This is a genomic window from Phenylobacterium sp., assembly GCF_016793225.1.
Taxonomy (GTDB): Bacteria; Pseudomonadota; Alphaproteobacteria; order Caulobacterales; family Caulobacteraceae; genus Phenylobacterium.
In genome coordinates, this window is the sequence record NZ_JAEUMN010000143.1 from 55712 (window position 1) to 100205 (window position 44494).

A 44494-nucleotide genomic window follows, 5' to 3' on the forward strand; every position below is an offset into this window, starting at 1 on the left:
GGCCTACAAGGCCGACATCGCGCGGGCTTCGGCCATCCTGCCCGCCTGGCGGCGCTCGCGCATGCCGGACGCGGAGCTGAAGGCGGCTGGCGCCGAGGTGGCGAACCGCCAGATCCCGCGCCTGCGCTACGTGGGCTCCAACGAGATCACGGGCCCGATCATCGAGGCCAGCTACGCGCGCTTCTTGGACGCCTTCGAGGCGCACCTGCGCGAACACGCCTTCATACTGGGGCAACGCCCCGGCGGCGGCGACTTCGGCTGCTATGGCCAGCTCACCCAGCTCGCGCTGTTCGACCCCACGCCCATGGCGGTGACCGAGGCGCGCGCGCCGCGCGTCTTCGCGTGGACGGGCGCCGTCGAGGACCTCTCGGGCCTGGAGCCCACCGAGGCGGACTGGTTCGACCCTGCGGCGCTGCCGCAGACGGTGAAGGCGATCCTGGGCGAGATCGGCCGCGTCTACGCTCCACTGCTGCTCGCCAACGCGAAGGCGCTGCGCGAGGGCGCCGAACAGGTGGAGACCGAGATCGACGGCGGCCGCTGGGTGCAGCAGCCCTTCACCTACCAGGGCAAGTGCCTGCAGTGGCTGCGCGAGGAGTACGCCGCCCTGGGGCCGGCCGATCGCAAGGCGGCCGACGCAGCCCTGGCGGGGTCGGGCTGCGAGGTGCTGCTGCAGGGGCTGTGAGGGGTCCGGTTCAGCCGGCGGCGAGCCAGCGGCGGCAGTCGGCGGCCTCCAGGATCGCGTCAAGCCGCGGCGACGCCGCGGCGGCGTAGCGGGCCTTCAGCGTGGCCAGCGACTTGGCGTGGTACTTCTGGGGCGGCTGCACGTAGGGCCGGCCGGCGAGGTCCACAGTGAAGCTCTCCTGCCCCGCCGCCAGCGCATCCGAATTGGCCTGCGACCAGGGCAGGAAGTAGCGGCCCACATAGGCCAGGAGCGGCGCCAGGGTAGGCTGCAGCGACTCCCAGGTCTCGAACGGGCCGTCGTCGCGGGGCTCCATCATCCGATGGCACCAGCCCAGCACGGCGGGGCCCCGGGCCAGGATGCCCGCGCCGCAGGTCGGGTCGATGGAGGCCTCGTAGATCTGGGCCGACAGACCGAAATCCCCGAAGGCGGGGCGGCCGCCGAACAGGTACTTGCGCTGGGCGAAGTGCGGCTCGAGCAGATCCAGCAGTTCGAACCAGTAGTCGGTGATCAGGTGCGCCGTCTCCGCCGACGAGCCCACGAAGTGGCCGCGGCCGGTCATCCGCTCCTGGATCATCTTCTGGCGCGCAGCCACCGTCTCGGCGTCCGCGCCGGGCATGGACAGGCGCGCCAGGGTGAGCGCCGAGGCCTCCTGGTCGACCTTGTCCCACCAGCGATGGTGGAACATCAGCTTGTTGCCCCATTCGTCGCCGAACTCTTCGAGCAGCACGGAAAGGAAGGCGAGGTCCGGGTCGTCGGGATGGATCGAGGGTTCAGGCGCCTGGCGCTCGACCTGCTCGATGATCGGGGTGGAGTCCTGTACGCCCTCGCCGGCCGGGGTGGCGACCGTCGGCACGATCGGGAGGCGGGCGACGGCCTTGTATTCCTCTTCGGTGGCCGCGTTGCGCGGGATCCAGCGGTGCGGGATGCCCTTGTAGCGGAAGTAAGAGCGCACCTTCACCGAGTAGGGTGACATCTCGGAGCCGTAGATCCGGTACACGCCTTCGCTCACGAACGTTTCCTCCCGCCGACCGGCCGCTTTTGCGAACCGGAGTTCCGATTATCATGGCGTCCGGGGGATGGGGAGGCAATACCGCGGCCGGCGCCTACGCGGCTCAGGCGGCCGTCTTCTCGAGGCCCAGGTAGCGGATCAGCAGAAGCCCCAGCTCGTCGGCCAGGCGAGGGTCATCGATGGAGAACGGCCCCGGTCCGTGCAGAAGCTGGGTGATGATCTGGCCGTGGATCATCCGCACGGCGAGCTGCGCGCGCTCGGGGAAGCCAGCCTCGACGGACAGGCCCCTGCCTTCGAGCATGTCCTGGATCTTCCGGGCCTCGAAGATCTCGAGCTGGCGCATCGACGGCCAGACGTCCTGGCCGCGCAGGCTGAGCTCGAACAGCGCGCGGAAGTAGCCCTCGATGCGGCCCATCGACCGCGCGGAGTTGGCGACGAGCCGGACGAACACCTTGTCCAGCGGATCGGTGGCGCAGGCCGGATCGGCGAAGAAGGTGGTGATGTTCTCGGCCGACCGCTGGGCCATGTGGGCCTGCAGCGCGAAGAACAGGGCCTCCTTGTCCTGGAAGCGCCGGTAGAAGCTGCCGACGGAACATCCGGCGCGCCGGGCGATGTCGGCCACGTGGGCCTGCCAGAAGCCATGCTCGGCGAACGCGCGCTCTCCAGCCTTCAGCAGGCGGTCGCGCTGCTCGCGGCTGCGCGCCTGGTAGGCCGGAAGGGCCCACGCCGGATCGTCGGTCGGCGGCGTCTCGGCGGACTTGGCTCTGGCCATGGGCGGCAGCGACTCAGGTTCTCGAAAATCCCGTTATCCTCTAGCCCCTGCGCGCGACGATTGCACAGGGCGCAGTACCCGGATCGGCTCAGGGCGCGGCGGGCGCCGCGTTTCGGGGCAAGCGGCGCGCGGCGAGCAGGAAGAACACCACCGACACCAGCTCTCCGATCGCGGCCAGCGAGATCGCGTAGCCGAGGCTGCGCGTCCCGAAAGCCGGCGCCAGCGCGTCGCTGGTCATGCCGATGACCAGGGGGCCCAGGCCGAAGCCCACCAGCGCGATGATGAAGAGGGTCCACGCCGAGGCGAAGGCCCGCGTGCGGGGCGGCGACAGGGTCTGGATCGTCCCGAAGACCGGGCCCGTGAAGCTGTTGCCGAGGAAGCCCGGCAGGATCAGGCAGGCGATCGCCAGCTCGGCCGTGGGCGCGAGATAGGCCGAGATGAAGAGGGGCGCGCGCACGCCGATCATCAGCGCCGGAAGCCAGGCGTACCAGCGGTTGTCGCGCCGGCCGAGCAGGTCGGCGAACCAGCCGCCGGCCAGGGTGCCGACGACGCCGGTGACGCCGGAGATCAGGCCGAGCGCCAGCCCCGCCTCGCCCGTGGACAGGCCGTGGAAGCGGATCATGAAGGCGGGATTCCACTGCAGCGCGCCGTACGAGGTGAAGGCGTGCAGGGCCGAGCCCAGGACGAGGTAGTTGTAGGCCGGGATCTTCATCAGGACCGCCAGCGCCTCGCGGGTGGTGGGCGCGGGTTCGGTGGAGACCTCCCCCGTGCGCGGCGGCTCCTTGAGAGTCAGGGCGACCACCGCCGCGACCACGACGCCGGGCAGGCCCACCACGATGAAGGCGGTGCGCCAGTCGAAGGCCTGGTTGAGCCAACCGCCCGCGAGCAGCCCCACGAGGATGCCGATCGGCACGCCGCAAGAGAAGACGGCCAGCGCCGTGGCGCGCTTCCCGTGCGGGAAGAGGTCGGCCAGCATGGAGTGTCCGGCCGGTCCCGCCCCGGCCTCGCCGACCGCCACGAAGATCCGCGCCACGAGCAGCTGGGGGAAGTTCATGGCCAGCCCGCAGACGGCGGTGGCGCCGCTCCACAGGGCGAGGCAGCCGGCGATGATGCCCTTGCGCGAGGTGCGGTCGGCAAGGCGCGCGATCGGCAGGCCCGCGGCGGCGTAGAAGAGGGCGAAGCCCAGGCCCGAGAGCAGCCCGATCTGGGTGTCGGTGAGCCCCAGTTCCTTGCGGATCGGCTCCACCAGGATGGAGAGCACCTGCCGGTCCACGTAGTTGATCACATAGACCACAAGCAGCAGGGCGAGCGCGTAGCGGGCGTACCCGCGCGAGACGCCCCCCGCTGCGCCGGCCGTGTCGGTCGCCGCCATTCCCGCCTCCCCTATTCAACCGCCAGTCGGCTGCGCACACGCGTCAGCCGCCGCGCGAGGCGCACGGCCACGACGCCGTCGGCGCCGGCCGCACGCGCGAAGTCCAGCGCCGCCTCGCGCTCCACGCCGGAAAGCCCGGCCGTGAAGTCCAGGGCGCGCTGCAGGATCCACAGCGAGTGGCCCAGGGCCTGCTGCTCGATCGCCACGCCGTGATAGTCCACCACGATGGGTCCCAGCGCGGGCTGGTCGGCCCCCTCGGCCGAGACGAACCCGCCGGCCGGCGCATCGGGGTTGGCCTCGGCCCAGGCGTTGAAGCGGCCTGCGGTCAGGACCAGCTCCTCCGCGTAGCCGCGGAAGACGTGCCGCATGAACGCTGTCAGCGTCTCGGGGACGACGTCGTCGGCCGGGAGCTCGCGGGCACGGTCCGGGAATTCGGGCGTCTGCAGCTCGCCGCCGTTGATGCGCTCGATCCAGCGGAAGACCAGCGGCGCCGTTCGCTGCATGAGGTGCAGCGGATAGGGATCGCGGCCCAGGTGACCGAACATCGGTCCCATGAGGGCGTAGTCGCCCCGACTCGGCGCGCCCCCCAGCAGGTAGGGGTGCTGCGAGAGGTGCGCGTTCAGCAGCGCCAGGGTCTCGCCGTAGACCCGTTCGATGGTGGGGATGGTTCGCGGTTCGATGCCGAGCATCGGCAGGTACGAGGACATGCGCGAGGCCACCCGCTGGCCCAGGCGTTCGACCTCCTCCGGCGGCGCGGGAAACCGCAGCGAGCGGCCGAACTCGCCGACGACGAAGCCCTCGTTCACATCGAGGAAGTTCCACCGGTAGTGCATGGCCGGCTTGGCGAGTCCGCGGTCGCCGAGGACCTCGAGCAGCAGCGTCGCCAGGGTCTGGCGCGGGCCCATGCGCTGCGCGTGGGGGTCGGGGTAGCGCCGCTCCAGCGCGTCCAGGATGGCCGTGGAGTCCTGGACGATCGTCCCGTCCGCGAACTCGACCACCGGGATGCGGTGCGTGTCGACCGCCGGCTTGATCACCTCGCGGTAGCGAGGGTGCGAGGGGAAGCGCTCGACGTGACGGACGCCGCGCGCCCGGAGGAACGCCCGCACCTTGGCGGTGTAGAGCGACGCGGGCGCTCCGTAGAGCCAGAGGTCGGGCGCTTCGCCGGTCATGTGGTCCCGCGACGTTTCAGGCCCTTCTGGAGCATGCGCCACTTGAGCTGGTCGAACCGGTCCTGGCCGAAGAAGGCCTCACCGCCGAACACCATCATCGGCACTCCGTAGTGCCCGCCCTCGCGCTGGGCGACCTGGCTGGCCTCGACGATGGCGCGGTGGCGGTCGGGGTCGCCGTCGACGGCGCCGGACAGCTCGTCGTAGTCGAGTCCGGCCCGCTCGGCCGCGCGGCGCAGGTGGTCGCCCTCGTGCCAGTTCTCGACGGACCCGCCCCAGATCAGCCGGCTGACCTCGTCCAGGAACGGCAGCCCGCGGCCCCGCTCGGCGGCGGCGACGCCCAGGTAGGTGAGGCGGTGGATGTGGGGCTGTTCCTTGGGGTAGCTGCCGTCTGGAAGCCGGAACACCGGATCGGGCCGCGGCCAGCGGAGCGGCAGGCCCAGGAACTCGGCCTCACGCCGGATGTCGGCTTGGAAGTAGCTGAACCACAGCGGATCCCGCGTCTCGAAGAACTCGGGCGTGCGCACCGCGATCGGGAAGATCGGGCGGACTTTGCACGTCACCTCGTACTCGTCCTCGAGGGCCCGGAGCCTGGGCGTCACGAGGTAGGAGTAGGGCGAGCGGAAGGACCAGTAGAGGTCGTAGCTGAGCATATCGTCCCCGGAGCCCGCGTGGGCCCGGCCGGCCGCGTAGCGCGGCCGGCCGGAAGCCGCCTCAGAACTTCACCGTGGCTTCGATGCCGTAGGTGCGCGGCGGGGCGTACCAGCCGACGAAGCCTTGCGCCTGGGCCGTGCCGCCCGCCGAGATGAAGGCGTTGAGCGGCTGGAGCGTGGCCTGCGCGAAGTAGTCGCGGTCGAAGATGTTCTTGCCGTAGGCCGAGATGCGCCAGTTGCCCTTCTCGGGCGTCAGGCCCACGCGCAGGCCGACCAGCGTCACCGAGTCTTGCAGGCCGCGCGGGTCCAGCAGCGGCTCGAGGAACTTCGAGCTGGTGTAGCTGACGTCGGCGTTGACGAAGATCTCGAGGCCCGTGCCCGCCAGCGGCCGCTGGTACTGGCCGGCGAGACTCCAGGTCCACTTCGGACTGTGGGACGGGGTCTTGCCGTTGTAGTTGCAGGTCCCCGGCGAGGTCCCGTTGGCCGGCTGGCCGGCGTAGCACTGGCCCGCCGTGTAGTCGGTGAACTCGGCGTCCATGTAGCCGAGGGAGCCCTTGATCGTGAGCTCGCGGATCGGCCGGAACTCGGCGTCGGCCTCGACGCCCTGCACCCGACGGTCGCCGGCGTTGGCCACGATGAAACCGGATCCGGTGAGCGGGTTCAGGATCGAGTCCTGGAAGTCCTTCAGCTTCATCCGGTAGGCGTCGACGTTCAGCACCAGCCGGTTGTCGAGCAGCAGCGACTTCATGCCGACCTCGATGGTCTCGGAGTTCTCGGCGTCGAACTCGACCGGCACGCCCACGGCCGACGAGCGGGCGTTGTAGCCGCCCGTCTTATAGCCCGTGGCGGCCAGGGCGTAGAGCATCACGTCGGGGGTCACGTCGTACTGGACGGTCGCCGACCAGGTGATCTTGTCCTCGTTGCGCTTGACCTTGCCCAGGTGGTTGACCGGGAAGACCGTTCGCGCCGCCGGGGACGCCGTCGGGTTCACGTCGCCGTCGAGGAAGGCGTTCTTCTTGTCGTACGAGTACCGCAGGCCGCCGACGAGCCGGAAGCTGTCGGTGACGTTGAAGGTCGCCTGGCCGAACAGCGCCCAGCTCTGGGTGTCCTGGGTGTAGTAGAAGATGCCGGTGTCGCCGGGCGTGAACCGGCGGGCGGGCGGGAGCACGCGGTTGGCGTGCAGGCCCAGCACCGTGCGTGAGGTGTAGGTCAGGGTCTCGGAGAACAGGTACACGCCCGCGAGGTACGACACGCGCTGGTCCGCCGGCGAGGCGATCCGCAGCTCCTCGGAATAGCCTTCGGCCCGGAGGCGCTGAGAGCCGGTGGCGGTGTTCTGCGGCAGGCCGTCGGCCGCCAGCGAGACGATCTTGTCCTCATAGCCGTTGAAGGCGGTGATCGAGGTCAGGGTATGCCCGCCGGGCAGGTCGATGTCGAAGGTCGCCGAGACGCCGTAGACGTCGGTGTTGTTGTCGCCCTCGACGTCGTCGTCGACCACGTGGTCGCGGTCGTTGAAGTTGCGGAACGGGCGGCCCACCGCCTGCGCGGCGGTCAGGAAGCCCGGGGTCGCGATGCCGGTGGGCGTGGAGGCCGCCAGGGTCTCGGGCGTGCAGCAGTTGGCCTCGAGCCGGGCGTAGTAGCCGATGAAGTTGCCGGTGATGCCGTCGCGGGGCTGCCACTTCAGGCGGCCTCGCACGCCCCACTGCTCGCTGCCGTTGACGTCATCGCCGTCGAAGAGGTTCGTTTCGTAGCCGTCGCGATCGCTGACCCAGAAGGACAGCCGGCCCGCCAGGCTCTCGGTGAGCCCGCCGCCCACGTAGCCGCTCAGTCCCCGGTCCTCGTAGTTGCCGGCCCGCGCCGTAAGCTGCGCTTCGAAGGTCTGGGTCGGCTCGCGCGAGGTGATGTTGATCGCGCCCACGGGGGTGTTGCGGCCGTACAGCGTGCCCTGGGGACCGCGCAGGACTTCCACGGTCGAGATGTCCTGGAGGTTCCCCTGAATGGGCCCCGCCGCCAGGATGTAGACGCCGTCGATGAAGATGCCGACGGACGACTCGATGCCGGGGTTGGTGCCCGACGTCCCGATGCCGCGCACGAAGACGGTGGTGTTGCGGTTGTTGTTCGACTGCGAGATCGAAACGGAAGGAATGAAGCGGGCCAGTTCGGTGACGTTCGCGACGCCCGTCTTCTCCAGGAACTCGCCGCTCACGGCGGTCACCGACATCGGGACGTCCTGGATGTTCTCGGCGCGCTTGTTGGCGGTGACGATCAGCGTCTCCACTTCGGCGACCCCGCTGGCGGTCTGCGCCAGCGCCGAGGACGCCGCGCCCGCCACCAGCGCGAACGCCGTGGTGACGAGCAGTTTCGAAGCAAGGCTGCGCCTCGGCATGTCAGATCCTCCCCGATTGAAACGTCGTTTTCTTGTTGGCGGATTGTGAATGTGAATTCCGGTTCAAGTCAACCCGGACCGGCGCCTGGACTGCCCGCGGGTGTCGGGCGAGCCAAACGCCACCCCGCCTGACGCAAGGAAAGGATGAACCGGAATTACGCTTCCGTAAAGCGGGCGGAGCGGCGTTCCGGCGGCGCAGTCACGCCGATGCAGGCCGCCAGCATCCGCGTCAGCCGGTCGATCACGAACGGTGGCGCGACCGCCTCCTGCTGCACCACGTCCCGCCGCAGGACGCGCTGGATCAGGATCGCTTCGACTGACCGCAGGCCCAGCGCGCAGGCGTCGTCCAGGGCGTCCGGCAGCCCCTCGCCCCGCGAACGCAGGAACGCCGCCAGGCGAAGACCCGACGCCGTGTCCGCCGCCCACAGCGCCGGCACGTACAGTCGGCCGGCGCCCGCCAGCATCCGCTGGAACAGGGCGCGGAAGAATCCGGGGTGGCGCTCGATGACCTGGGCGGTGTTGCGCACCAGCACCTCCAGCACCTCGTAGACGGGCTGGCCGGCGCGCTCGGGCCGGCTGAGGAAGCGCTCCATGTTGCGCTCGATCCGGTGGGCGAACTGCAGGTGCAGCGCCCGGAACAGCGCCTCCTTGTCGCGGAAGCGGCGGTAGAAGCTTCCGATGGAACAGCCTGCGGCCGCGGCGATGTCGCCCACGTGGGCTTCGTCATAGCCCTTGCGGGCGAAGACCTCCTCGCCGGCCTTCAGGAGCCGGGCCTGCGCCTCGCGGCTGCGGGCCTGGTTGGCGGGCATCACGCCGTCGACGCCGGTCAGGTCGAAGGGTTCCATCGCCAAGCGCCACCGTTCCCTCGACATCGCGGCGGGCTTCGCCGCGGGCGTCCATGCTGCTCAACGGCGACGCGCGAACCGGCGCGAGGCCTCAGTTCCCCCAGTAGACATACTCGTCGTCGTCCCGCTGGGGCTCGATCAGCGAATGATCCAGCATCACGGGCGATTGACCAAGCTCGGGCCAAAGCGGCGGAGCCTGCTGGGCGTCGTGATCGGCGAGAAGGCGCTTCAGCTCCGCCACCTTCTCAGGCCTCGCCTGGGCCAGATTGACCCGCTCGGTGGGATCCGACGACAGGTCGTAGAGCCAGTCCTTCGCCGGCCGCTCCGTCACCTGCAGCTTCCAGTCGCCGGCGCGGACGACGCGGTAGGGGCCCGTGCGCCAGAACAGGACATCGTGGGGTCGCCCGGTCTTCCGCGCGCTGACGAAGGGCATCAGGTCCACGCCGTCCATCGGCCGGTCCCTGGGCATGGCGGCGCCCGCCGCGGCCACAGAGGTGGCGAAGATGTCGAAGTGGGAAACCGGCGCGTGGTAGGTCTTCCCGGGCCGGATCGCCGCGGGCCACTTCATCAGCATGGGCACGCGGATGCCGCCCTCGAAGAACGTCTGCTTCCAGCCGCGGAAGGGTCGATTGATCTCCTCGAGACCGATGTAGTAGGCGCCCCCGTTGTCGCTGGTGAAGATCACCAGGGTGTTCTCCTCGAGCCCTTGCTCCTGCAGCGCCTGCAGGACGCGCCCGACGTTTCGGTCGAGCTGGCGGATCATGGCGGCGTAGACCCGCTCGCGGTGGTCCGCGATGTGCGAAAGCGCCCGGTAGTCCTCGTGCGTCGCCTGGAGAGGCGTGTGCGGGGCGTTGTAGGCGAGGTACATGAAGAACGGCCGGTTCCGGTTGGCCGCCACGGCCGCGACGGCCTCGTCCGTCAGGTAGTCGGTCATGTGGCGTTGCGGCTGGAACGCCTCGCCGCCGTCCTTGCGGACGTAGAACTGCAGGGTCGACCAGAGCTGCATGTCGATCGGGTCGAAGCCCTGGATCGAATTGACCACCCGCGGATCCTCCCGCGGGAGGAACATCGAGGCGCCGCCGGTGAACCCCAGCGTCTCCGAGAAGCCGCGCTTCTGTGGCTGGAACTTGGGCGCCTCGCCGAGGTGCCACTTGCCCAGCTGCATCGTGTGGTAGCCCTCCTTCTGGAGAAGCTCGCCCAGCATGATCTGGTCGGTGGGGACGCCCATCTCGACCATGGGAATCACGTCCTTCTCCCGCTCCGGGAAGTAGACGGGGTTCAGCTTGCCGTAGTGGTGGGCCCGCACCTGGCGGGCGAACCGCAGCGGCGTGGGCGTGAACTCGAAGCCGTAGCGGGTTGGATAGCGGCCGGTGAGCAGCGCCGCGCGCGAGGGCGCGCAGGTGCCGTGCCCGGAGTAGGCCTGCTCGAAGCTCACGCCCTGGCGGCCGATGGAGTCGATGTAGGGCGTCGGAACCGAGCCGCCCGCCACGCCCCCGCCGTTGAAGCTGAGGTCGTTGAAACCGAGATCGTCGGCGACGATCAGGATGATGTTCGGGGGACGCTTGCCCGACGGCGGACGCGCGGGGCCCTGCTGCCAGGTCACGGCGCGCGGCGGACCAGCCTGCACCGCCGGCCTGTCGACGGGCACGTTGGACGGCGCCTGCGCGGCGGCCTGATGCGCCGCTCCCGCCACCACCGCGGCCGCAGCCAACAGCGCTCGTTTGAACCGCATGGACCAGCCTCCCACGTCCGCGGGAAGCGTACGCGCGCATCCCGTCATCACGCGCGGCGAGCGCGCCCGGGAAGCAATACCGGAACCGGTATTCTCATTCAATATCCCGCGCGGCGCCGCGACGCGCCACGCAGCGGAATCCGATGTGGGAGGTCGGGCTGTCGAGGGGCTGGGGATGTCGCGCCGCGGGCCGGTAGCGGCGGCAGTAGCTCTCCGCGCAGAGGTGCGACCCGCCCTTGAGCACCTTGCGGCCCATGGGGATGTCGGGAGTCTGCGGGTCGTAGCTCTCCGATTCGACGGCGAGCCGGGCCCGGGGCGGGCCGCAGCAGGCCTTGCCGCTCTCGGCCGTGTCCGTGGCGAACCAGTCCACAGTCCACTCCCAGACGTTGCCGATCATGTCGAAGAGGCCGAATCCGTTCGGCGGAAAGACGCCGACGGGCGAGGTGCGGGCCCAGCCGTCTTCCAGCAGGTTCTGCCAGGGGAACTCGCCCTGCCAGTAGTTGGCCATGGCGCGGCCCTCCGGCGCCAGCTCCTGGCCCCAGGTGAACGGCTCGCCCTCGCGCCCGCCGCGCGCGGCGTACTCCCATTCCGCCTCGGTCGGCAGCGACTTGCCCGCCCAGCGCGCGTAGGCGGCGGCGTCGGCGTAAGCGACCTGCACGACAGGGTGATCGAGGATGTCGTCGATGGAGCTGTCGGGACCCAGCGGGTGTCGCCAGTCGGCGCCGAAGACGAAGGACCACCACTGGCCGGGGTCGCCGGTGTCGACGGGGCCGGGCGTGGGCATGAAGACGGCCGAGCCTGCGCGCGCCATCTCCGGCGGCATTCCCGGGTAGTCGCGGGGATCGGGCGCGATCTCGGCGAAGGTGACGTAGCCGGTCGCAGCGACGAACTCGGCGAACTGCCGGTTCGTCACGGGATGGGTGTCGATCCAGAAGTCGCCGACGGCCGCCCGGCGTACGGGCGCCTCTTCCGGATAGTGCGCGTCGGACCCCATGAGGAAATCGCCGCCGCGAATCAGGGTCATCCCCGCGAGCTTCGACCGCCTGGCGGCCTTGGGCTTCAACTTCGAACTCACGCTGCGCCCACCCTCCCGCGGAATGACGGCCCTGGCCTTCTTGCGCCTGGAGGAGCGCTGTCTGGCAAGCGGAAACGCAACGCAGGCTCGCGGGCGGCCGCGCAGCTGCTACCGTTCGGGGGCGAGCCCGGCCACGATCAGACCCAGCTGGCGGTCCATCACGGCGATGAGCGCCTTGGCGTCCGCCTCGGTGGTCACCACGATCCGGTAGGTCCAGGCATAGGCCGCCATCATCAGGTCGACGGCTTCCTGCATGTCGATGTCGGGACGCACCTCGCCGGCCCGGATCCCGGCCTGCAGGATGTCGCGGATCACCTGCTGGAAGTGCTCGTTGCGCCCATAGGGCCGCGCGGCGCCCGACAAGGTATGGTCGAACGCGGCTGCGATGTGCGCCAGGAACAGCCGGACATGGCGCGCCTCGAACTCGAAGTGGATGGCGAACATGGTCCGGAGGCGGTCGACCGTGGACCCGCGAACATGCGGCATCACGCGGTCGACCTCGGCGTAGAGCAGCTCGAGCCGCGCGGCCATCACCTCGGAGAGGATCTCCCCCTTGGACGCGAATGTCGTGAACACCGACCCGACGGCCACGCCGGCGTGCCGCGCGATCTCGCGGATCGTGGTGCCCTCGTAGCCGTGGGCGTCGAACAGCTCGCGCGCGGCGGCGATCACCCGCCGGCGCGTCGCTTCCTTCTGCGACTGCCGGACCGGTGTCGCCTCCGGAAGTGGGTTGGCCTCAGCCGTCATGGCCCGCTGCCCCGGCTAGCCGCGGCGGGCCCCCGCGAGCAGGATCCGGATCTGGTCGCGGGCGCGCGCCTGGAGGGCGTCCAGGCTCCAGCCCTCGAAGATCGCCTGGGGGAAGTTGGAGAGGTAGGTGTCCATCAGCATCTGGCTGCGGAGCTTCACCTCGGCTTCTTGCGACAGTTCGCCACGGGTCACGGCCGAGGCCAGCTGCTCGGTGAAGAGCTCCTGGAACGCCAGCGACGAAGGCAGCCCGCGCAGCGACGGCCCGCCGTCCCGGTCCCACGACACCGAGAAGGCCGCACGCGCCAGCTGAAGACGCGTCTTGTAGAACGTGTAGCCGGCCATGAAGACCTTCAGGAGCGCGTCCTCGACGTTGCGGCCACGCTCGGCCGCCTCGCGCATCGAGGTCACGAGGGCCTCCATGTCGTCGACCATGATCTCGCGGAAGAGGTCCGACTTGTCGGTGAAGTTCGCGAAGACCGCACCGGTCGACATGCCCGCCGCGGCGGCGATGTCGCGGATGGTGGCGCCTTCATAGCCCTGCTCGGAGAAGAGCCGGCGGGCAGCCGCAAGCACCTTCTGGCGGGTCTGCTGCTTGGCGAGCGCGCGGCGCGTGGGGGGACGCGCCGGGGCGTCCGCGGCGACTTGATTGGGGGAGATGTGCTTCATTCGTCTCTTGTCGTTCACCGGTGGGGGTATCCGGCGAAGCGTCTGGTTTCAGGGGGTTTGGAGAGGAGTGGCGGCCTACCACCAACGCTGAACATGTTCAACTAACTCGGTACGTGAGCAAGGTTACGAAGCTGTAATCCGATGGAATCAGCGACCGGCCGCGGTCGAGGCCGGACGGCAAGTCCTTATGTGATAAGGACTCTTACGTCACCCCCCTTCTGCGGAAGGACAGAGGTCGTGTGATCGTTGAACATGATCAAGGTTGATAAAGTCAAGTTTCAAATGAACATGGATGATTGTGGCAAGGCGGCGTTTGCCAGCCTAAGTTCGCCGCATGGACGTCTTCGACTACCTGATCTACGCGGCGCTGGCCGCCGTCGCCATCGTTCTGGCGGCGGGAATCTACGCCCTCTTCCGAGGCGGCGACTTCGGGCGGTCGTGGTCCAACAAGCTCATGCGCCTCCGCGTCCTGACCCAGGCCGTCGCCGTCGCGGTCCTCGTGCTGGCGGTCTGGTGGCGCGGCCAGGGCTGAGGGTCGCCCCGTGGTCACGCTGAACCGGATCTACACCCGCACGGGCGACGCCGGCGCGACCCGCCTGGCCACCGGCGCGACCGTGAGCAAGTCCGACCTGCGCGTCGAGGCCTATGGGGCGGTCGACGAAACCAACGCATGCCTGGGCCTGGCGCGGGCGTCGCTGGCCGACCCCGAGCTCGACGAGATCCTGGCCCGGCTGCAGAACGAGCTCTTCGATCTGGGGGCCGACCTGGCCACGCCGGCGCGCCCCGACGAGCCCGAGGGCGCGGTGCTGCGGGTCAGCGACGCCCAGGTGGCGCGACTTGAGACCGAGATCGACCGGCTGAACGACCGCCTGCCGGCGCTGCAGTCGTTCGTCCTTCCGGGGGGGACGTCGGCCGCGGCGGCCCTGCACCTGGCGCGGACGGTCTGCCGGCGAGCGGAGCGGGAGGCTGTTCGGCTCGTGGAGACGGGCGAGCCGGTCAGCGCGCCGGCGTTGCGCTACCTGAACCGGCTGTCGGACCTGCTCTTCGTCGCCGCGCGGTGGGCCAACGGCCGCGGCGAGGCCGAGGTGTTCTGGGTCTCGGGCGCGACCCGCTAGCTACTCCTTCGGCGCGGATGCGGGCGTCGCGGGCGCCTTCGCCGGAGCGGCCGGGCGGCCGATGGCGCGCTTGGCCTCGGCCAGCGCCTTCTCGTCGGTGATGACCCGGCCCGTGATGTCGGAGATGAGCACCGGCGTGGCGCAGACCCGTTCGACGGGATCCCACCACTTCTTCAGCTCCTTCTCGCACTTCTGCGCGGGCATGACCCACCACACCTGCCAGACGCCGACTCCGATCGCGGCGGCGACGAAGAGGCAGATGAAGATGAGCTTCAGGCGCTCGATATTCGGGTTCATGGGAGCCTTTTACGTAGGGACAGGCAGGTCTGGCTAGTTTTGTGCGCTGCGGCAGGACCGCCCGCGCCGCACTTGCAAACCGCGTGGGAACGGGTATCAGCCACCGGCTTAAGTCATTTCCGCGAACAATTTGAGGCGCTAGCAACCCATGAAGGTGTTGGTCCCGGTCAAGCGGGTGATCGACTACAACGTCAAGGCCCGCGTGAAGGCCGACCAGACGGGCGTCGACCTCGCCAACGTCAAGATGTCCATGAACCCGTTCTGCGAGATCGCGGTCGAAGAGGCCGTCCGTCTCAAGGAGAAGGGCGCAGCCACCGAGGTGGTGGCGGTGTCCGTCGGCCCGACTCAGGCCCAGGAAACCCTGCGCACCGCGCTCGCCATGGGCGCCGACCGCGCGATCCTGGTCCAGACCGACCAGGACCTGGAGCCGCTGGCGGTGGCCAAGGTCCTCAAGGCGGTGATCGCCGAGGAGAACCCCGAGCTCGTCCTGATGGGCAAGCAGGCCATCGACGGCGACAACAACGCCGTCGGCCAGATGCTCTCGGCCCTGCTCGACTGGCCCCAGGCGACCTTCGCCTCGGAAGTGGCCATCGGCGGCGGCAAGGCGACGGTGACGCGCGAGGTCGATGGCGGCCTGCAGACGATCGACGTGAGCCTGCCCGCGGTCGTCACGGCGGACCTGCGCCTGAACGAGCCGCGCTACGCCTCGCTGCCCAACATCATGAAGGCGAAGAAGAAGCCGCTGGACGTGAAGGAGCTGGGCTCCCTCGGCGTCGACACGGCGCCGCGCCTCAAGGTCGTGAAGGTCACCGAGCCGGCCAAGCGCCAGGCCGGGATCAAGGTCGAGACGGCCGCCGACCTCGTCTCCAACCTCAAGACCGCGGGGGTCCTCTAAATGGCCGTTCTCGTCATCGCGGACCACGACAACGCGACTCTCAAGGACAACACGCACAAGGTGGTGACCGCCGCCCAGGCGATCGGCGGCGACGTCGACGTGCTGGTGGCCGGCTCGAACACCGCCGCGATCGCGGCCGAGGCGGCCAAGATCGCCGGCGTGCGCAAGGTGCTGACGGCCGAGAGCGCCGAGCTCGGTCAGGGGCTGGCCGAGGCGATGGCCGACCTCGTGGTGGGCCTGGCCGGCGGCTATGACCACATCCTCACGCCGGCGACCTCGCAGGGCAAGAACTTCAGCCCGCGCATCGCGGCGAAGCTGGACGTGGCCCAGATCTCGGACGTGACCGAGGTGGTCTCGGCCGACACCTTCACGCACCCGATCTATGCGGGCAACGCGATGGAGACGGTGCAGTCGGGCGACGCCAAGAAGGTCCTGACCGTCCGCCCGACCGCCTTCAAGGCGGCCGCGGACGGCGGCTCGGCCTCGGTCGAGAGCGTGGCGGCCCCCGCCGCGCCGGCCAAGACCAAGTTCGTTGACCAGAAGATCGTGAAGTCGGCCCGGCCTGAGCTTGGCGGCGCCAAGATCGTCGTTTCGGGCGGCCGCGCCATGGGCTCGGCCGAGGAGTTCCAGAAGGTCATCGAGCCGCTCGCCGACAAGCTCGGCGCGGCCGTCGGCGCCAGCCGCGCGGCGGTGGACGCGGGCTACGCGCCCAACGACTACCAGGTCGGCCAGACCGGCAAGGTGGTCGCGCCGGAACTCTACGTCGCCATCGGCATCTCGGGCGCCATCCAGCACCTGGCCGGCATGAAGGACTCCAAGGTGATCGTGGCGATCAACAAGGACGCCGACGCGCCGATCTTCCAGGTGGCCGACTTCGGCCTCGTGGCCGACTACAAGGCCGCGGTCCCCGAGCTGATGAGCGCGCTCACCGCAGCGGGCAAGTAGGCTCCTCCGACATCCGACATGCGACGGGCGGCTCCGCGAGGGGCCGCCCGTTTGCGTTGCGGGCGCGACGTGGGACCTCAAAACACCATCGACCGGTGGAATTCATTTTGCGGCGCAGCAAAGGTCTTGCCGCGGCGCGCCATACCCGTGTTAGAAAGCTGCCGCGAAACTGTGCGAAAACTTGCAAGCGGCATCGAAGGCCTGGTCTGAATGGTTGACATCAAGACGGTCGGCATCATCGGCGCAGGCCAGATGGGCACCGGCATCGCCCACGTGGTGGCCCTGGGCGGCTACGACGTGCTGCTCCACGACGTGAGCCAGGAGCGCCTGCAGCAAGGCCTCTCCGTCATCGAGAAGAACATGACCCGCCAGGTCTCGCGAGGCGTGATCGAGCCCGCCGCCATGGAAGCGGCTATGAAGCGGATCAAGCCGGCCGGCGAACTTCAGGCCGTGGGCGGGACCGACCTGGCCATCGAGGCCGCCACCGAGAACGAAGAGACCAAGAAGACGATCTTCAAGGCCCTGTCGCCGCACCTCGGGCCCGACACGCTGCTCGCCTCGAACACCTCGTCGATCTCGATCACGCGGCTGGCCTCGGCCACCGACCGTCCCGGCAAGTTCATCGGCCTGCACTTCATGAACCCTGCGCCGGTCATGAAGCTGGTCGAGATCATCCGCGGCATCGCCACCGACGCCGACACCTACGAGACCGCGGTGCAGTTCGCCCAGTCGCTGGGCAAGACCACCTCGAACGCCGAGGATTTCCCGGCCTTCATCGTCAACCGCATCCTGGTTCCGATGATCAACGAGGCGATCTACACGCTCTATGAGGGCGTGGGCACCGTCGACGCCATCGACACGGCCATGCGGCTGGGCGCCAACCACCCCATGGGGCCGCTCGAGCTGGGCGACTTCATCGGCCTCGATACCGTGCTCTCGATCATGAACGTGCTGTACGAGGGCCTCGCGGACTCGAAGTACCGGCCCTGCCCGCTGCTGGTGAAGTACGTCGAGGCCGGCTGGCTGGGCCGCAAGTCGGGCCGCGGCTTCTACGACTACCGCGGCGACAAGCCCGTCCCCACGCGCTGACCGCCCTTCCCGGCGGACAAAATTGCGCCCCTCTGTCGGGCGGTCGTATCCTCGTGCGTCCTGTGTCCGAACGAGGAAATCCCATGCTGTACGCCCTGCTCTGCTACAATGACGAGGCGACCGTCTGGGCCTGGGACAAGACGCAGGAAGACGAGGTCATGCGCCGCATCGCCGTGGTGCGCGAGAAGCTGGAGGCCCAGGGCAAGCTCGGCCCGTCGCTGCGCCTGCTGCCCACCACGGCGGCCACCACCCTGCGCAAGAGCGACCCGCCGCTGATCATCGACGGCCCCTTCGCCGAGACGAAGGAGCAGCTGCTCGGCTTCTACATCCTGGACGTCGCCGACCTCGACGAGGCGATCGCCGTCGCCAAGGCGCTGGGCGAGGCCAATCCCGGCGGCGCCTACGAGATCCGGCCGCTCGCGGTCTACAACACCGGCGCGGATCTGCGCGTGCCGGCGTGAGCGACCTCGCCTGGATCAACGCGGCCATCACGGCCGCGCGGCCCCAGGCGGTCGGGGCGCTGCTCCGCTACTTCCGGGACCTGGACACGGCCGAGGAGGCCTTCCAGGACGCCTGCCTGCGCGCCCTCGGAAACTGGCCGAAGAACGGTCCGCCGCGCGATCCCGCGGCCTGGCTCATCATGGTGGGACGAAACGCCGCGCTCGACGGCGTTCGCAAGCGCGCCCGCAACACCGAACTCCCATCGGAGGAGACTCTCTCCGACCTGGACGACCAGGAGACGCGTGCGGCCGACCGCGTGGACGAGGGGGCATATCGCGACGACGTCCTGCGGCTGCTCTTCATCTGCTGCCATCCCGACCTGCCGGCCACCCAGCAGATCGCGCTCGCGCTGCGGATCGTCGCGGGCCTCTCGGTCGCCCAGATCGCCCGGGCGTTCCTGGTCTCGGAAGCGGCGATGGAGCAGCGGATCACCCGCGCCAAGCGCCAGGTCGGCGCCGGCGACGCCCCTTTCGAGACGCCCGGCGCGGTCGAGCGGTCCGAGCGGCTGGCCGCCGTGGCCGCCATGCTCTACCTGGTCTTCAACGAGGGCTATTCGACCGGCGGCAACCCAGAGCGCGCACAGCTGTGCGACGAGGCCATCCGGCTGGCCCGCCTGCTGCTGCGGCTCTTCCAGACCGAGCCCGAGATCATGGGCCTGCTCGCGCTGATGCTGATCCAGCACTCGCGAACGCCCGCCCGCTTCGACGCCGACGGCCAGGTGGTGCTGCTGGAAGACCAGGACCGCCGTCTCTGGCGCGCGCCGATGATCGCCGAGGGCCTCGCGCTGATCGAAAAGGCGCTGCGTCACCGGCGGCCGGGCCCCTACCAGGTGCAGGCCGCCATCGCAGCGCTGCACGCCCGCGCCGCCACGCCGGCCGACACCGACTGGCCTCAGATCGACGCCCTCTACGCCAGCCTGGAGCGGATGACGCCGTCGCCGGTCATCACGCTGAACCGGGCGGTGGCGGTCTCGAAGGTGCGCGGCGCGGCGGCGGCGCTCGAGATGATCGACCCGCTGCAGGACCGGCTCTCGGGCTACTTCCACTTCCACGGCCTGAGGGGTGCCCTCAATCTCGAGCTGGGCCGGCACGGCGAGGCCCGCGCCGCCTTCGACCGGGCGATCGCGCTGGCCAACACCGCGGCCGAAGCCGCGCACATCCGCGCCCACCTCGACCGGCTGGCCGCCGACCACCAGCCGGCGAATACCGCGGGCTGAGACCCTCCCTCCTTTCCCCCGAGCGGGAAAGGAAGAGCTGTGATTGTCGGCGCGAGCTTGGTTCGCGCGTCCTTGGTCCAGGATCAGCCAGGAGCAACCCGATGCCCGAGACTCTCGACGCGCCCGCCATGCCGAAGGTGGAGACCAAGGGGGGCGTCGTCGCCTACCTGGCCGTCGACGGCGCGCTGAAGGCGGCCGACTTCTACGCCAAGGCGTTCGCCGCCGAGGTGGCGTTCGCCCATCCCGCCGACGAGCAGGGGCGGACCATGCACGTCCACCTCCATATCAACGACAGCTCGGTCATGCTCGGCGACTTCTACCCCGAGCATGGACACAGCTTCGAAGCCCCCGCCGCCTTCATCATCCAGCTCATCGTCGAGGACTGCCGCGCCTGGTTCGACCGCGCCGTCGGCGCCGGCTGTCAGGCGCTGGTCGAGCCGCAGGTGATGTTCTGGGGCGACACCTGGGCCCAGGTGAAGGACCCGTTCGGGTTCGTCTGGGCCTTCGACCAGCCGGCCGCGTAAACCGCGACGGGCGGGTCCGCGCGCGCGCCTCCCCAGCGCCGCGGGCCCGCGACCCGATTCGGCGTTAACCAAACCCGAACCGCGGCATGGTTAATGAGTTCGACGAGGCCGGAGTCCGCAGCGGATACTCCGGGTGATTCGGAACGGGATCCATGCGGCGGCTCACCTTCGCGCTCCTCTGCGCGACCTACTTCTGCCTCTCGCTGATCGTGGCGCTCACGCTGTGGCGCAACGGGATGGGCGCCGGCGTGGCCGTCTCGTCGTTCCTGGGCGCCTTCGGCCTCTGCATCGCCTCGCACGGCATGGTCATGCGCTTCCTCGAGATGCGCGAGATCCGCGGCGAGGTGGAGGCGGTCCGCGACGCCCACAAGATCCTTCTCGACCAGGTGGTGAGGATCGACGGCCGCGTCACCGAGGTGGCCCGGGCCGTCGAGGCCGACCTCACCCGGGGCGCAGAGCTGACCGACGAAGTCCACATGCTGGAGGAGCTGGTGCAGCGCCTGGGGCGCCGCTTCGACGAGCAGCCCGAGCCGTACCTGGCCGCCCGCGCCGGCCAGGACGTTCGCGGATCCGACGCCCGCCGCCCCCAGGGGCTGCTGGACGTGGTCCGGGACGCCCTCACCGAGAACCGCGTCGACCTCTACCTGCAGCCGGTGATGGCCCTGCCGCAGCGCAAGACCGTCTTCTACGAGAGCTACTCGCGCCTGCGCGACGCCACGGGCCGCGTCATCCTGCCGGCCGAGTATCTGGCCGTGGCCGAGCCGGCCGGGCTGGTGACCGCCATCGACAACCTGCTGCTCTTCCGCTGCGTGCAGATCGTGAGGCGGCTGGCGCAGCGCGACCGGCGCGTGGGGATCTTCTGCAACATCTCCATGGCCAGCCTGGGCGACGAGGAGTTCTTCCCGCAGTTCCTCGAGCTGCTCCGGGCCAACCGCGACCTGGCGCCCGCCCTCGTCTTCGAGATCGGCCAGCAGGCGTTCGAGACCCGCAACGGGGTCCAGGCCCGCAACATGGCCCGCCTGGCCGACCTCGGCTTCCGCTTCTCGGTCGACAAGGTGGTCAACCTCGACCTGGACCTGCAGGACCTCGGCCGCTCGGACGTGAAGTTCCTGAAGGTCGGGGCCCAGACCCTGCTCGACGAGCTCACCGAGGTCGACGACCGGCTCGTCCTGCGCTCCATGCCCGACCTGGCGGCCGAGGACTTCGCCCTGCTGTTGCGGCGCTACGGCGTCGATCTGGTGGCCGAGAAGGTCGAGAACGAGCGGCAGGTGGTCGATCTGCTCGACCTCGAGGTGCAGCTCGCCCAGGGCCACCTGTTCGGCGAGCCGCGGGCGATCAAGAACGACGTCCTGGCCGAGGCCGGCGCGCCGGCCTCGAACGTCGAGCGCCTGAGGCCCCGAGCCGCGTAGGGCAAGCCGGCGCGCGGGGCCTTCCCGCCGTGGGCTCTTGCCGTACGGCCGGCCGCGGACGAGCATGAGGCGCCAGCAGGGGGGCGTGGCATGCACAGGTTGATCATCGCCGCAGCGGCGCTCGCCTCCGTCACGACCGCGCAGGCGGCGCCGCCGGATCTCGGCGGCCTGTGGACCAGCGGCTCGCTCACGCCGCTCGAACGGCCCAAGGACTTCAAGGCCTTGACGATCAGCGAGCCGGAAGCCCGCGCCTATGAGGCCCGCCGGCGCAATCAGCCGCCCCCCATCGAGGACGACGTCGGCGGCGCGGACTCCGAGTGGTGGGAGACCGACGAACCGCTGCAGCGCGTCCGGGGCCAGCCGCGCACCTCGCTGATCGTCTCGCCCGCCGACGGGAAGCTGCCCTTCACCGCGGCCGCCGCCGCCCGCAACAAGGATCGCACCGCGCGACGCAAGCTGACGACCGACAATCCGGAGGACCGAGGGCGCGGCGACCGCTGCCTGCCGGGGGCGCTCGCCGGACCGCCGATGATCAACGGGGTCTACAACAACAACTTCCGCATCGTGCAGACCCGCGACCACCTGGTCATCCAGGCGGAGTACCTCGGCGACGTGCGCATCGTGCGGCTCGACCCGCGGGCGCGGCGCGGGCCGCCGCACGTGCGCCGGTGGCTCGGGGAGTCCATCGGCCACTGGGAGGGGGACACCCTGGTCATCGTGACGACCAACTTCACGGCGACCGAGGTGGACGCGCCGGACGGCGATCCCGCGGCGGACGCCGTGGTGATCGAGCGGCTCACGCGCCTGGGCCCGGACCGGCTCGGCTACGCCTTCACGGTGCGCAATCCGTCGCTCTACGTCATGCCCTGGCAGGGCGAGATGGAGCTTCGCACCACCGCAGGGCCGCTCTTCGAGGTGGCCTGCCATGAGGGGAACTACGCCCTGCGGAGCATGCTGGCGGGTTCGCGGCAGGCCGAGGCGCAGGCTCCGGCGCAGGATGGTAGCAAGCCCTGAGGCGCGCGCCTTCGCCGAGCCGCATCGATGTGCTACCCGCGCCTCGCATGAACGCCCCCACACCGATCGCCGGGCTCGGCGAGCTCGCCGCCCGCTACGATGTCCTTCTCTGCGATGTCTGGGGCGTGATCCACAACGGCCGCGAGAGCTTCCCCGCGGCCTGCGCCGCCCTGGCGCGGTACCGGGCCGAGGTGGGCCCCGTCATCCTGATCTCGAACGCCCCGCGGCCGCATCCCCCGATCGTGGACCAGTTGGACTCCCTCGGCGTCCCGCGCGAGGCCTGGACGCGGCTCATCACGTCGGGCGACGCCACCCGGGCGCTTCTGGCCGAGCGCGGGGGGCGCGTCTGGAAGATCGGACCGGACCGGGACGAGGTGCTCTATGAAGGCCTGGGCCTCACCGACGCCGGGCCGGGCGACGCCGACTTCATCTGCGTCACCGGGCCCTATGACGACGAGACCGAGGAGCCTGCGGACTACCGCGACCGCTTCCTGACGTGCGTGGAACGGGGCCTGGAGCTGATCTGCGCCAACCCCGACATCGTGGTGCAGCGCGGCGACCGGCTGATCTACTGCGGCGGCGCCCTGGCCCAGTTGTACGAGAACCTGGGCGGCCGGTCCGTGATGGCGGGCAAGCCCTACGCCCCGATCTACGAGATGGCCCTGAGGGCCGCCGAGGCCGAGCGCGGCGGGCCGATCGATCCGCGCCGCGTGCTCTGCATCGGCGACGGGCTGCCCACCGACGTCCGGGGCGCAAATGCGCGTGGCCTCGACGTCCTGTTCGTCGCCAACGGGATACACGGCGGCGAGACGATTGGGGCCGACGGCCTGGACGCACGCGTCGTGGCGGATCTCCTGCGCCGCGAGGCGCTTTTCGCGAACTGGGTAACTCCCGATCTGGCGTGGTCGGCGGGGGCGCTCTAGGACCGGAGCGTGGACCGTTCCTGGGGGCGACGTCCGCGTTCCAAGGGAGCGGTCGGTGCAAGGCTTCTATTTCGACGAGCTGACAGTCGGCCAGACCGCCGAGACCAGCCGCGTGGTGGGCCTGGCCGACATTCAGGCTTTCGCCGACGTCTCGGGCGACCACAACCCGCTGCACCTGGACGAGGCCTACGCCAAGACCACGACCTTCGGCGAACGCATCGCCCACGGGATGCTCTCGGCCTCGTTCATCTCGGGGCTGATCGCGAACAAGCTGCCCGGGGCCGGGGCCATCTACCTGTCCCAGTCGCTTCGGTTCCGCAGGCCGGTGAAGATCGGCGACCTGGTCGGGGTTCGGGTCACGGTCAAGGCGCTCGACGAAGCCCGCGGGCACGTCACGCTCGACACGATCTGCGAGGTCGCGGGCAAGACGGTCATCGACGGTGAAGCCCTGGTGATTGCGCCCCGCCGCCCGGCGTGACAATCGGGGGCGCATGAAGCGCATCCGGGTGATCCGCGGCTGGAAGGACCTGCCGCCAGAGGACCGCGGCGCCGCCGTGGCCATGGGCAGCTTCGACGGCGTCCACAAGGGCCACCAGCAGGTGATCGAACTGGCCGCCCGCGCCGCGGGCGATCTGGACGCGCCGCTCGGGGTCATCACCTTCGACCCCCACCCCCGCGTCTATTTCCGGCCCGACGAACCGGCGTTCCGGCTGATGAAGACCGACCAGCAGGCGCGCGCGCTGGAGAAGCTGAACGTCGACATCCTCTACGTCCTGCCGCTGGACGCCGAGCTGGCCGGGATGACCGACCGAGAGTTCGCCACGCAGGTGCTCCACCAGGGCCTGGGCGCGCGCCACGTGGCGGTCGGGTTCGACAACTCCTTCGGCAAGGGCCGCACCGGCACCCCGGACACCATGCGCCAGTACGGGGATGAGCTCGGCTTCGGGGTCTCGGTGGCCGACCCCGTGGGCCACGGCGGCGAGAAGTTCTCGTCGACCCAGGTGCGCGACGCGCTCCGCGACGGTCGGCCCGAGGTCGCGGCCGACATCCTGGGCCGCCCTTTCGCCATCGAAGGCACGGTCCAGCGGGGCCGGCAGCTGGGCCGAAAGCTGGGATTTCCCACCGCGAACGTGGACCTCGCCGACTATGTGACGCCGCGCTTCGGCGTCTACGCCACCCGTACCCGCCTGTCGGACGGGCGGCAGTTCGACGGCGTGGCCAACATCGGCATGAACCCGACGGTCCAGGGGCTCACCCGCCCGCTGCTCGAGGTCTGGATGTTCGACTTCGACGAGGACATCTACGACCGCATCATCGAGACCGACCTCGTCGCCTTCCTGCGTCCGGAAGAGAAGTTCGACGGGCTCGAGGCGATGACCGTGCAGGTGATGAGGGACGCGGACGAGGCCCGCAGGGTGCTGGGAAGCTGAGCGGGCCGGCCGACCGGCGGAAGGCGATGGAGGCGACCCGATGACGGCCTGGCTCTACCTGGCGGCGGCGATCGCCCTGGAAATCGGCGGGACCTTCTTCCTGAAGCTGTCGAACGGCTTCGAGAAGGCGCACTGGGGCGCGGTCTCGATCGCCCTCTACTCCGCATGCTTCTGGGTGCTCGCGCCGGCGCTGAAGGCGATTCCGGTGGGGGTGGCCTACGCCATCTGGTCGGGGGTCGGCATCATGGCCGCGGGCGCCATCGGGGCGTTCGCGTTCGGCGAGCGGCTGGGGCCGCTGCAGCTGGGCTTCATCGCCCTCATCCTGGTGGGCGCCGTCGGCCTGCGGCTGACGACCGCCGAGGCGTAGCGCGTCAGCGGCGCTTGCCGAGTTCGGCGGCGATGTCCTTGGTGAGGCGGCCGACCTTGCGATGGGCGGCGGTGAGCTGCTCGCGCGTCACGCCCCACTTCTTCATCCAGTATTCGACGGCCTTGCGCTCGGAGAGGTCGAGCCGGTCCTTGTCGATGAAGAAGCCGCCCTTGTCCTTCAGACCGGCCATGGCGCGCGCCCCTTCCGTCAGCGGCCGACGGCCGTGATGTCCTTGATCAACGCCTGGACGGGGGCCTTGCCGCCGACGCTCCAGACCAGCTTGAGGAAGGCCAGCGTGCGCGCGGCCGCGTCCTCGTACTTCCAGTCGCAGCCCACGAAGCTGCAGCCGGCGAACGCCGGCGGCTCGCCGCCGCCATAGACCAGGCGGCAGTCGCGGAACTCGCAGTCCGAGAAGGTTTCGCCGTCCATGAGGACGGTCTCGTGGTTGTAGATCTCGCCCTGCGGCATGGCTCAGTCCTGTTCGTCGGATCCGCCGCCGGGCGCATCGCCCGCGGCGCGGTCGCGCTCGCGCTGGGCCCGCTTGGCCTCGGCCTTTTCGGCGGTCTTGAGCGCCTTCAGGCGCTCGCGCTCGCGGCGTTCGAAATCGTAGTTCGGCTTTCTCGCCATGGATGTCTCCGGATCAGCGGGCCTTGCGGGCGGCGTAGCGCGCGTCGCGCTTGGCTTTCTGTTCGGCCTTGGTGAGCGCCTTGCGCTCCTTGCGCTCGCCGCGCTTGGCGTCGAGGGCGGCGGCGGCGGCGGCTTCCTCGGACACCCGCTTGGCCTCGGCGGCGTCGTGTGCGGCCTGGATGCGGGCGGCCTTGGCCTCGGCCCGGTCCTGGCGCACCTGGGCCAGCTCGGCCTGCCGCGCCTCGGCGCTGGGCGTGAAGTCGGCGGCCGTCACGGTCGGCTTGGGCTTGAACCCCGCCAGCAGGGCCTTCTTCGCTTCGGCGGCGGTCTTGAGGCGTTCGGCGAAGCCGGTGCGCTGGATTTCGTTCATGGTCGCCTTGGGTCAGTCGCGGCCTGGGCCGCCGGGAAGGTCGCCGCGCAGATGGCGGCCAGGTGGCCGCGGATGCTGCGGGGCGCGAGCAGGGCGTCGACGGCGCGGCAGCCGTCCGCCTTCAGGCGCAGCTTGAGGCCTTCGATGTCGGGTGCGGCGCCGGAGCGGGCGAGCTCGTAGGCGCGTTCGATGGTCGATGTGGTCATGGGCAGGTCGCCGGGCGGTTTCCCGCCCGGCCCGGTTTCGTCAGACAGCTTGCAGCTGGCCGGCCGACATCTTGCCGCTGCGCTGGTCGCGCTCGAGCTCGAAGCCGATCTTCTGGCCTTCGTTCAGGCTGCCGAGGCCCGCCCGCTCGACGGCCGAGATGTGCACGAACACGTCGTTGCCGCCGTTGTCAGGTTGGATGAAGCCGAAGCCCTTGGTGGGGTTGAACCATTTCACGGTGCCGGTGGTCATGTTTTTCGCCTTTCAGGCATAGATTTGCGCGCGCTCCGGATGGAGCGTCGATCGATATCTCGGAGTGGATCTTGGGAAGTCCGGGCTCGATCCGAAGAACAAGCGTGGAGAGCAACCGAACCAATTCGAATTTCGATTTTCCATAGGTAGCACAAATCTTCCGAGAACTCCAGGACATTCTGGAGTCCTGCCGGGACAGGCGGGCCTTTGAGGGCGCGATGGCTGGCTGAATCAGCCCTGCCGTCGCCTAGTTGGCGCGCTGGCGCCGTTGCTGGAACAGCCACGCCGGAAGGGCCTCGTCGGCGAACCCGGGGTCCCAGGAGTTGTGGTTCACCCCGGCCAGCTCCTTGTAGGTGACGGCCGCGCCGGCGGCCTTCAGGGCCGCGGCCATCTTCCGCGACTCGTCGACCGGGACCACCACGTCGGCGTCGCCGTGGATGATCCACACCGGCGCGCGGGCGATGCGCTGCGCCAGGGCCGCGAAGGGGTCGGGGCCGGCGGCGATCGGCGGGAGGCCCCGGAACGATCCGGCGAAGCCGCAGACCGGCACGAGGGCGGCGAAGCGGTCGGGATTCTCATACGCCAGCCGCCAGGTCCCGTTGCCCCCCATGGACATGCCCGCGAGGTAGACGCGGTCGGGGTCGGTGCGGAACTCCCGCTCGGCCGCAGCCAACGCGGCCAGCGCCATCTTGGCGGGGGCGCCCATCCAGAGCTGGTCCTTGGGCGCCTGGGGGAAGACCACGATGGCGGGCCAGCGCTCGGGATGGCGACGGATCGCGCCCCCCAGCCCCACCTCGGTCTGCAGCAGCCCGTCCGAGCCGCGCTCGCCCGCGCCGTGGAGGGCGAGGATGACGGGCGGTGGTCCTTTCGCAAGCTGGCGAGGCACATAGACCTGGTAGGCATAGGCCTTGCCGTCGACGGTGATCGTCCGGTCCAGGAACCCGGTCTCGGCCAGGGCGGCGGACGGGGCCGCCAGAACGAACAGCGCCGCAAGCGCCAGCATCCACCGCATCATCGGGCCTCTCCCTCCGTTTGCCCGATCCTTGCCTGCCCCTTCGGCGCTGTCATCCCGCATTCGGCCGCGTCACGGCAGCGCGCCGCGGAGGGTGACGCCTCGGCCGCCCTCTGCTAGACGCTGCCGCCATGACTTCGGTCCGGAAGAGCGCGCGAATTATCCGCCCGGCGTGACGCCGCCGGACGAATTCCGTTCCAGCGCGCGCCGGGTTCTCACCCCGCACCTCTAGACCTCCGGACACACTGGACAGAGTTATGGCCGACGACGCCGAAACACCCCTTCGCGACTACCGCGAGACCGTCTTCCTTCCCGAGACGCCCTTCCCCATGCGCGCCGGACTCCCGCAGAAGGAGCCCCAGATCCTGGCGAAGTGGGAGGCGGACGACCTCTACCGCCAAATGCGCGCCGAGCGGCAGCGCGCCGGCGCGCCGCTGTTCGTCCTGCACGACGGACCGCCGTACGCCAACGGCGCCATCCACATCGGCCACTCCCTGCAGAAGACGCTGAAGGACTTCGTCGTCCGCTCGCGGTTCCTGCTGGGCTACGACGTGGACTACGTGCCCGGCTGGGACTGCCACGGCCTGCCGATCGAGTGGAAGATCGAGGAGGAGCTGCGCGCCAAGGGCCGCCGGAAGGACGAGGTCGGCAAGGCCGAGTTCCGCAAGCTGTGCCGCGACTACGCCGCCCACTGGATGGAGGTGCAGAAGCAGGGCTTCAAGCGCCTGGGCGTCGTCGGCGACTGGGAAAACCGCTACGCCACCATGGACTTCACGAGCGAGGCCGCGATCGTCGCCGAGTTCCACAAGTTCGTGGCGTCGGGCCAGCTCTACCGCGGCTCGAAGCCGGTGATGTGGAGCCCGGTCGAGAGGACCGCGCTCGCCGACGCCGAGGTCGAGTACCACGACCACGTGAGCCCGACGATCTGGGTGAAGTTCCCGGTCACCGAGGGCAGCGACGCCGCCCGCGGGGCCAGCGTGGTGATCTGGACCACCACGCCCTGGACCATCCCCGCCAACCGGGCGATCAGCTACAACGACGCCATCGCCTACGGCGTCTACGTGGTCGACGCCATGGAGGCGGGCCTGGAGTTCGAGCCCTGGGCCCGGCCCGGCGACAGGCTGATCGTCGCCGACAAGCTGGCGGCGGACGTGTTCGCGGCCGCCAAGATCGCCAAGGCCCGCCGTCTCGAGACCATCGATTGCCAGGGCATGGAGTGCGAGCACCCGTTCGCCAACCTCGATCCCCACTACAGGTTCGGCGTGCCCCTGCTCGCCGGCGACCACGTCACCGACGACGCCGGCACGGGGTTCGTCCACACCGCGCCGGGCCACGGCGCCGACGACTACCTGGTCTGGCTGGCCCACGGCCACCGCGAGATCCCGGAGACCGTCGATCCCGACGGCGCCTACTATCCGCACGTGGCCCTGTTCGGCGGGCTGAAGGTGCTGGAGACCGAGGGCAAGAAGGCCGGCCGGTTCGGGCCGGCGAACCCGGCGGTCATCGAAAAGCTGATCGAGGCGGGCCGGCTCCTGGCGCGCGGGCGTCTCGAACACAGCTATCCGCACAGCTGGCGCTCGAAAGCGCCGGTGATCTTCCGCAACACGCCGCAGTGGTTCATCCGCATCGACGAGCCGATCGAGACGAAGGCGCTGGGCGGGCGCACCCTGCGCGAGGCCGCGCTGGAGGCGATCGAGGCCACGGCCTTCTATCCCGCGCAGGGCAAGAACCGCATCCGGGCGATGGTCGAGAGCCGGCCCGACTGGCTGATCAGCCGCCAACGCGCCTGGGGCGCGCCGCTGGCCATGTTCGTGGACAAGGAGACGGGACAGCCGCTGCACGACCCCGAGGTCGACCGCCGCACCGTGGACGCCATCGCCCGGGAGGGCGCGGACGCCTGGTTCAACCGGCCGGTCACCGACTTCCTGGGCCAGCACGATCCCGACCGCTACGAGAAGGTCGAGGACATCCTGGACGTCTGGTTCGATTCGGGCTCGACGCACGCCTTCACGCTGGAGAACCGCGCCCACACCAAGTGGCCCGCCGACCTCTACCTGGAAGGCTCGGACCAGCACCGCGGCTGGTTCCAGAGCTCACTGCTGGAGAGCTGCGGCACGCGCGGCCGGGCGCCCTACGACGCCATCCTCACCCATGGCTTCACCATGGACGAGAACGGCGAGAAGATGAGCAAGTCCAAGGGCAACACGGTCGACCCCGAGGTGGTCATCCGCGAGTCCGGGGCCGAGATCATCCGCCTGTGGGCTGCGATGATCGACTACGCCGACGACAGCCGGATCGGGAAGACGATCCTGCAGACCACGTCCGACGCCTACCGCAAGCTGCGCAACACCGTGCGCTACATGCTGGGCGCGCTCGCCGACTACGGGCCTGACGAGGCGGTCGAACTGGCCGAGATGCCGCCGCTGGAGCGCTACATCCTGCACCGGCTGTGGGAGCTCGACGGCCAGGTGCGCGCCGCCTACGAAGGCTATGTCTTCCAGGACGTGATCCGGCCGATCCTCGATTTCTGCCAGGACGACCTGTCGGCGCTGTTCTTCGACGTCCGCCGGGACGCCCTCTACTGCGACCGGCCCGACAGCCTGCGCCGGCGTGCGGCCCGCACGGTGATGGACGCGGTGTTCGAACGGCTGACGGCGTGGCTCAGCCCGCTGATCCCCTTCACCACGGAAGAGGCGTGGACGACACGCTTCCCGCAGGGCCATTCCAACTGCCTGCGGACGATCCCGGCGACGCCGGCCGAATGGCGCAACGACGCCGAAGCCGCCCGCTGGGCCAGGGTGCAGCAGGCGACCTCCGTGGTGACCGGCGCGATCGAGGTCGAGCGGCGCGAGAAGCGGATGGGCGCCGCGCTGGAAGCCGCGCCGCGCGTGCACCTGGAGAGCGCCGACCTGCGTGCGGCCTTCGAGGGGCTGGACCCGGCCGAGGTGTTCCGCACCAGCGCCGCCGAACTCGTCGCCGCGGCCGGCGGCGGCTTCCGGCTGGCCGAGTCGCCCGGCGTGGGCGTGGACGTGCAGAAGGCCCAGGGCCACAAGTGCGCCCGCTGCTGGCGCATCCTGCCCGAGGTGGCCGCGCCGAAGTTCCTCTGCGAGCGCTGCGACGACGCCGTGGCGGCCTGGGACGCGGAGCGGGGGGCATGAGCGAGGCCGTGCAGGCCGCGACGGCGCCCCGCGGGATCACGCCCTGGGGCTGGCGCGCCTTCGCCATCGCCGCCGTGGTGATCGTGCTGGACCAGTTGACCAAGTACTGGATCCTGTCGGTCGTACGCCTGCCCGAACGCGCCACCATGGAGGTGTTCGGCCCGCTCAACTTCACGCGCATCTGGAACGAGGGCGTGAGCTTCGGCCTGTTCCAGGCCGAGCACGATCTGGTGCGCTGGGGCTTCGTGGCCTTCTCGGCGGCCGTGGCGGTGCTGCTGGCGGTCTGGGCCCGCAACCAGACGCGCGCCCTGACCGCGCTGGGGCTGGCTCTGGTGATCGGCGGCGCGGTCGGCAACGCCATCGACCGGGCGCGGTTCGGCGCGGTGGTGGACTTCATCGACGTGAGCGCGCTGGGGTTCTTCCCCTGGATCTTCAACATCGCCGACGCGGGGATCACGATCGGCGTGATCCTGCTGCTGTTCGACAGCCTGCGTCCGCAACGCCCCGCCTGACGCCGTTGGCGCGCCGCGGGGATTCGTCTATTCCATCTCTTCGGGACGGGAGCCCGCCGCCGTTTTCCCGCCACGGAGAGCGGCGATACGTCGAAGCTGGCGCCTGGGCTCGGTCCGAGCCGCGCATGGGAGTTCTAGGGTAGATGACCGTCAAACGCGTGATCGTGGCCAACCGCGCGATCGTGGCCAACCGAGTGATCGTGGCGACCGCCGCCCTGGTCGCGGCCGCGGGCCTCGCCGGCTGCCAGTCGACCCAGAAGGCGCTGGGCATGTCCAAGGTGACGCCCGACGAGTTCCGGATCGTCACCAAGGCTCCGCTCGTGGTGCCGCCCGACTATGCCCTGCGCCCGCCCGCCCCCGGCGAGCCGCGTCCGCAGGAGCTGCAGCCCGAGAGCGCAGCGCGCAACGCCCTGCTGGGCCAGCGTGAGGCCGAGCAACGCTCCGACGGCGAGAAGCTGCTGGTCGCCAAGGCCGGCGCCGAGAAGGCCGACCCGCTGGTCCGCTACGTGGTCGACGACGAGTTCGGCGACATCGCCCACAAGGAAAAGAGCTTCGCCGACCGGGTGATGTTCTGGAAGAAGGACGAGGCGGCCGCCGCCCAGCCGCAACAGACCGCGGCCCTCGACGGGTCGAACGCGCCCATCGACGCCGCCGCCGAGAAGGAACGCATCGCCAAGCTGACCGGCGGCAAGCCCGTGCTGATCGAGCGCCAGGGCAAGAGCAAGATCAAGCTCCCGGGACTTTGATCGCCCTCCCCTGAACGCTCAGGGGAACGCCCGTCAGATGCTCCCCCCAAGGGGGAGCTCGCGAAGCGAGAGGGGGCGCCGCCCCCTCGACGCCCTCATCCGCGTGACGATGCCTGGTCAACCGCCCGGCTAGTCCTCGCCCGGCGTCTTGACCGTGTGACCGGCGGCCCGAAGGCGGTCGAGGACTCCGCCCTGCGCGAGCAGCGGGCGCAACTGCACCAGCACGATCGCGTGGCCGGGCTGCTTCAGGGCGTTGGTGATGGCGGCGGCCGTGTCGGCCTTGGTGCGCTCGTCGTAGCTGCGGCCGCCCGCGACGGCCGACAGGCAGCGCTCGTAGGTCCGCTCGTTGTTGAGGGCGCCGGCCACGTCGCCCTCGGCCCAGGCCCGCGCCGCCGCGAGCGTCACGCCGGGTCCGGCCTCGGCCTGCTGAAGCACTTCCTCGAAGCACATGCGGCCCACCGAGGCGGGTGTGCGGATGATGCCGCCCAGCTGTCCGCCCAGGTCGTAGCTCTTTTCGACCACCTTTAAGCGGCGCTGCTGCGCCAGGTAGCGGACGAGCTTGGCGGGATCCATGTTGGTGAGCTCGTTGCGGTCCCGGTAGTCGATGGCGAGCTGGACGCCGGCCGCGAGCGGGTTGCTCGTGGGGTAGTGTCGCGCGTCCTGACCCAGCCGCGTGCGGACGGCGACGAAGCGGGCGCGGGTCGCCGGATCGAGCCGCTCCTCGTAGGGACCGCCGGTTCGCAGCCGCATCAGGTTGAACGCCGTGCCCAGTGAGCCCGCGGCCTTCGCGCGGACGTTGACGAACGGCAGGACCACCATGTTGGCCCCCTGCAGCCGGCGCTCGAAGATCGACCGGTCCCACTGCATGCGCTTGGGCGCCAGCGAGGGCACGCCCAGGACGTAGACGGTGGTGTCGGCGTCCTGCACCCGCCACCACGCCGGGCCGGGCAGCCGGCCGCGGACCACCAGTTCCTCGACCAGGGTGGCGTCGGGATCGTCGGCGGGCGGCGCCGCCGGGGCCTGGGACTGCGCGGGAAGCGCGCAGAGGGCGATCGCCGCGGCCAGGATCAGGGCTCGATTCAGCACGGACAGAAGGCTCCTTGGAATCGTACTATGTAGATACGAAGCGCCGACATGCCGATCCGCCGCCTCCCGCCCGAGCTCATCAACCGCATCGCCGCCGGGGAGGTGGTGGAGCGCCCCGCCAGCGCGGTCAAGGAGCTGGTGGAGAACGCGCTGGACGCCGGCGCGCGCGAGGTCCAGGTCCAGGCCGACGGCGGCGGCCTCAGCCGCATCCTCGTCGCCGATGACGGCGGCGGCCTGACGGCGGCCGAGCTGCCGCTGGCGGTGGAGCGCCACGCGACCTCCAAGCTCGCGCCCGACGATGCGGGCGACTACGACCTCCTGCGCATCGCCACCCTTGGGTTCCGCGGCGAGGCCCTGCCGTCCATCGGCTCGGTCGCGCGGCTTTCGATCACCAGCCGCGCCCGGGGCGCCGCGGACGCCTATGCGATCTTCGTGGACGGCGGCGCCGTGGGCGCGGTGTCGCCGGCGGCGTTCCCCGGTCCGCACGGGGCGCGGGTGGAGGTGCGCGACCTCTTCTATGCGACGCCCGCCCGGCTGAAGTTCATGAAGTCCGAGCGGGCCGAGAGCCAGGCCATCGCCGAGGAGCTGAAGCGCCAGGCCATGGCGCACGAGGCCGTCGGCTTCTCGCTCGACCTCGACGGACGCCGCAGCCTGCGCCTGCCCGCCGAGGCGTCGGGCGACGAGGGCCGACTGGCGCGTCTGGGCGCCGTGATGGGCCGGGAGTTCTCGGAGAACGCGCTGCTCATCGACCACGAGCGCGAGGGCGTGCGCCTGTCCGGCTATGCGGGCCTGCCCACCTACAACCGCGGCAACGCCGCCCACCAGTACCTGTTCGTGAACGGCCGGCCGGTGCGCGACCGGCTGCTGCAGGGGGCGCTGCGGGGCGCCTATGCCGACTTCCTGGCGCGCGACCGCCACCCGGCGTGCGCGCTCTACATCGAGCTCGATCCCGCGCTCGTGGACGTCAATGTGCACCCGGCCAAGGCCGAGGTGCGCTTCCGTGACCCTGGCCTGGTGCGGGGGCTGATCGTGAGCGGGCTGCGGCATTCGCTGGCCAGCGCCGGTCACCGGGCGTCGACGACCGTGTCCATGGCCGCGCTGGGCGGCTTCCGGCCGCAGGCCTTTCCGCCGCCCCGGCCCTCGGGCGCCGGGTTCTCGGCCTGGTCTGCGGGCGGCTGGACGCCGAACGCCGCAGTCGCCGTCGCCCAGGCCATCCCCGGTCTCGCGGCGTTGTCAGCCCGGGCCGAAGCGCCGGGTCCCGGGATGGCGGAGCCCGGGGCCCCGTCTCCGGCCCTCGATCCGGTGGACTTCCCGCTGGGAGCGGCGCGCGCCCAGGTGCACGAGACCTACATCGTGGCCCAGACCCGCGACGGCGTGGTCATCGTCGACCAGCATGCCGCGCACGAGCGGCTGGTCTACGAGCGCATGAAGGGCGAACTGGCCGAAGGCGGCGTCGCGCGCCAGGCCCTGCTGCTGCCCGAGGTGGTGGAGCTGGATCCGGCCGAGGCCGACCGCGTCCTGGCGCGCGCCGACGAGCTCGCGGCCCTGGGCCTCTCCATCGAGAGCTTCGGGCCAGGCGCGGTGCTGGTGCGCGAGGTCCCCGCGCTGCTGGGCGAAACCGACGCGGCGGGCCTGATCCGCGACATCGCCGACGACCTCGCCGAGAACGGCCAGGCCCTGGCGCTGAAGGAGCGGCTCGAGGACGTCTGCTCGACCATGGCCTGCCACGGCTCGGTCCGCGCCGGCCGCCGGCTCAGCGCGCCCGAGATGAACGCCCTGCTGCGCCAGATGGAGGCCACGCCCCACTCCGGCCAGTGCAACCACGGACGCCCCACCTACGTGGAGCTCAAGCTCGCCGACATCGAGCGGCTGTTCGGACGCCGATGAGCGCCGCGGCGGTCCGGCCCGATCTGACCGCAAGACTCCGGCCTCCGGATCGAGCGCCCGTTCCGTGCAAGGTCTGCGGTGGCGAGGCGGCCCTGTTCGGCGTGCTCGACTTCAACCGCAACTGCGTTGAGGAGCGCGGCGGCCGGCTGCCGCTCGCCGGGGTCCCAATCTACTACCGCCGGTGCCGGGGCTGCGGCCTGGTGTTCACCGACGCCTTCGACGCCTGGAGCCACGACGACTTTCGCGCGCACATCTACAACGACGCCTACGCCGAGGTGGACCCGGACAGCGAGGAGACCCGGCCCATCCAGAACGCGCGCTGGGTCACGGCGCGCCTCGGGCCGGGCCTCCAGGGCCGCCGGGTGCTGGACTATGGCGGCGGCGGCGGACGGTTCTGCGCCGAGCTGCGCGCGGCAGGCCTGGCGTGCGAGACCTACGATCCGATCTACCCCGAGACGGGCGGACGTCCCGAGGGGCGGTTCGAACTGGTCACCTGCTTCGAGACCCTGGAGCACCTGCCGGACCCGCGGGGCGGAGCCGCCGACCTCGCCGCGCTCACGGCCGACGACGGCGTGATCTTCTTCTCGACGCTGGTGCAGCCGGCCGACTTCGACCGGCGCGGCCTCTCCTGGTGGTACATCGGCCCCCGGAATGGCCACATCACCCTGTACTCACGGCACGCGCTGGCGCTCCTGTGGCGTGGCCTGGGCTTCTCCGTCGCGTCGTTCAACGACAACCTGCACATGGCCTTCCGCGACGCGGAGCCGCCGGCCTTCGTGCGCGAGGCGTTCAAGCCGCGGGCGGGATAGCCGGTCCGCGGAGTCAGGGGTCTCAGGGCGACGCGACGGGCCCGTCCAGCCGGGACCACTCCTCGAACGAGCCGTCATAGAGCAGGGCGTCGATGCCGAGCTTGCGGGCGGCGAAGAGCGTGGCGGTGGCCTGCTGGCCCACGTGGCAGTAGACGATGACCTTGTCGCCCGGCTTCACCCCGGCGGCCTTGAAGCGGGCCGCGATCTCGGCCTCGCTCGCCAGCTTCAGGTCCGGGGTCGTGACCGAGGTGAAGGGCACGCTGCGCGCGCCCGCCACATGCCCGGTCTTGTGCGGCCGCGCGGGCGAGCCGCCGGTGCGCTGGCCCGTGTAGAACTCGGGCGTGCGGGCGTCGACGATCGTGTAGCCCGGGGCCGAGAGGTGCGCCTTTACGAACGCCGCGTCCGCCACGAGCGGCCGATAGCGGATCGGCGACAGCTTGCCGGGCTTCGCCGGCGCGGGCGCGGCCGTCTCGAGCGCCCGGCCCTCCGCGGCCCACGCCGCCGTCCCGCCCTCGAGCAGGGTGGTCCGCGCGCCCAGGCCCGCGGCGTCGAGGGTGAAGACCACCCGCGTGGCCGACTGGATGCCTTCCTTGGTCGGGACCACGACGATGCGGGAGCGGTCCGACACGCCCAGGGACGCCAGCCTGGCGCGCAGCGCTTCCGGCTCCGGAAGCTGCAGCGTCAACGCCTCGCCGCCCATGGGCGCGGCGATGTCGGCGAGGCTGAGCAGCCGCGCGCCCGGAATGTGGCCCGCCTCGTAGCCGGCGCGGTCGCCCACCTGCAGGACGACGACGTCGCCCCTCGCCAGCGCCTTCGCCAGCGCGGCCGGCGTGGTCGTCAGGCCCGCCCCCTTCGCAGCCGCCGCCGGACCTGCCGCCGTCGCCGCCAGCAACGCGGCCATGGCCGCCGCGCAAGTGCTCGTCCGCATCGTCCGGTCTCCTATCGGGCCGCCGCGCCCGGCGTGGCGAGGGCGTCGTAGATCCATGCGCGGTTCTTGCGCTGGTACTCCATCGCCGCCTCGCGGGCCTGCACCATGAAGATCATGAAGACCTCGTTCTTCGGGTCGACCCAGAACTCGGTGCCGGCGATGCCCCACCACGAGAACGTGCCCTTGCCCGGACGCTGGACGGTGTCGTCGTTCACCAGGCTGAAGCCGAGGCCGAAGCCCATGCCGGGCCCCGGGAAGAACAGTCCCGCCCGCCGGATCTCGGGCGTCGTCTCGTCCTGCCGCATGCGCGCGAGCGTCTCGGGCTTGAGGATGCGGACGCCCTTGTAGGTCCCCTCGCCCGCCAGCATCAACACGAAGCGCAGGTAGTCCTCGGCGGTCGACGACAGGCCGCCCCCGGCCGACAGCATCGGCGTGGGCTTGGCGTAGTCGTAGTACATGAAGGGCTCGGGCGTCTTCGGCTCGGCGAACCGCGACCGCTTCGACTCGGGCTGGAAGAACGCGGTGTCGGTCATCCCCAGCGGGCCGGTGACGCGCTCGCGCACCAGCACGTCCAGGGTCTTGCCGCCGGCCGCCTCGGTCACCGCGCCCAGGATGTCGGTGGAGCGCGAGTAGAACCACGCCGCGCCCGGCTCGGTGCGCAGCGGCAGCCTCGCCACCACCTTGGCGTACTCGCGCGCCGTGAGGTCGTTGCGGTTCTCACCCCCCGCGGCCCAGGCCTTGGCGATCGGCGCGTTCGGCTGGATGAAGCCGTAGATGAGCCCCGAGGTGTGGCTCATCAGGTGCCGCACCAGCATCGGCTTCGTCGCGGGCCGCGTCGTGCCGTCGGCCTGCCAGACGACGAGGTCCTTGTACTCCGGCAGGTACTTCGAGACCGGCGCGTCGAGGTCGAGCTTGCCCTCCTCGACCAGCGTCATGGCCACCACCGTCACCAGCGGCTTGGTCATCGAGAAGATGCGCCAGATGGTTTCCTCGTCGGGCGTCCGGGTCTGGCCCGGGCCCTGCACGCCGAAGCCCTCCTGGAAGACCACCTTGCCCTTGCGCCCCACCATCAGGTAGGCGCCGGCGATCTTCCCCGAGGCCACGTCGGCCTTCAGGCCCTGGCGCGCGGCGTCCAGTTTCGCCGGATCGAAGCCCAGCGCCGCCGCGTCGCCTTTCACGATCGACGACGCCTTCGCGTCCACCGCCCGGGTGGCGGCCAGGCCCGGTCCGGCCAGCGCCGTCGCCGCCACGGCCGCCAGCAGCGCCCGCCGGGCCATCCTCATCGTCAGCATCTCTTCCCCCCGCGCCTCAGGCGCCCTGATGACCGCGCTCGCCTACCTGCCCACGAACACCGGCTTGCGCTTCTCGAAGAAGGCCTTGCGGGCCTCCTGGGCGTCCTCGCTGCCGAAGGCGATGCGGATGTTGCCGACCTCGTAGCGGAGCTGCTGCTCCATGTCGTTCGACTCCATCGCCTTCACCAGCCCCCGCTTCAGCAGGCGCAGGGTGATCGGCGACCAGGCGCAGAGCTCCTGGCAGTATTCCGCCAGCCGGGCGTCGAACGTCTCGTCGTCGACCACCTCGCCAGCCATCCCCCAGGCCAGGGCCTCGGCGCCGGTGACGGTGCGGTTCTCCATCATGAAGCGCAGGGCCTTCTCGTAGCCCATGGCCTGCGGCAGGGTGATGGTGAGGCCCGCGTCGGGAGAGCCGCCGATGCGGGTGTAGCCCGCCATGAGGCGGGCGCTGGAAGCGATCAGGCGCACGTCGGTGGACATGGCCAGCCCGAGGCCCGCGCCCACCGCCACGCCGTTGATCCCGCCCACCACCGGCTTGTCGCAGCGCTTGCGCATGGCCAGCAGGAAGTTGCCCACCCAGCCGATGTCGTCGAGCTGGCTGTCCATGGCCGACTTGGGCGAGTAGCGGGGCGGGTTGGTGAGGTCGAGGCCCGCCGAGAAGGCGTCGCCCGTCCCGGTCAGCGCCACCACCCAGACATTGTCGTCCACGGCGGCGGCGTCGATCGCCCCGATCACCTTCCAGGCCAGCTCGGTCGACAGCGCATTCTTGTTGCGCGGACTGTTCAGGCGGATCGTCCGCACATGGCCGGCGTCCGACACGGTCACGATGTCCGACATGGTCCCTCCCCTTGTTGTTCGGGGGGCAACCTAGCGCGACCGCGGTCCCCGGCGAAAGCCGCCTGCGACGCGAACCCGGTCAGCCCGCGCCGGCGGCGCGCTCGAAGGTCCCGACCAGCCGGTCCCCGCACCAGAGCTCGCGGGCCTCGTCCGGCGCGCGGGTTTGGGTGAACTCCGCCGCGGCCTCGTCATCCGGGCGGTCGAACCAGATGCCCCGCGCGATCATGCCGCTGGGACCCAGAACGTAGATCTTGTACTCGGCCATCGTCTCCCCCTGACCCATAGGGCGATATCCGATGGTCCAGCTTGCAGGATTCGCGCCATGCGCGAGTGTCTGCAACCGGCTCATTCCGGGACAAGGGCGTAAGGCCGCCGACGGCGACCGCCGGCTATCCGGCGCGACGGAGCGCCGGCGCGGGCGTCACCAGGGCCTGGATGGCGTTCACATAGGCCGCGACGTTCGCCCGTGCTGCCGCGACGCCGCCGACGCCCTGCGCCTCGAGCCCGCTCAGCCCGCCGCCGACCTCGAAGAGCGCGCGGAAGGCCTCCTTCTCGATCAGCGGGGTGGGCAGGATCTCGATGCCGCGCGCCTTCAGCTGCGCCACCACGGCGCCGAGCGAGCGCGGCTTCAGGGCCGCCGGCACGCGGCTCATGAGGCAGGCGTAGGGCAGGTCGTTGCCCTGCCGCTTGCCGAAGCTGGCCACCAGCTCGGACGCCTTGATCGCCTCCACCGCGTCCATCTGCGAGCCGGTCAGCGGCGTCACCACCGCGTCGAAGCGCAGCGCGGCGAAGACCATGGCCCCGCGCACGGACCCCTCGGTGTCGACGATCACCCAGTCCGGGCTGAGGCGGCGCGCCTCGGCCGCGGCCTCGCGGATGTCGGGCACGGTGGGCGCCGCGTGCACGGTCACGCCGTCGGGCCGGCCCGGCAGGCCGCCCCAGCGGACCAGCGGCTTGTTGGGATCGGAATCGATCAGCGCCACCCGCGCGCCGCGCTCCGCCAGACCCAGGGCCAGGAGAAGCGCCGCGGTCGTCTTGCCCGCGCCCCCCTTCGGGCTGATGAACGCGATGTTCGGCACGAGTGAAGCCCCCTTGTCACCCGACTGACGTCACTGCGGACCAACATACAACACTCGGCGGATGATTCGACCCGCCTGCCGCAACGTCAGCGCGAGCGAGACCTGCCGTCCAGGGCGAAGACCACGATCGCCGGCTCGCCCTTCGGCGGTTCGACGGCCACGCCGCGGGCGCGCTGGAAGACCTGGTAGCGGCGCGACAGGTCGTTCACGTGGAAGTTCCTCAGGCCGACGACCACGGCGACGTACTGAGCGTCGCCCACGCCGTAGGTCACCAGCGTCGAGCTGGGATAGCCGTCCAGCGGCACGCGCCACAGCAGCCTTCCGTCGCGGTCGTCGAAGGCGTTCAGCGCCGGCTGCAGGTCGCCCGCGAACACCACCCCGCCCGCGGTCGCCAGGACCGAGGAGGCGATCGGCGCCGTGAACTCCTGCCGCCAGCCCAGCTTGCGGCCGCGCAGGTCCATCGCCTGCAGGCGACCCATCTTCCCGCTCGCCGACGCCTCCGGGTGGTCGGCGGGACTGAGGCCCACGCCCGAGCTCAGCAGCGTGAAGCCGGGGCCCGTCGGCGGCCCGAACGTCAGGCACCACATCGTGACCGGCAGGTAGAGCTTCCCGCTGCGCGGATCGACGCTGGTCGAGGGCCAGTTCCGCGCCCCGGTGGCGTTCGGACAGATCAGCGTCGACTTCGTCTTGTCGGGCCAGCGCGCGGGATCGGTGGTCTTGGCGCCGGTCTTGGGGTCGATGGCCGAGATCACGTTCTGGGCGCCGGCGTCGATCGAGAACAGGTAGACGCCGGTGCGCGCATCCAGCGCATCGAGCACGCCCATCTTGCCGATGTTCATCACCACCCGGCGCGGGCGCCCGTCGATGGTCAGGGTGGCGAGCTGGCGCTCGAAGGACCAGTCCAGGTCCCACTGGTCGTTCGGCAGGTGCTGGTAGTGCCAGACCAGCTTCCCGGTGTCGGGATCCAGGGCGACCGTGCTGTCGGTGTAGAGCGCATCCTGGGTGGTTCCCGGCGCGCCCGAGGGCTTCATCAGCGGGCCTGTGTCATAGGTCTGGCCCACCCCGTAGTAGACGAGGTTCAGCTCGGGATCGTAGGTGCCTTGCTGCCAGACCGAGCCGCCGCTGCGCCGCTCCAGCGGCAGGCCGTTCCAGCTCTCGCCGCCCGGCGCGCCGGGCCGGGCGATGGTGTGGAAGCGCCAGACTTCGCGGCCCGTGGCGATGTCGAGCCCCACGATGAAGCCGCCGCCGGGCGCGCCCGACGCCGTCACGCCCTGGATGACCTTGTCGCCGACGATCAGCGGCGCGCTGCGCAGGTTGAAGGGCCGTCGCGCCGTGGCCGGCGGTGCGATGGCGATCTCGTGGTCCCAGACCGGCTCGCCGGTGCGGGCGTCGAGCGCGATCACGTGCAGGTCCGAGGTGGGCACGAAGACGCGGCCGGCCGCGATCGCCAGTCCCATCTTCTGGCTGGACGGCAGGCTGGGCTTGTAGCTGCGCCGCCAGAGCACCGCGCCGGTCGTGGCGTCCAGCGCCATCACCGTGTCCGGGCTGGTCTGCAGGAACATGACGCCGTCGTGCACCAGCGGGGTCGGCATGCTGGGCCCCGCCGGCAGCGGCAGGCGCCACGCCGGGCGCAGCGACGCCACCGTGCGCCGGTCGATCCTCGTCAGCGGGCTGAAGTTCTGGCCGTCGTAGGTCCGGCCCCAGTGCAGCCAGTCGCCCGGCGCCGGCGCGTGCAGCGTGGCCTGGGACACGGGCCGCATCCGGCCAAGCCGCGCGGCGGCGGTCGCGTCGGGCTTGAGGTCGGGCGGCGCGGGCGCGGCGGCGCCCACGCGCAGGCCGCCTTCGGGGGCGGTGACGCTGCGCCCCGTGAGGTAGGTGGCGAGCGATGCGATCTGCGCCGGCGACAGTCCCTCGGCCATCGGCTGCATCGTGCCCCGGGTGAGGGCCTCGACGATCTGCGAGCCCGCCATCCCGCGGAGCTGGTCGCGGCCGGGCGCCCGCGGAACCGGCGGCTCGTGGCACATCCGGCAGCGCGCCGCGTAGAGGGCTTCGCCTTCGCCGGCCCCGGGCGCCGGAGCCGGCTGGGACACCGACACGGCGCCCGCGCCCAGCGCCAGCAGGACTCCCGCCACGCCGCAGACCACCGCCTGACGCAGTCCCATCCTCGCCTCCCCCTGTCCCGGAGCCGCGTACATCGCGCGGCGTCGCGGCCTCTCTCTCCACCCGAACAGTCGAATGTTGGCGGCAGATTGCAAGCCCGACTCGCGGGTCCCATTCGCGTCGCGCCGCGCTATAGTCACGCCGAGGGGCCGCCGCCGGGCGGGCCGGCTCGGGGGCGCGAGCGATGACTTCGGCAGGCGGGTACGCGCAGGCGGAGGAGCGTCATGGCCTGTTCCAGGACGCGCTCGCCGACTGGGCCAACGACGACGTCCTGCACACGAAGGAGGCCCGCGCCGCCCTGGGCGCGAAGCACCCCGCGGCCCTGCGCGTCCTGGACTGGCCCGAGCTGCGGGCGCTGTTCGCCAGGTACGATCCGCCCGCCACGCGACACGGGCGCCGGGACCGCCGGTTCGGCCTGTTCTCCGTGGGGCTGGCGGCCCTGGGCCTCGCGCTGGCGATGGCGTCGCCCCTGGCCATCGGCGCCGAGCGGGCGATCGAGATCGTGGCCGCCGTCCTGATCGTCGCGGGCCTGGCGATGATGGCCGTGCACAAGCTGGGCGCGCAGGCCAAGGCCCGGTCGCTCGCGCACCGGTTCGGCGCCGAGCGCGTCCGGGCGCTCTACTTCCAGGCCGTGATCAACAACCTCGACCTCGTGTCGCGGGCCATGACCGACGACGACGCCCTGGCCGCCTGGAAGCAGGCGCGGGCGCGGACGCTCTCGCACCTGCCCCGGCCCGAGGACCTGCCGGGCCAGGTGCCGGCCCTGGCGGCCCCCGTCGCCGACGACGCCGAGGCCTGGGTGGTTCCGGATTGGTCGCAGCCGCCGCAGCCGCCGAGCCCGTCCCGCGAACTGGACCTGCTGCTGTCGCTGCTGCGCGGGCAGCGGCTGGACGCCCAGATCGACTATGTGGAGCGAAAGCTCAGCGCCTCCCTGGGCGCGCCCGGCCAGCGCGCGGCCGTGGCGCGGGTCATGAGCCGCCTGCTGCTGGCGGTGGCGGCGGCCACCGGCGCCATCGCCGCCGTGCTGGTTCTGGCCATGGGTCGCGCGCCGCTCGACACGGACGTGAAGCTCGCCCTCGAGGTCACCGTGGGCTGCGTGGTCGCCGTCGTGGCCCTGGGCGTGATCAACGACGACCGGCTGCTGGCCGGCGACGCGGGCCGCTACGCCGCCTACTTCACCGCCGTCTCCAACGCGCGCGCCAGCTTCGACGCCGGGGGCGTCGCCGAGAAGCAGGCCGCCCTGCGCGACGCCGAAGTGGTCTGCTACCGGGACCTCCGTGCCTTCATCGCCGGCCACTGGCGGGCGCGGTAGGTCAGGCGCCTGAGCGACGTCGGGGCCGAGCCCGGGTCAGAACCCCTGGAAGGTGATGTGGTCCTCGACCGCCACGCGCTCGCGGGTGAAGGTGTTGACCGCGGCCGTCTCGTCGCGCCAGCCGATCGCCAGGCCGCAGAACAGCAGGATGTCGTCGCCCAGGCCCAGGTGCGCTTTGATCGTCCGGCCGTAGACGCCCATGTACTCCTGCGGGCAGCTGTCGAGCCCCTCCTCCCGCAGCAGCAGCATGATGGTCTGGAGCCACATGCCCACGTCCGACCACTGCGCCTCCTTCATCAGCTTGGGGAAGTGGCAGAGCAGCAGCACGGGCGCGCCGAACGAGGTGCAGTTGTCGCGCACGAACTTGGCCCGCGCGTCGGCGTCCTGACGCACGATGCCCTGGGCCTGGTACATGGCCGCGCCCACGGCGCGCAGGCGGGCCTGGTACTTCTCCACCTGTCCCGGCGCCGAGAAGTCGTACTCCTGCGGATTGTCGGGGGCGCTGACGAGCAGCTTGTCCTGCAGCGCCTTCAGCGGCGCGCCGGTGAGCACGACGGCTTCCCAGGGCTGGAAGTTGCAGCCCGACGGCGCCCAGCGCGCCCGGTCCAGAACGCGCCGGACCGTCTCGAACGGCACGGGCCGCGGCAGGAACGCCCGGATAGACCGCCGGGTGGCGACGGCGTCTGCGACCGACGTGCTGTGGGTGGCGATGACTTCGGCGACACTCATGGCGGCTCCTTTCCCTTGCGCCGCCCTCCCGACCGAAGCACGCGGCAAGCCGAGCCATAACCGATCTTCCCGCTTCCGCCGGGGCAGGGACGTGAGGCGGGCGGAAGGCGCCTCTGCCACCGGGTCCCACCCGGTTGGAAACCCACCGCAGCGCCGCCCTCTCCCGGCCTCCCAGGGCGCTGCGCGCGCCTGGGCGGGGAGAGCCGCCCGCACCCTCCCTGCCATTCATCGGCGGACGCGGGGGTCCGGCGGCGGCGCTGTCGTGCATCGGTCCCGTGGCGACGAGCCTGCCTGCCGGGACCGGTCAGTCAAGGACGGCCCGGAGGGCCGCCGCGCCGCGGCCGGCCGCAGGCCGGTCCTTGAGTGACCGGTCCCGGCAGGCTCCCATCGGCCATGAGATCGAAGCCTTCCTGGCTCCTGGAAGGAGCACGGTCGGCACTGGCTCATGCGCCGAGAGCAGACGTCTTGAAGGTCTCAGAAGGGTGGTTTGCGGGCGTTGCGGCTTGCCGCCACTCCTGATGTTCCCATATTGTTCCGCCCCTCCTCTCCCAGGCGCGGCAGCGCCGTGGGAGAGGCCGGGAGAGGGCGGCGCTGAGCTGCGCGCGCCGCGCCGCCGTTGGACCAGGAGGCGACGCCTGTGGGCAAGGTCATGTCCGTCACCGCCAAG

48 protein-coding genes (1 of these 48 only partly in view) are annotated in these 44494 nt (G+C 70.8%); 21 read left to right on the plus strand and 27 right to left on the minus strand.

Annotated features, from left to right (window positions below):
• Positions 1-682: the 3' portion of a glutathione S-transferase family protein gene (locus tag JNK30_RS16555; RefSeq protein WP_293483829.1), read on the plus strand. 359 nt of this gene lie to the left of the window's left edge; the window shows 682 of its 1041 coding nt (coding positions 360-1041); the start codon falls outside the window, past its left edge; its stop codon occupies positions 680-682.
• Positions 683-692: 10 nt separating this feature from the next.
• Here JNK30_RS16555 and JNK30_RS16560 read toward each other — a convergent pair whose 3' ends face one another.
• The 11 genes from JNK30_RS16560 to JNK30_RS16610 form a co-directional block, all read right to left on the minus strand.
• The gene (locus JNK30_RS16560; RefSeq protein WP_293483831.1) at positions 693-1691 is read right to left on the minus strand and encodes a glutathione S-transferase family protein; all 999 of its coding nucleotides are present in this window, start codon (positions 1689-1691) and stop codon (positions 693-695) included.
• A gap of 103 nt (positions 1692-1794) precedes the next feature.
• Entirely contained in the window at positions 1795-2463 is a 669-nt protein-coding gene (locus JNK30_RS16565; protein WP_293483833.1) for a TetR/AcrR family transcriptional regulator, read from the minus strand.
• Between the two features lie 88 nt (positions 2464-2551).
• Positions 2552-3835, minus strand: a complete 1284-nt coding sequence (locus tag JNK30_RS16570; protein ID WP_293483835.1) for an MFS transporter — start codon at positions 3833-3835, stop codon at positions 2552-2554.
• A gap of 11 nt (positions 3836-3846) precedes the next feature.
• Positions 3847-5004, minus strand: a complete 1158-nt coding sequence (locus JNK30_RS16575) for a glutathione S-transferase family protein (protein WP_293483837.1) — start codon at positions 5002-5004, stop codon at positions 3847-3849.
• Positions 5001-5654, minus strand: coding sequence for a 2-hydroxychromene-2-carboxylate isomerase (locus JNK30_RS16580; protein ID WP_293483839.1), 654 nt, complete (start codon positions 5652-5654; stop codon positions 5001-5003). Before JNK30_RS16580 ends, JNK30_RS16575 begins: the two co-directional genes overlap by 4 nt.
• A gap of 61 nt (positions 5655-5715) precedes the next feature.
• The gene (locus JNK30_RS16585) at positions 5716-8037 is read right to left on the minus strand and encodes a TonB-dependent receptor (protein WP_293483841.1); all 2322 of its coding nucleotides are present in this window, start codon (positions 8035-8037) and stop codon (positions 5716-5718) included.
• 155 nt (positions 8038-8192) lie between these two features.
• A complete protein-coding gene (locus JNK30_RS16590) occupies positions 8193-8882 on the minus strand; it encodes a TetR/AcrR family transcriptional regulator (RefSeq protein WP_293483916.1) in 690 nt (229 codons plus the stop codon).
• Positions 8883-8973: 91 nt separating this feature from the next.
• On the minus strand, positions 8974-10614 hold the full coding sequence (locus JNK30_RS16595) for a sulfatase-like hydrolase/transferase (RefSeq protein ID WP_293483843.1): 1641 nt from the start codon (positions 10612-10614) through the stop codon (positions 8974-8976).
• Positions 10615-10708: 94 nt separating this feature from the next.
• Positions 10709-11638, minus strand: a complete 930-nt coding sequence (locus JNK30_RS16600; protein WP_293483845.1) for a formylglycine-generating enzyme family protein — start codon at positions 11636-11638, stop codon at positions 10709-10711.
• Between the two features lie 159 nt (positions 11639-11797).
• Entirely contained in the window at positions 11798-12436 is a 639-nt protein-coding gene (locus JNK30_RS16605) for a TetR/AcrR family transcriptional regulator (protein ID WP_293483847.1), read from the minus strand.
• Between the two features lie 15 nt (positions 12437-12451).
• Entirely contained in the window at positions 12452-13102 is a 651-nt protein-coding gene (locus tag JNK30_RS16610) for a TetR/AcrR family transcriptional regulator (RefSeq protein ID WP_293483849.1), read from the minus strand.
• Between the two features lie 334 nt (positions 13103-13436).
• Here JNK30_RS16610 and JNK30_RS16615 point away from each other — a divergent pair, with 334 nt between their 5' ends.
• Both JNK30_RS16615 and JNK30_RS16620 read left to right on the plus strand, forming a co-directional pair.
• Complete coding sequence (locus JNK30_RS16615; RefSeq protein WP_293483851.1) at positions 13437-13634, plus strand: twin transmembrane helix small protein; 198 nt, start codon at positions 13437-13439, stop codon at positions 13632-13634.
• A gap of 10 nt (positions 13635-13644) precedes the next feature.
• A complete protein-coding gene (locus JNK30_RS16620) occupies positions 13645-14217 on the plus strand; it encodes a cob(I)yrinic acid a,c-diamide adenosyltransferase (protein ID WP_293483853.1) in 573 nt (190 codons plus the stop codon).
• Here the strand turns inward: JNK30_RS16620 and JNK30_RS16625 are convergent, their stop codons facing one another.
• The gene (locus JNK30_RS16625) at positions 14218-14514 is read right to left on the minus strand and encodes a hypothetical protein (protein ID WP_293483855.1); all 297 of its coding nucleotides are present in this window, start codon (positions 14512-14514) and stop codon (positions 14218-14220) included.
• 148 nt (positions 14515-14662) lie between these two features.
• On the opposite strand from JNK30_RS16625, the gene JNK30_RS16630 reads away from it, so the two are divergent.
• The 12 genes from JNK30_RS16630 to JNK30_RS16685 all read left to right on the plus strand — a co-directional run bounded on the left by JNK30_RS16630 (position 14663) and on the right by JNK30_RS16685 (position 24827).
• Entirely contained in the window at positions 14663-15409 is a 747-nt protein-coding gene (locus JNK30_RS16630; RefSeq protein WP_293483857.1) for an electron transfer flavoprotein subunit beta/FixA family protein, read from the plus strand.
• Positions 15410-16354 (plus strand): electron transfer flavoprotein subunit alpha/FixB family protein, encoded by a 945-nt coding sequence (locus JNK30_RS16635; protein WP_293483859.1) that lies wholly within the window; start codon positions 15410-15412, stop codon positions 16352-16354.
• 210 nt (positions 16355-16564) lie between these two features.
• The gene (locus tag JNK30_RS16640; RefSeq protein ID WP_293483861.1) at positions 16565-17443 is read left to right on the plus strand and encodes a 3-hydroxybutyryl-CoA dehydrogenase; all 879 of its coding nucleotides are present in this window, start codon (positions 16565-16567) and stop codon (positions 17441-17443) included.
• 83 nt (positions 17444-17526) lie between these two features.
• A complete protein-coding gene (locus JNK30_RS16645; RefSeq protein ID WP_293483863.1) occupies positions 17527-17904 on the plus strand; it encodes a YciI family protein in 378 nt (125 codons plus the stop codon).
• Positions 17901-19160 (plus strand): RNA polymerase sigma factor, encoded by a 1260-nt coding sequence (locus JNK30_RS16650; RefSeq protein WP_293483865.1) that lies wholly within the window; start codon positions 17901-17903, stop codon positions 19158-19160. Before JNK30_RS16645 ends, JNK30_RS16650 begins: the two co-directional genes overlap by 4 nt.
• Before the next feature lie 101 nt (positions 19161-19261).
• Positions 19262-19684 (plus strand): VOC family protein, encoded by a 423-nt coding sequence (locus tag JNK30_RS16655; protein WP_293483866.1) that lies wholly within the window; start codon positions 19262-19264, stop codon positions 19682-19684.
• 152 nt (positions 19685-19836) lie between these two features.
• The gene (locus JNK30_RS16660; RefSeq protein ID WP_293483868.1) at positions 19837-21093 is read left to right on the plus strand and encodes an EAL domain-containing protein; all 1257 of its coding nucleotides are present in this window, start codon (positions 19837-19839) and stop codon (positions 21091-21093) included.
• Between the two features lie 90 nt (positions 21094-21183).
• On the plus strand, positions 21184-22107 hold the full coding sequence (locus JNK30_RS16665; RefSeq protein ID WP_293483870.1) for a hypothetical protein: 924 nt from the start codon (positions 21184-21186) through the stop codon (positions 22105-22107).
• A gap of 47 nt (positions 22108-22154) precedes the next feature.
• The gene (locus JNK30_RS16670; protein ID WP_293483872.1) at positions 22155-23030 is read left to right on the plus strand and encodes a TIGR01459 family HAD-type hydrolase; all 876 of its coding nucleotides are present in this window, start codon (positions 22155-22157) and stop codon (positions 23028-23030) included.
• Positions 23031-23085: 55 nt separating this feature from the next.
• Positions 23086-23508, plus strand: coding sequence for a MaoC family dehydratase (locus JNK30_RS16675; RefSeq protein WP_293483874.1), 423 nt, complete (start codon positions 23086-23088; stop codon positions 23506-23508).
• A 13-nt stretch (positions 23509-23521) separates the two neighbouring features.
• Complete coding sequence (locus JNK30_RS16680) at positions 23522-24460, plus strand: bifunctional riboflavin kinase/FAD synthetase (RefSeq protein ID WP_293483876.1); 939 nt, start codon at positions 23522-23524, stop codon at positions 24458-24460.
• A gap of 40 nt (positions 24461-24500) precedes the next feature.
• Positions 24501-24827, plus strand: coding sequence for a multidrug efflux SMR transporter (locus tag JNK30_RS16685; RefSeq protein ID WP_293483878.1), 327 nt, complete (start codon positions 24501-24503; stop codon positions 24825-24827).
• A 4-nt stretch (positions 24828-24831) separates the two neighbouring features.
• Here JNK30_RS16685 and JNK30_RS16690 read toward each other — a convergent pair whose 3' ends face one another.
• The 7 genes from JNK30_RS16690 to JNK30_RS16720 all read right to left on the minus strand — a co-directional run bounded on the left by JNK30_RS16690 (position 24832) and on the right by JNK30_RS16720 (position 27295).
• Positions 24832-25017 (minus strand): DUF3606 domain-containing protein, encoded by a 186-nt coding sequence (locus JNK30_RS16690; protein ID WP_293483880.1) that lies wholly within the window; start codon positions 25015-25017, stop codon positions 24832-24834.
• Positions 25018-25034: 17 nt separating this feature from the next.
• The gene (locus JNK30_RS16695; protein ID WP_293483882.1) at positions 25035-25295 is read right to left on the minus strand and encodes a hypothetical protein; all 261 of its coding nucleotides are present in this window, start codon (positions 25293-25295) and stop codon (positions 25035-25037) included.
• A gap of 3 nt (positions 25296-25298) precedes the next feature.
• Positions 25299-25454 carry a hypothetical protein gene (locus JNK30_RS16700; protein ID WP_293483884.1) on the minus strand — a complete coding sequence of 52 codons (156 nt, stop codon included), beginning with the start codon at positions 25452-25454 and terminating at the stop codon, positions 25299-25301.
• A gap of 13 nt (positions 25455-25467) precedes the next feature.
• A complete protein-coding gene (locus tag JNK30_RS16705; RefSeq protein WP_293483886.1) occupies positions 25468-25824 on the minus strand; it encodes a DUF6481 family protein in 357 nt (118 codons plus the stop codon).
• Positions 25821-26030, minus strand: a complete 210-nt coding sequence (locus JNK30_RS16710) for a hypothetical protein (protein ID WP_293483888.1) — start codon at positions 26028-26030, stop codon at positions 25821-25823. Before JNK30_RS16710 ends, JNK30_RS16705 begins: the two co-directional genes overlap by 4 nt.
• Positions 26031-26070: 40 nt before the next feature.
• A complete protein-coding gene (locus tag JNK30_RS16715) occupies positions 26071-26280 on the minus strand; it encodes a cold-shock protein (RefSeq protein WP_293483890.1) in 210 nt (69 codons plus the stop codon).
• Between the two features lie 247 nt (positions 26281-26527).
• Positions 26528-27295 carry a PHB depolymerase family esterase gene (locus tag JNK30_RS16720; protein ID WP_293483892.1) on the minus strand — a complete coding sequence of 256 codons (768 nt, stop codon included), beginning with the start codon at positions 27293-27295 and terminating at the stop codon, positions 26528-26530.
• 254 nt (positions 27296-27549) lie between these two features.
• Here JNK30_RS16720 and ileS point away from each other — a divergent pair, with 254 nt between their 5' ends.
• From ileS to JNK30_RS16735, 3 genes are all read left to right on the plus strand, one after another.
• Positions 27550-30450, plus strand: a complete 2901-nt coding sequence (gene ileS / locus JNK30_RS16725; protein ID WP_293483894.1) for an isoleucine--tRNA ligase — start codon at positions 27550-27552, stop codon at positions 30448-30450.
• Positions 30447-30962, plus strand: a complete 516-nt coding sequence (lspA, locus tag JNK30_RS16730) for a signal peptidase II (protein WP_293483895.1) — start codon at positions 30447-30449, stop codon at positions 30960-30962. Before ileS ends, lspA begins: the two co-directional genes overlap by 4 nt.
• Before the next feature lie 143 nt (positions 30963-31105).
• The gene (locus JNK30_RS16735) at positions 31106-31708 is read left to right on the plus strand and encodes a DUF3035 domain-containing protein (RefSeq protein ID WP_293483897.1); all 603 of its coding nucleotides are present in this window, start codon (positions 31106-31108) and stop codon (positions 31706-31708) included.
• Positions 31709-31837: 129 nt separating this feature from the next.
• Here JNK30_RS16735 and JNK30_RS16740 read toward each other — a convergent pair whose 3' ends face one another.
• Positions 31838-32794: a TraB/GumN family protein gene (locus tag JNK30_RS16740; protein WP_293483898.1), complete on the minus strand. Its 957-nt coding sequence runs from the start codon at positions 32792-32794 to the stop codon at positions 31838-31840.
• A 48-nt stretch (positions 32795-32842) separates the two neighbouring features.
• Between JNK30_RS16740 and mutL the strand changes: the two genes are divergently transcribed.
• Positions 32843-34681: a DNA mismatch repair endonuclease MutL gene (gene mutL / locus JNK30_RS16745; RefSeq protein WP_293483900.1), complete on the plus strand. Its 1839-nt coding sequence runs from the start codon at positions 32843-32845 to the stop codon at positions 34679-34681.
• Positions 34678-35490, plus strand: a complete 813-nt coding sequence (locus JNK30_RS16750) for a class I SAM-dependent methyltransferase (RefSeq protein ID WP_293483901.1) — start codon at positions 34678-34680, stop codon at positions 35488-35490. Before mutL ends, JNK30_RS16750 begins: the two co-directional genes overlap by 4 nt.
• Before the next feature lie 22 nt (positions 35491-35512).
• On the opposite strand, the gene JNK30_RS16755 is transcribed toward JNK30_RS16750, so the two are convergent.
• From JNK30_RS16755 to JNK30_RS16780, 6 genes are all read right to left on the minus strand, one after another.
• Complete coding sequence (locus JNK30_RS16755) at positions 35513-36418, minus strand: sulfurtransferase (protein WP_293483903.1); 906 nt, start codon at positions 36416-36418, stop codon at positions 35513-35515.
• 11 nt (positions 36419-36429) lie between these two features.
• Entirely contained in the window at positions 36430-37710 is a 1281-nt protein-coding gene (locus JNK30_RS16760; protein ID WP_293483905.1) for a serine hydrolase, read from the minus strand.
• Between the two features lie 42 nt (positions 37711-37752).
• The gene (locus JNK30_RS16765) at positions 37753-38547 is read right to left on the minus strand and encodes an enoyl-CoA hydratase/isomerase family protein (RefSeq protein WP_293483906.1); all 795 of its coding nucleotides are present in this window, start codon (positions 38545-38547) and stop codon (positions 37753-37755) included.
• Between the two features lie 79 nt (positions 38548-38626).
• Positions 38627-38812, minus strand: coding sequence for a hypothetical protein (locus tag JNK30_RS16770; protein ID WP_293483908.1), 186 nt, complete (start codon positions 38810-38812; stop codon positions 38627-38629).
• A 124-nt stretch (positions 38813-38936) separates the two neighbouring features.
• Positions 38937-39626 carry a ParA family protein gene (locus JNK30_RS16775; RefSeq protein ID WP_293483910.1) on the minus strand — a complete coding sequence of 230 codons (690 nt, stop codon included), beginning with the start codon at positions 39624-39626 and terminating at the stop codon, positions 38937-38939.
• An 86-nt stretch (positions 39627-39712) separates the two neighbouring features.
• Positions 39713-41788 carry a PQQ-binding-like beta-propeller repeat protein gene (locus JNK30_RS16780; protein WP_293483911.1) on the minus strand — a complete coding sequence of 692 codons (2076 nt, stop codon included), beginning with the start codon at positions 41786-41788 and terminating at the stop codon, positions 39713-39715.
• Positions 41789-41970: 182 nt separating this feature from the next.
• On the opposite strand from JNK30_RS16780, the gene JNK30_RS16785 reads away from it, so the two are divergent.
• Positions 41971-43098 (plus strand): hypothetical protein, encoded by a 1128-nt coding sequence (locus tag JNK30_RS16785; protein WP_293483913.1) that lies wholly within the window; start codon positions 41971-41973, stop codon positions 43096-43098.
• 36 nt (positions 43099-43134) lie between these two features.
• On the opposite strand, the gene JNK30_RS16790 is transcribed toward JNK30_RS16785, so the two are convergent.
• Positions 43135-43827 (minus strand): nitroreductase, encoded by a 693-nt coding sequence (locus JNK30_RS16790; RefSeq protein ID WP_293483914.1) that lies wholly within the window; start codon positions 43825-43827, stop codon positions 43135-43137.
• Positions 43828-44494 lie beyond the last annotated feature (667 nt).

Coding starts and splice junctions, on each gene's coding strand:
- JNK30_RS16580 (WP_293483839.1), bottom strand. CDS start 5,654: ATGCTCAGCTACGACCTCTACTGGTCCTTCCGCTCGCCCTACTCCTAC.
- JNK30_RS16685 (WP_293483878.1), top strand. CDS start 24,501: ATGACGGCCTGGCTCTACCTGGCGGCGGCGATCGCCCTGGAAATCGGC.
- JNK30_RS16750 (WP_293483901.1), top strand. CDS start 34,678: ATGAGCGCCGCGGCGGTCCGGCCCGATCTGACCGCAAGACTCCGGCCT.
- JNK30_RS16615 (WP_293483851.1), top strand. CDS start 13,437: ATGGACGTCTTCGACTACCTGATCTACGCGGCGCTGGCCGCCGTCGCC.
- JNK30_RS16645 (WP_293483863.1), top strand. CDS start 17,527: ATGCTGTACGCCCTGCTCTGCTACAATGACGAGGCGACCGTCTGGGCC.
- JNK30_RS16765 (WP_293483906.1), bottom strand. CDS start 38,547: ATGTCGGACATCGTGACCGTGTCGGACGCCGGCCATGTGCGGACGATC.
- JNK30_RS16590 (WP_293483916.1), bottom strand. CDS start 8,882: ATGGAACCCTTCGACCTGACCGGCGTCGACGGCGTGATGCCCGCCAAC.
- JNK30_RS16735 (WP_293483897.1), top strand. CDS start 31,106: ATGACCGTCAAACGCGTGATCGTGGCCAACCGCGCGATCGTGGCCAAC.
- JNK30_RS16785 (WP_293483913.1), top strand. CDS start 41,971: ATGACTTCGGCAGGCGGGTACGCGCAGGCGGAGGAGCGTCATGGCCTG.
- JNK30_RS16655 (WP_293483866.1), top strand. CDS start 19,262: ATGCCCGAGACTCTCGACGCGCCCGCCATGCCGAAGGTGGAGACCAAG.
- ileS (WP_293483894.1), top strand. CDS start 27,550: ATGGCCGACGACGCCGAAACACCCCTTCGCGACTACCGCGAGACCGTC.
- JNK30_RS16630 (WP_293483857.1), top strand. CDS start 14,663: ATGAAGGTGTTGGTCCCGGTCAAGCGGGTGATCGACTACAACGTCAAG.
- JNK30_RS16715 (WP_293483890.1), bottom strand. CDS start 26,280: ATGACCACCGGCACCGTGAAATGGTTCAACCCCACCAAGGGCTTCGGC.
- JNK30_RS16575 (WP_293483837.1), bottom strand. CDS start 5,004: ATGACCGGCGAAGCGCCCGACCTCTGGCTCTACGGAGCGCCCGCGTCG.
- JNK30_RS16710 (WP_293483888.1), bottom strand. CDS start 26,030: ATGACCACATCGACCATCGAACGCGCCTACGAGCTCGCCCGCTCCGGC.
- JNK30_RS16625 (WP_293483855.1), bottom strand. CDS start 14,514: ATGAACCCGAATATCGAGCGCCTGAAGCTCATCTTCATCTGCCTCTTC.
- JNK30_RS16690 (WP_293483880.1), bottom strand. CDS start 25,017: ATGGCCGGTCTGAAGGACAAGGGCGGCTTCTTCATCGACAAGGACCGG.
- JNK30_RS16600 (WP_293483845.1), bottom strand. CDS start 11,638: ATGACCCTGATTCGCGGCGGCGATTTCCTCATGGGGTCCGACGCGCAC.
- JNK30_RS16720 (WP_293483892.1), bottom strand. CDS start 27,295: ATGATGCGGTGGATGCTGGCGCTTGCGGCGCTGTTCGTTCTGGCGGCC.
- JNK30_RS16635 (WP_293483859.1), top strand. CDS start 15,410: ATGGCCGTTCTCGTCATCGCGGACCACGACAACGCGACTCTCAAGGAC.
- JNK30_RS16570 (WP_293483835.1), bottom strand. CDS start 3,835: ATGGCGGCGACCGACACGGCCGGCGCAGCGGGGGGCGTCTCGCGCGGG.
- JNK30_RS16790 (WP_293483914.1), bottom strand. CDS start 43,827: ATGAGTGTCGCCGAAGTCATCGCCACCCACAGCACGTCGGTCGCAGAC.
- JNK30_RS16565 (WP_293483833.1), bottom strand. CDS start 2,463: ATGGCCAGAGCCAAGTCCGCCGAGACGCCGCCGACCGACGATCCGGCG.
- JNK30_RS16585 (WP_293483841.1), bottom strand. CDS start 8,037: ATGCCGAGGCGCAGCCTTGCTTCGAAACTGCTCGTCACCACGGCGTTC.
- JNK30_RS16695 (WP_293483882.1), bottom strand. CDS start 25,295: ATGCCGCAGGGCGAGATCTACAACCACGAGACCGTCCTCATGGACGGC.
- JNK30_RS16705 (WP_293483886.1), bottom strand. CDS start 25,824: ATGAACGAAATCCAGCGCACCGGCTTCGCCGAACGCCTCAAGACCGCC.
- JNK30_RS16605 (WP_293483847.1), bottom strand. CDS start 12,436: ATGACGGCTGAGGCCAACCCACTTCCGGAGGCGACACCGGTCCGGCAG.
- JNK30_RS16660 (WP_293483868.1), top strand. CDS start 19,837: ATGCGGCGGCTCACCTTCGCGCTCCTCTGCGCGACCTACTTCTGCCTC.
- JNK30_RS16770 (WP_293483908.1), bottom strand. CDS start 38,812: ATGGCCGAGTACAAGATCTACGTTCTGGGTCCCAGCGGCATGATCGCG.
- JNK30_RS16610 (WP_293483849.1), bottom strand. CDS start 13,102: ATGAAGCACATCTCCCCCAATCAAGTCGCCGCGGACGCCCCGGCGCGT.
- JNK30_RS16680 (WP_293483876.1), top strand. CDS start 23,522: ATGAAGCGCATCCGGGTGATCCGCGGCTGGAAGGACCTGCCGCCAGAG.
- JNK30_RS16700 (WP_293483884.1), bottom strand. CDS start 25,454: ATGGCGAGAAAGCCGAACTACGATTTCGAACGCCGCGAGCGCGAGCGC.
- JNK30_RS16640 (WP_293483861.1), top strand. CDS start 16,565: ATGGTTGACATCAAGACGGTCGGCATCATCGGCGCAGGCCAGATGGGC.
- JNK30_RS16755 (WP_293483903.1), bottom strand. CDS start 36,418: ATGCGGACGAGCACTTGCGCGGCGGCCATGGCCGCGTTGCTGGCGGCG.
- JNK30_RS16780 (WP_293483911.1), bottom strand. CDS start 41,788: ATGGGACTGCGTCAGGCGGTGGTCTGCGGCGTGGCGGGAGTCCTGCTG.
- JNK30_RS16665 (WP_293483870.1), top strand. CDS start 21,184: ATGCACAGGTTGATCATCGCCGCAGCGGCGCTCGCCTCCGTCACGACC.
- mutL (WP_293483900.1), top strand. CDS start 32,843: ATGCCGATCCGCCGCCTCCCGCCCGAGCTCATCAACCGCATCGCCGCC.
- JNK30_RS16670 (WP_293483872.1), top strand. CDS start 22,155: ATGAACGCCCCCACACCGATCGCCGGGCTCGGCGAGCTCGCCGCCCGC.
- JNK30_RS16760 (WP_293483905.1), bottom strand. CDS start 37,710: ATGCTGACGATGAGGATGGCCCGGCGGGCGCTGCTGGCGGCCGTGGCG.
- JNK30_RS16595 (WP_293483843.1), bottom strand. CDS start 10,614: ATGCGGTTCAAACGAGCGCTGTTGGCTGCGGCCGCGGTGGTGGCGGGA.
- lspA (WP_293483895.1), top strand. CDS start 30,447: ATGAGCGAGGCCGTGCAGGCCGCGACGGCGCCCCGCGGGATCACGCCC.